Consider the following 48,883-nt stretch of genomic DNA (forward strand, 5'->3'; position numbering starts at 1 on the left):
CGAGTACCTCGAACTCACGGGTCGCGATCCGGAACACATCGACCTCGTTCGTGCGTACCTCGAGGAACAGGGTCTGTTCGGCGAACAAGAGCCAGAGTATACCGACACCGTTGACTTCGATCTCGGCGATGTCGAACCAAGCCTCGCGGGCCACAAGAAGCCCCACCAGCGCATCCCGATGGGCGACCTCGACGAGCACTTCCCTGCCCTGCTGCAGGAAGAAGGCGTCATCGGCGCGGGCGGCGAGCCCGCAATCGGCGACGGCAGCGGCACGGCCGCAGCCGACGCGACCGGCTCCGGTCCCGGCCTCCCACTCGACGAGAAGGTTCCCGTCGAACTCGAGGACGGCCGTGAGGTCGAGATCGGCCACGGCGATGTTCTCGTCAGTGCGATCACGTCCTGTACGAACACCTCGAACCCGTCCGTGATGGTCGGTGCCGGCCTGCTCGCGCGTAACGCCGCCGAGCAGGGCCTCGAGATTCCCGACTACGTCAAGACGAGTCTCGCACCCGGCAGCCGCGTCGTCACGGAGTATCTCGAGCGCGCGGAGCTGCTCGACGATCTCGAGGAACTGGGTTACCACGTCGTCGGCTACGGCTGTACGACCTGTATCGGTAACTCCGGCCCGCTACCGGACCCAATCGAGGACGCCATCGACGAACACGACCTTTGGACGACGAGCGTCCTCTCGGGCAACCGTAATTTCGAGGCCCGTATCCACCCGAAAATCAAGGCGAACTACCTCGCTTCCCCGCCGCTGGTCGTCGCCTACGGCCTCGCGGGTCGGATGGACATCGATCTCGAGGAAGAACCAATCGGCACGAACGACGACGGCGAAGAGGTCTACCTCGAGGACATCTGGCCGGATACCGAAGAGATTCGCGAGACGATCCACGACAGCGTCTCGCCCGACATGTTCGAGGAGAAGTACGCAAGCGTCTACGAGGGCGATGACCGCTGGGAAGCCCTCGACGCCCCCGAAGGAGATGTCTACGACTGGGACGACGAGTCCACCTACATCCGCGAGCCGCCGTTCTTCCAGGACTTCCCGCTCGAGAAGCCCGGCGTCGACAACGTCGATGATGCTCGTGCGCTCATGACGCTCGGCGATACGGTTACGACTGACCACATCAGCCCGGCCGGACCGTTCAGCGAGGACCTGCCTGCCGGCCAGTGGCTCAAAGAACGCGGCGTCGAACCGTACGAGTTCAACACCTACGGTTCCCGCCGCGGAAACCACGAGGTCATGATGCGCGGCACCTTCGCAAACGTCCGCATCGAAAACGAGATGCTCGACGGCGTCGAGGGTGGCTACGCCATCCACCATCCAACCGGTGAGGAAACCACCGTCTTCGATGCCTCCGAGCGCTACCGTGACGAGGAGACGCCCCTTATCGTCATGGCCGGCGATGAACTCGGGACTGGCTCGAGCCGTGATTGGGCTGCGAAAGGAACTGACCTGCTCGGCATCCGCGCGACCATCGGCAAGAGCTACGAGCGCATCTACCGTGACAACCTCATCGGCATGGGCGTCCTGCCCCTGCAGTTCGAAGCGGGCGAAGGCTGGGAAGAACTCGGCCTCGAGGGCGACGAATACTACGAGATTTCCGGTCTCGAGGACGGCCTCGAGCCAAACGCTGAACTGGACGTCACCGCCGAAACCGACGATGGTGAGACCGTCGAGTTCACCGTGACCGCACAGGTCGATACGCCGATGGCTGTCGAGTACGTCGAAAACGGCGGCGTGCTCCACCTCGTGCTCCGACGCTTGCTGCAGGACGAACTGGACAACTAACGCCGACCCCCTGATCGGCACCGCATCGACGACTCAGCGCTCGAGACGGTCACCTCGAGCCACAATACGCTTCTTTGGCACTGCTTGGTGAGAGTGAGGAGTGCATGTGGGAACCGTAGACGTTGCAATCGGCGTTGATGTGGACTGTGTCGCTGGCCACGAAAACGCCCAGTTCGTCGCCCTTGAGACTGTTGCCGAAAAGGACAGAGAAGACCCGTCGGTGTACGAGGGCGAAAGTCGGTACGTGTAACACTCCATCACGCTGGCACGCCAAATCGCACCAGCTATCCGCTCGCAGGCCCGACTCGAGGATAGACGCTACCGCATGTCATTTCTCCCGCTACTCGTTGACGTTGGCACGACGCTCGAGGAAACCTCGGGCCTCCTCCAGTACCTGCTGGTGTTCGTCTTCGCCGCGATTCCCATCGTCGAAATTCTGGTTGTGATCCCGATTGCCATCGGGCTGGGTCTCGATCCGCTCGCGACCGGCGTGTTCGCGTTCGCGGGGAACATCCTCTCCGTGTACGCGCTGATCGTCTTCTACCGGCATATCGCTCGCTGGCTCGAGCAACGACGCGGCGAGTCAGATGACTCGAGCGACCGGTATGCTCGCGCACGCAATCTCTGGGATCGCTACGGCGTTCCAGGATTGGCCGTTGCGAGCCCAGTTCTGACCGGCGTCCATATCGCCGCGCTCGTTGCACTCGTCGCCGGAAGCCGGAACCGGATTGTTGCGGGGTGGATGACGGCCGGTATTCTCGCGTGGACGATTGCGCTGGTGGCTGCGTCGGCCTACGGCGTGTCGCTGCTCGGACTCGCATAGTCCGGGCGATGTTCTACCGGATGGGTTAGTAAACTACCACGGACTTTTATTATTCCTGCCCGTAGCTGGCGTATGGATCAGCCTACCGAGCGCAATCGACTCGACGACGAGGAGAGTCCCTACCTTCGCCAGCACGCGGACAACCCCGTCAACTGGCAGCCCTGGGACGAACAGGCACTCGAGGCGGCCCGCGAGCAAGACAAGCCGATCTTTCTTTCCATCGGCTACTCGGCGTGTCACTGGTGTCACGTCATGGCGGACGAAAGCTTCGCGGACGAGGAGGTCGCCGAGGTACTGAACGAGAACTTCGTGCCGATCAAGGTCGACCGTGAGGAGCGCCCAGACGTCGATTCGATCTACATGACCGTTTGCCAGCTCGTCTCCGGACGCGGCGGCTGGCCACTGTCGGCCTGGCTCACTCCCGAAGGCAAGCCGTTTTTCGTCGGCACCTACTTCCCGAAAGAGAGCCAGCAGAACCAGCCCGGCTTTCTCGAGCTCTGTCAGGGACTCAGTGAGTCGTGGTCGAACCCAGAGGAGCGCCCAGAGATGGAAAATCGTGCTGAACAGTGGACCGACGCCGCGAAAGACCGACTCGAGGAGACACCCGACGCCGTCGCTGGCTCGGAGCCACCCTCGAGTGACGTCCTCGAGCGGGTCGCCGACGCGGCGGTCCGGAGTGCGGATCGGCGGAACGGTGGCTTTGGCTCCGGCGGGCCGAAGTTCCCACAGCCGTCACGATTGCAAGTCCTCGCGCGTGCGTTCGACCGTACCGGGAACGATCAGTATCGCGACGTGCTCGAGGAATCGCTCGATGCGATGGCGTCAGGTGGGCTCTACGACCACGTCGGCGGCGGCTTCCACCGCTACTGCGTCGATGCGGACTGGACAGTTCCGCACTTCGAAAAGATGCTCTACGACAACGCCGAAATCCCGCGAGCGTTCTTGACGGGCTACCAACTCACCGACGAGGAGCGTTACGCCGAAGTTGTCCACGAGACACTCGAATTCGTCGACCGCGAACTCACACACGAGGATGGCGGCTTCTTCAGTACGCTCGATGCCCAGAGTGAGGACCCCGAAACCGGCGAGCACGAGGAGGGGGTGTTCTACGTCTGGACGCCAGGAGAGGTGCAGGAGGTACTCGGAGACGAGACCACCGCCGATCTGTTCTGTGACCGCTACGATATCACTCTCTCGGGGAACTTCGAAGGAACCTCACAACCAAATCGCGTGCGCTCGATCGAGTCGCTTTCCGACGAGTATGACCTCGCCGAAGACGAGATTCAGGAACGGCTCGAGTCGGCTCGCGAAACGCTGTTCGAGGCCCGCGAGCAGCGCCCTCGCCCCAACCGAGATGAGAAGGTACTCGCGGGCTGGAACGGCCTCATGATCACGACCTGCGCCGAAGCCGCACTCGTGCTCGGCGAGGACGAGTACGCCGAGATGGCGACGGACGCCCTCGAGTTCGTTCGCGACCGGCTCTGGGATGACGACGAGCAACGTCTCTCGCGGCGGTTCAAAGACGGCGATGTCGCCATCGACGGCTATCTCGAGGACTACGCCTTCCTCGCACGGGGTGCACTGACGTGCTACGAGGCGACCGGCGAGGTCGACCACCTCGCGTTCGCGCTCGAGCTTGCCCGTGTCATCGACGCCGAGTTCTGGGACTCCGAGGCCGGAACGCTGTATTTCACGCCCGAAAGCGGCGAGTCACTCGTCACTCGGCCACAGGAACTGGGCGACCAGTCGACGCCCGCCGCTGCCGGTGTTGCCGTCAACGTCCTGCTGGCGCTCGACCACTTCGCCGACGACGAGTTTGCGGACATCGCCTCGAGCGTACTCGAGACCCACGCAAATCGGATCGAGTCGAACGCCCTCGAGCACGCGACGCTCGCACTCGGTGCGGACCGACTCGAGGCAGGGCCACTCGAGGTAACGGTTGCAGCGTCAGATCTGCCCGAGCCGTGGCGCGCCGCGTTTGCACAGGAGTACTACCCGGATCGGCTACTCGCCCGACGGCCGCCGACTGAGGACGGCCTCGCGGAGTGGCTCGAGGTTTTGGATCTCGAGGTCTGTCGCGACCGGACCTGTTCACCGCCAACACAGGAAGTGGATGACGCGCTCGAGTGGCTCGAAAGCCGAACCGATCACACCAACACGCTCGACGAGAGTCCGTTTTAGCCCTCCCGACCCGAACGGGTGCGTACGAGACTCGAGCGTGGCTGGATAGCGCTTTGAAGGTATCTTCGTTCTCTGTGTGGTAGGTGGTCGACACCACTGGAGAACACAACCCAATAGTTCTGAATTGATTTCCGGTACTGGGTACTGGTTTGCCGGTCAGTGGTGCGAGTATCCGGCGCATATAGTAGCTGTTTAGTACGCTCGTCAACGTTCGTCACTGACGGCAACCAATAGCGCATCTTTGGACATGAAAGAAGAATACGACCTCATTATCGTTGGCGGGGGCATTAGTGGTGCATCGCTGTTGTATACGGTCGCGAACTTCACAGACATCGAGAGCGTCGCGCTCATCGAGAAAGAAGAAGAGATTGCAGCGATCAACTCGCATCACACGAACAACTCCCAGACGCTTCACTTCGGCGACATCGAGACCAACTACACCCTCGAGAAAGCCGAAACGGTCAAACAGGGAGCCGAAATGGTCGCGGGCTACCTCGAGGAGAACGACCCCGACCGGGAGATGCACAGCAAGCGCAGCAAGATGGTGCTTGCAGTCGGCGACGAGGAAGTCGCGAAACTCGAGGATCGCTACGACGAGGAGGGTTTTGGCGATCTGTTCCCGAAACTTCGTGCAATCGACCGCGAGGAAATCGCAGAGATCGAGCCAAACGTCGTCAAGGGCCGCGAGCCACACAAAGACATGCTGGCACTGCAGACGCCCGACGGCTACACGGTTGACTACGGCGAGGTCGCCCAGTCGTTCGTCGATGACGTTCGCGACGAGGACGGCGTCGACGTCTACACGGGAACGGCAGTCGAGTCGATCAACGAGACCGAAGACGAGTTCCTCGTCGAAACCGAAGCGGGCTGGTTCTCGGCTGATTCGACGGTCGTCGCAGCCGGCTCGCACAGCCTCCAGATCGCGAAGAAAATGGGCTACGGCGAGAACAAGTCGCTGCTGCCCGTCGCCGGGAGCTTCTTCGAAGCCAACCGCCAGCTGCTAAACGGCAAGGTCTACACCCTGCAGATGAAGAAACTGCCGTTCGCAGCCGTCCACGGCGACGCCGAGGTCCACGACGGCAATCTCACTCGATTCGGCCCGACGGCGAAGGTCGTCCCAATGCTCGAGCGCGGAAATATCTCGACGGCCTCGGATTTCTATGACGTGTTCGAACTCAACCTGAACTCGTTCCTGAGCTACGGCAACATCCTCGCGGATCGGATTTTGTTCCCCTACGTGCTCAAGAACCTCGTCTACGACGTGCCCGCGGTCGGCAAGCGGGCGTTCCTCCCGCACGTCCAGAAGGTCGTTCCAACGGTCGAACTCGAGGATATCGAGCGCGCGAAAGGCTACGGTGGCGTCCGCCCGCAGATCGTTAACACCGAGACGAAATCGCTGGACATGGGTGAGGCCAAGATCCACGGCGACGGCATCATCTTCAACATCACGCCGTCGCCCGGTGCCTCTACCTGCCTGCAGAACGCAAAGAAAGACACCCAACAGGTCCTCGAGTTCCTCGGCGACGACTACGAGTTCGCTGAAGAGGAGTTCGAGGCTGCGACAATCGAGAACTTCCCGCGCGAGCACGATCAAGATACGGATCCGGTTCCTGCAGAAGACTAACGGACGGAGTCAAACGCTCGTCTGAAAACGCGATTCGCGACGTTACAGTTCCGACTCGAGTTCTTGTGCAAGCCAGATCGCTGGCGGCAGGTCCTCTTCCTCGACGAATCGGACGACTTCATCGCCATCATCGTTCTCGACGACAACGGTTGGGATGTACTCGATACCGTATTCTTCGACTCCTGGCCCCTGCTTGTCTTCGTCGACGGCAATCTCGTCGATACGCTCGTCGGGAACGTCGGCCGCCTCGAGTGCGGCCCCGAAATCAGGGAGCAGTTTTCTACAGTCCTTACACCAGTCGCCGCCCCAGACTGTGTAGGTCAGGTCGTCGTTGTGTGCTTCGAGCGTGTCGACAGCGTCCTCGTAGGAGGCGGCGTCCCACGTCGGATTTGGATTCATGGTCTCGAGACTCATATCCAGTGGTTGCGGGTCAGGGGGCTTAACGACCGTGCTTTTCGTGGGATGTCATCGCCAGTCACGCAACTCTCGAGTTCGCGGTCATCACTGGTCTGACGGATACTCTGCCGGGGTGTCTAACACGGAAGAGGTCAGTGCTGGAGTCCGAGATGCTGTGCTGTGGGGAGTCGCCAGTCGTAGGTCACTGCAACGAGTCGAGTGGCGACGACGACGGCTGCACAGACGATGGCGGCCGTCCCCGCAGCCCCACCGACCGCGCTGACGAGCCAGTAGGCAACGCCGCCCAAAACAGCACAACTCGCATAGAAGTCCTCGAAGAGGATAAACGGCGAGCGATCAAGCAGAATATCTGCAAATGCCCCGCCACCGACGGCGTTAATCGTCGCAATCGCAATGATACCGAACGCGGACACGCCCGCGTCAGTTGCGACGATTGCGCCGGTCGTCGTGAAAGCGGCGAGCCCAATCGCGTCAGCGACAAGCGTCACCGGGTGGCGTTCAGGTGACGAGAGCACGACACAGAGTGCGAGTGCGAGGCCAACGCCGAGCAGCCCGAGACTGTTTCGATCGGTGACTGAAGCGCCAGCGGCACGCGTGTCACAAGAATATCACGTGTCACACCACCGGCAAACGCCATCGCCAGGCCGACAATCGCGATACCGAACAGATCGAACTCCTCGTGGATCGCCTTCGACGAGCCGACGAGTGCAAACGCAATCAATCCGATCGTGTTCATGACGGCGAACGGATCGCCGAATAACACCGTAATGGCGTCCTGACTCACTGGAACAGCCTATGGGAGTGACTCTCTTGAGTGCTCTGTTTCAGATACTCTTGGCTCCAAGGCAACTCAGAGTGTCTCTGTAGCGTGGCTCACAAGAACGTCGATTGGCGTGCAGTTTCCCGGGACAATAAACAGTATATGCGTCGACTCGCTATGCGTTGCTAATGAAAGGGAGCATCCTGGACACGATCGGCTCACCGCTCGTCCAGGTCGACTCGCCGGAGGGGGCGACCGTCGCCGCGAAGATCGAATCGTTCAACCCCGGCGGTTCGGCGAAAGACCGGCCAGCGCTGCAGATGGTCCGAACAGCCGAACGCGAGGGTGACATCGAACCTGGCGACTGGCTCGTTGAACCCACAAGCGGCAACACCGGCATCGGCCTCTCGCTCGTCTGTGCTGCTCGCGACTACGACCTGACTATTGTTATGCCTGCCGACAAATCCACAGAGCGCCAGCAGATCATGGCCGCCTATGGCGCGGACCTCGAGCTCGTCGATGGCGACATGTCCGACGCTCGCGAGCGGGCCGACGAACTCGAGGACAAGGGTGCAATTCAGTTGGGCCAGTTCGATAATCCGGCGAATCCGGAGGCGCATTACCGGACGACGGGTGCGGAGATCATCGAGCAGGTTGGCGACCGCGAGATCGATGCGTTCGTCGCGGGCGTCGGGACCGGCGGCACGATCTCGGGTACCGGCCGCAGGCTTCGCGAGGCGTTCCCCGAGATGGACATCATCGCCGTCGAACCGGAGCGAAACGCCGTGCTCTCGACGGGTGAATCCGGCGACGACGACTTCCAGGGAATGGGACCCGGCTTCGTCAGCGAGAACCTCGAGCGGGACCTGATCGACCGCGTCGAGACCGTTGCACTCGAGGATGCCGAAGACGAGTGTCGGCGTCTCGCTCGCGAGGAAGGCGTTCTCGTGGGCCAATCGAGTGGGGCGACGAGTCTCGTCTCCCAGCGTATCGCCCGTGAAATCGCGGATCCCGATCTCGACTGCCCGGATGTCTCGGATGCGTTTGACGAGTCAGCGGCGACACCTGAACCGGACGGCGGGGCGATCGAGGACTGTCCACTTGTCGTGACGGTCTTCTGGGACAGCGGCGAGCGCTACCTCTCGACTGGATTGTTCGATCTCGACGGCCTCGAGCCGTAGGAAAAACGGCTCTTTCACCTACGCGAAGGATCTTTATCTGCCGTGGTCTACGACTCGGTAATGTCCCCACACTCTCCCAGCAGACGAGCCCTCTTGCTCAGCGGCGCCGGTACGCTTTCGCTCTCCGTTCTTGCCGGCTGTATTTCTGATCTTGACGATGACTCGAGTCCCGACGACGCTGAGTCCACCGCGGCTGATGACGAGGGATCGTCTACTCCTGACGAGAGCAACGATGGTGACGGAGGCGACAAAGATGGCGACGACCTCGAGTCGGACGACGATGACGAGGCCACAACCGAGACAAACGATGACCCGGAGTACGAACTCGAGCACTACCAGCATTTGGCGACCGGAGACGAGGCCGATGTCTCATTGCTAACCGACCACGACGACCTCGAGACGTGGCTCGCTGACCGCATGCTCGAGGAAGATCTTGAGTCACTGCTCGATGACGTCAACTTCAGCGCCGAGACGCTCGTCGCACTCGAGGTCGACGCACCCACACCCTGCTACAAACTGGAACTTGATCGACTTGCTATCGCTGACGACAGTGACGACGAAAGTGACGGAGACAAGACGCTCGAACTCGAGGCCAGCGTGCACGAGACGGGCGACGACATGTGTTCGCAGGTGATCACGACGATTGGGGTGCTCGTTCGCGTCTCGGTTGCGAGTGATAGGATCGCCGGACTGTCGGCGGGTATCGTCGATACGGATGGCAGCGAGTACGGAATGGGAACTACCAGCGTGTCGGATGACGTAACAACCGATGAAAGCGGCGACGAGGCTGGCGGGGCGAACTCGACTGATAACTAGACCAAGACGACCGCTACGGCGAATACTCTGCTTCGGTCAGTCGAACGACGAGTGTCTCCTCGACATCGCGCAGATCGTACGTCGGGAGTTCGCCGTCCGTTCGACGAACGTACAGCGGTTCAACCAATCGCGGCCGGACCGGACTCGAGTCTGTCTCGTCCGGTTGTGTTGTCTCCCCATTCGAGGGGGCGTCCTCAGCCGTCGACGGGTTTGATTCGCGCTCGAGGCCGTAGATTTTGCAGTACTCACCGGTCTCAGCGGGCTCGAGGGTACCGTTTCGGAGTTCCTCGGCGAGCGGGCGTGAGAGCCATTCGTCAGTGCTGAGGCTTGGGTGTTTAATGAGTGCTTCGTCGACGAAGCGGGTGAGATACCACTGGAGATCGTTGAGTAAGGAGACGGCAGCGCCGATGCTGACCGTTCGCAGCGCGATCGAGTTTTCGAACGGGCGGCGTAACTCGTAGGTTGTAAGTGCCTCACGGGACGTTTCGCGCGAGAGCAGTTCGTACTGGAGGGTGTAGTCGGGGTCCCCGATGAGACAGACGCGCGTCACTACCTGCAGGTGGGGGCGTCGGCGTAATGTGGGTTTCGGGTTGCTCACGAGTCTCTATGAAGTGACTATCAGAACGCACAGAGAGTCAGGATTTCATAAAAGTCACGTATGTGAACCCGAGCGCCGATAGACGGAGCCAGCGTTCGTCAGCGTGTAATGAGAGTGATGACCGATGGTGTGGCGGTCTTGACACGGCTGTCTGTGTGTGGGTTTGTGTCTGTGGATACGCTGCTGGGACGCATACACTCGGAGGCGGTACCGTGTCGGGGGTAGCGAACACGCCCGTTGACCGCCTTTATGAGGGATCGAACGGCCAGTACTACACTGAGTGGGAAGTCTCGAGGCAGTTTCGTCGTGGGGCCTGGCAACGCTGTCTTCGCCAGGAAGAACCTGACCGCCAACTCGTCGAAACGGGTGGAAAGCGTCTCCTGATGCTGACTGCAGTCGATCTCTGTGATGCCCCCTCGTGGGTCGAAATCCGGGTTCGCGGAGAGAGCGCCCGCGTCGTCGATACCCGTCGATTCGCAACACCGAATTCGACCTGCGATGAGGCCGGCAGATAAGAGCTGCACCTGTAAACCACGACTGATTGGGTCGTTCGGCTTCGTGTGACAGTCATGAACCGGCGAGCGTTCCTTGGGGCGGTCGGCTCAGTAGCCTCACTTGGAACGCTTGCTTATGCGACTCGAGAGCCAATTGACACCCTCGAAATCACCGTCTGGCTGTCGACGCAGGCCGGCCGCTACGACGGCGTGACACAGCGCATTCGAGAGTACGTCACGCGATGTTTTGACTTCGAGTTTTGGTCACTCGAGGTGTCGATTGGCGGGGCGGTCTCGGTCGGGACCGAAGACGGCGCGCGGGTGACAAGTCGTGGTGAGTGGCCGCTTCGCGTCCTTTCGGGCGCAGCCGGCCTCGGGGGTCTCGAGCCAGCGCGCCACGTCAACCTGCTTGTCACCGATGGCCAGATGGCGGTCGCACCGACTGGATACGGGCTGCCGCGGATTGCGTCCGTCGGTGGCGCACGCCACCTCGCTGACCTCGAGCCGTTCGATGAGTTGCTCGAGAGCGGGCCAGACAGCGATGTCAAGTGGGCGGTCCCGACGACGACCCGCGCGCGGACGATGCAGGTGCTGCTTCACGAGGTCGGCCACGCACTGGGACTGGATCACGAACATGGGAATGTGATTCGAGAAGATGGACTGGTGATTGCGACGCCAATGCTCAGCACGTATGCGTTTAGCGCGGATTACGTCGGCGAGCATAGCCACTGTGGGCAGGAATACGTCGATCCCGGCGACGACGCTCGAGCGCTCAGTTTAGCGTTTTCAGCGTGTGCGCGCCGGGCGCTGGCTGAACATGCAGGCTGAGTCGCTCTGAGTGACACCTGTAACAACGAGACCCCAGAATGACGGTGTTCGATGGGCCCATTGCGGCCCCACGTTCCAGCGTGGTACGAACGCGTCAGTCTCTCGCAGGTCGTCTATTCGTCGTCGTGTTCGTCCTCGCCGCGGACGAACTCGGCCTGTGCATCGGCAGATGCGTCGGCCGCGCTCGCGTTTGGTCCTTCGATAAGTGCCTCGAAATCGTCGGCTTCGTCGTACTGGTCCTGGTAGACCAGTGCAGCTTTGCCCATCGAGGAAATCTCGTAGAGGCCGGAGCGCTCGGCTGGACCGATCTTCTCGACGAGTCCGTAGTCTTCGAGAACCGGCAGCCTGGTGTTGATGTTCTTTCTGCTTTTGCCCGTATGCGAAGCGAGGTTCGTTGCCACGTTTCGGCCCTTGTCCTCGAGCGCCTCGAGAATCAGGAAGTCAGTTGGTTGACGTAGTTTCACACTGGTTCACTCTCGTATGTGTACTATATTTCCACTGGTAACTAATACTTTCGGCTCTAATTCCGCAATACTGTGGATACCCGAGAGATATCTCCCGGTAGTGGTTTAGTACCGATTAGGGCTCTCAATACCGTGATGCATATAGAGATGACTTATTGACTTGTCCAATAGCAACACAATCACATTCATCAAACGGATTTGATGCTGTGCTCGCACCGGGCCACCGTAACTCAGTGTCTGCGGGTTCACGGTGTGACCGCGACACGTCGTCAGCCACTGAGACAGCAAATCCCATCTTACTCACCACTCGAGGGCTCGAGCGAGTGTTGGAACGGCGGTGCGGCGGCCGGTCGCTTGCGGACGCCCTCATCAGCGGGCGACTGCCTCGGCGGCGATTTGTCCTCGAGTAACGAGACGCCCGCTGAGCCGAGCCACTCGAGAAGTGCTGCAACATCTGATGGTGAATCAACACGGTACGACGCCGCAGAGGGATGTTTGTCACCGACTCGAACGCCAATTCCCTCGGGTTCGACCGCCTGAAACGCGGATTCATCGGTGACGTCATCGCCGATATAGATCGGCACTGTCGCGGGCGGACAGGCGGCTTCGATCAGTTCGACCGCGTTTCCTTTTCCCCACGGGACCGAGGGACCGATCTCGAGGATACGTTTGCCGTCGGAGACGCTCAACGCGTCGCCACCGAGTCGGTCGACCACCGATTGTGTGAGTCGGGCAACATCGGCTCGCATCGGTTCCGGAACGGACCTGACGTGGACAGTTCCGGTTAACCGCTTGTTCTCGACCTGTGCGTGTGGAATTGACTCGAGGACCGTCTCGAGCGTTGCACAGACGTGATCGATCGTCGATGCTCGCTTGCGCGCGATCGGGTGGATTGCGACCGAGTCATTTCGCGCTACCTCGAGGCCGTGATTTCCTGCGTAAATTGCGGGGCCGTCGATTCGCGTGCGCACATCGGTAAGCGCCCGCCCGCTGACGATGGCCGTCGTCACGCGAGCATCGTTGGCGAGTGTTGCGACGGCGGACTCGTTGGCCGCTGTCGCCGTCGCTGCGTCCGGATCCGGGACGATCGGCGCGAGCGTCCCATCGAAATCCAGACAGACGAGGAGCCGCGAGGCGTCCTCGAGCGTGCTTCTAATCGGTGGCAGTGCCTCTTCGAGTGGGGTTGGAACGGAGTGTGTGCCGGTCATCGATCAGGCAGTTGGTTCGTGTGGTCTGAATTCACTCGAGTCTCGAGGCGAGTCAGTGTCGGACGAGTCGCTGTGGACGTGTTCGATCCAGTCGAACTGTGCGTCCATCCAGCGCTCGAGGTTGCCGTCGAAGACACGGTTTCGAAGCGTGGTCATTCGGCGCTGGCGCTCGCGGATAGGCATTGCGAGTGCCTCCTCGATGCCCGTCGCGATGTCGGTGACATCGGTCGGATCGATCGAGACTGCATGCGAGCCGAGCCGGTCGTGTGCACCGGCCCGCTCGCTCAAGACGAGTGTGCCTGTCGCGTCGACGTTCGAGGCGACGAACTCCTGTGCGACTAGATTCATCCCATCGATAAGCGGGTTGACGACCATGACGTCTGCGTGGCGATACAGCCCACAGAGCGTCTCATGCTCGAGGTAGGCTTCGGTGTAAATGATCGGCTGCCACTCATCGGTCCCGAAGCGGTGATTGATCCGTTTGGCTTCGCCGCGAACGAGTTCGCCGTGGTGCTGGTATGCCGGAATGTTCGTTCGTGAGGGTGTCGATTTCTGGACGAACGTAAACTCACCTCGCCAGTCTGGATTGCGCTCGAAAAAGCGCTCGAGGGCGGCAAAGCGCTCGGGGATTCCTTTCGTGTAGTCGAGACGATCGACGCCTAGACCGAGGACGACATCGTCGGGATTGCACTCATCGCCAAGGAGTGTCGAAATCTGGGCGGCATCGACTGCGCGTGCATCCTGGTCGTACGCGGAGGCATTGACACCCATCGGCGTCGCAACGATGCGTGTCGTGTGGCCATCGTAACTGACGGTTCGTTGCGTCCGGTTGACGTCCGCTGCCGGGAGGAACTGCTCGACGCACTCGAGGAATCGGTCTGCGTACCACTCGACGTGGAATCCAAGCAGGTCGTTTCCGAGGACACCCTCGAGGAGGTGTCCGGCGGCGGGACAGCGTTGGAGAGCCGATGGTGTTGGCCACGGAATGTGCCAGAATTGTGCGATGGTCGTTGACTCCGGGACTGAGTCGTCGTCCTGAATGAGTCGTGGGGCGAGCGCAAAGTGGTAGTCTTGTACCCAGACGACCGAATCCTCGCTTGCGTGATCAGCAACGGCGTCAGCGAAGCGCTCATTGACCGTTTGATACCAGTCGAAGTCATTCGATCGATGGCAGATGAGGTCGGTGAAACCGTGACAAAGCGGCCAGAGAACGCGGTTGCTGAAGCCGTAGTAGTACGATTCGACGGCTTCCTCGCTGAGGTCGATTCGACGCAGTGTGTAGGCGTCCTCACCGGGTGGGACGCTAACGCAGTTGTTCTCATCCGCGACAGTAAAGTCGGCATCGCCGTCACCCCAGGCGATCCAGGTTCCGTTTACTTCCTGTACAACGGGGTCGAGACCAGCGGTGAGTCCACCTGCGGGTTCATCGACCGTGATCGGTCGGTCGTCGCCGTCCTCATTGCCACCCTCGCCGTCGTCGTACTTATGGCGGTAGGGCTGTCGGTTGGAGACGACGAGTAACGATTCGGGACGGTTCGACCCCGCAGATCGATTGGTGTCAGATTCCCGACTGCCACCGTCGGCTCGTACCCGCTGTCGGTTCGACGTCGATGACAGCGGCGCTGCAGTGAATCGCATTCGCTGATACATCACAGCCCCACGACGGGTTGATTCGTGGCCTGCGCCTGCATGGAGGTTTAATACCCCAACGTAGCGTTTCGGTCAATTGAACGGTCAACTCGCTCTCACCATCCAGATCAACAGTAGTAAATCATAATTGTAAACGTTTGTTCACTCTCTTTCGGACGAGGGTTGCTAACGCAGTCAGTGATTGGGGGACCGACACATGTACGTTTCACAGCGTGTGATACGCTGGATATGGACTCCCCGTTCGAGCAGCGACTCGCTGCGTGTCAGTCTCGTCTCGAGGATGATGCGACACCGCTGGCCATCTGTGCCCCAGGGCCAAATCTCACCTATCTCACTGGATTCGACGAATCACCGTCCGAACGCCACTTCCTCTTGTTTGTTCCGCACGCGAGTGTGGATGCACCACCGACGTTCGTCGCACCCGCAATGTATGAGTCCCAACTCGAGGAGGGAGCAATTGCTGACATTGCGGTCCGGCTGTGGGATGATGCCGACGATCCGGTGGCAGTCATCGAACGCACGCTCGAGTCGTTCGACCTCGATCTCGACGCTGAGACCGGACAGCCCTCGGTGCTCGTCGACGACCGGATGTGGGCGACGTTCGTCCAGGATTTGCAGGCGTGCTGTCCGAGTGCCGAGTTCGGACTCGTAAGTGACGTTCTCGAGCCGATCCGGATTCGAAAGGACGAGACCGAACTGGCTGCCCTGCGGCGAGCGGGCGACCTCGCCGACCGTGTGTCTCGAGAGATTCGCTCGCGTGGCGAGGCACTCTGTGGGTTGACAGAACGCGAACTCGCCGCCGAAATCGAGCGGCTACTCATCGAGTATGGGGGTCGCGACCTCGCTTTCGAGACAATCGTCGCTGCTGGCCCGAATGGGGCTCGCCCACACCACCACAGCAGCGACCGGCCGATCCAGCGTGGCGATCCGATCGTCATGGATTTCGGTGCATTCGTCGAGACTGACCTCCCTGGAGACACCCAGTATCCGGGTGATCAGACGCGAACGATGGTCGTCGGCGACCCACCCGAAGCGTACGAGGAAGTCCACGAAATCGTCGCCGAGGCCCAACAGGCCGCCGTCGAGGCCGTCGAACCTGGTGTCACAGCCGGTGACATCGACGCGGTCGCACGCGAACACATTACGAACGCCGGCTACGGCGACGCATTCGTCCACCGAACCGGCCACGGTGTTGGCCTCGAGGTCCACGAGCCACCCTATATCGTCGCGGACAACGACCGCGAACTCGAGGCAGGGATGGTCTTCAGCATCGAGCCGGGGATCTATCTCGAGGATCGGTTCGGTGTCAGAATCGAGGATCTGGTTATCGTCACAGACGGTGGTGCTGAGCGACTCAATAACTCACCACGCGGCTGGGAGACCGGCGAGCAACGCGATCAGTAGGTTGTTAAAACGTGGCTGGCGGCGTCAGTAGAAGTAAAACTCGAGTTCGTGACCGCAGCCGTCACAGACGGTTTCACGGCCGCGGAGTCGGTTTGTTTCGTCGGTGCTGATGCCGGGGCCAGGAGGGACGAAGCCACTCACAGTGGCCCCGCACTCGGGGCACCCAACGTGCATTGATGAGCGATTCGAACGAGACATGCCCTGGCGTATTCGACACCATCTGATAGTTATAGAAGTCGTACTGTCGTGTATGCGAACAGTTGTGAACCGTTCGAACTGGTACGGACGCCTTTCGGCAAGCGAACAGCAAATGCCGAACGCTGGAACTGGTTGCTGGCACACCATCTCCATGTCTTGCGATTGTGCTGTCACTGACAGTCAGCAGTCGTCGAAAACAATTGCTCATCGAGAGTTGCTCAAGGCCGGAGGAATCTGCTGGCAACCAGTGCCCGGTCACACCGCAGTCGGACATGGTGAGTGAGTATCACCGTTCTCTGTATTGCATCCGTTCGGGAGGCGTACCAACGAACCTTTGAGGACACCGCCTAACAGGCTAGTATGGAACGACGGACGTATCTCGGCGCACTTGGTGGCGCGAGTGTCACCGGTCTTGCTGGCCTCGCCGGCTGTCTCGACGACGCAATGGGCACTGTCGGCCTCGGCGACGACAGTGACACCGTCCTCGGTTCACCAGACCAATCCCGTGGCGATCCCTCCCACCCGATCCACGGTGAGGCGTTTCCCGACTTTTCGGTGCCGGATCCAATCACCGAAGAAACCGTCTCGCTCGAGGATTTCCTCGACGATCGCGCACTTTTGATTACGTTTATTTTTACGGCGTGTCCGGACGGTGCTTGCCCGGCCCTCCTGACGCGACTGCGGCGTGTCCAAGAGGACGCAATTGAAGAGGGCTACGAGGACGATATCGCGCTGCTTGCCTATACCTTCGATCCAGAGCGCGATACAGCCGACGTGTTAGCGGAGTACGGTGAGGAACAGAGCGTCGACTATGAGGCCGACAACTGGCATTTCCTCCGACCCGAGAGCTACGAGGAAGGCGAAGAGTGGCTCATGGAGGATTTCGGTATGCAGATTGAACGAGTCGAAGATGAAGACGAAATCGCAGACGCACACGATCACGGAGGAGATGAGGATGGGCACGATGACCACGAGGGCGAGGATCACGATGACCACGACCACGGCGAGTACACGTTCACCCACATCAACCTGGTCGTACTCGCGAACAGCCAGGGTATCGTCGAACGCGCCTATCCCCAGGCAGGGCCCCAATCAGAACATGATGACCTTGGTGCCGATATCGGCGTCATCGTAGATGACGCCCGTACCGTAGCACAAAACCAATCTGAGGACTAACACTCACCAATGCGCAGACGAGACATCCTCGCGGGAATCGGCAGTGCGGGCGTCGTCGCCGGAGCCGGCGCAGTCGCCATCTACGGCCTTCCATCAGTGGATGATCTGACCGGCGAGGACGATGGCTACGCTGATGACCCCCTCGAGATCGAGACGGTCGACGCACCCGGAAGCGAGGCGGGGACAGTCCAGATACCGGACCCCGAGAAAATAACGTTCATCGATATTTTCGGCACCTGGTGTCCCCCCTGTATCGAGCAGATGCCAGCGCTTGGCGAGGCCAGCGACCGAATCGGTGACGGAGACGAGATCCAGTTTCTGTCGGTGACCAACGAATCCATCGGCGAGAACCGGGCGATTACGATGGACGAACTCCTCGAGTGGTGGCGCGAGCACGACGGCGACTGGACGCTCGGCCTCGACCCGAGCGCGGAACTCACCGAACGCTATCTGCAAGGTGATTACCCCTCTGCAGTTGCGATCGATACTGCCGGTCGCGTCCAGTGGGGTGACTCCGGGATCAAAACCGCAGACGAACTCGTCGACGGCATTGAACAGGCTTTCGAGGCAGATAACGCCGTAGACATGACGGGAGAATGATCGACGCTGGAGCCCTCTCTGCAGTGTCGTTCGCCCTGATTGCGGGCATCACAACCTTCTTCTCGCCGTGTGCGTATCCCCTGTTGCCCGGCTACGTCGGCTACTACGTCAGCCAGACCGACGGTGAAGAGCCCTCACTCGGCGGCGCGCTCAGTCGCGGCTTCATCGCTGGGGCTGGCGTCCTCGTGACGCTTGGCATCCTGTTTCTCGTTGCGTTCCAGGTCAGTCACGCGACACTGTCGAATCTGGTTTATTTCGAGCCGATCGCTGGCGCAGTCCTCGTCATCTTCGGCGTGCTCATTATTACCGACCGCGCACCCTCGCTGTCGGTTCCACTCCCAAAGCGGCGCTCGAGCCTGCTTGGCTTTGGTATCTTTGGCTCTGGTTACGCGCTTGCGGCTGCGGGCTGTGTCGCGCCGTTGTTTGTCGGCGTGGTCATGCGAGCGGTCTCTGCGCCGACGACCACCGGAGCGATGGTCGTTGGGACGTACGTCGGGAGCGTCGTTGCCTTGATGGTGGCGCTGACAGTGGTGACCGGAATGGGACTGGTTGCAGCGGGGCAGTTCGCCCGCTTTGGGCCGCAACTCAAGCAGTTTGCAGGCGTCGTTATGATTCTCGCCGGACTTGGCCAGCTCTATCTCTCGGCCGTCTTGCTCGGTGTGCTCTAAGCGGCCGGCAGCCGCAGGTCTGACACGTTTCCGGGTGTCCGTTGAACTGTTTGAGTATGTATCAAGATGTGCTGCTCGCGACGGACGGAAGCGACGGGGCGAATCAGGCGACCGCACACGCGGTTGAACTCGTTTCAGAACTCAACGCGTCCTTGCACGTCGTCACAGTCTCCGAGGACGGCCCACATAGCTCTGAAAAGCGCGACGAGTTGCGACATGACCACGAAGAGGAGGCCGCACAGGCGATTGAACAGGCCGAACGAATCATCGCGGATACAAGTGTCGAGGCAACGACGACAGTCCGCCACGGCGTCCCGCAGGACGAAATTATTGCTGCAGCCGAGGAATTAGGCTGCGATCTGATCGTCGTCGGCACGGTTGGGCGCTCCGGCCTCGAGAACGTGCTCGTCGGCAGCGTGGCCGAGGAGGTGGTCCGGAACGCGCCGGTACCGGTCGTCACCGTCCGCGAAACGTAGCGACGTGGTCGTTCCCGTCCTGCGTTTGCTGCCCGTCTCGAGTCACACCGTTCCTGCTCAAAGCAATCAAGACAAACCCGCTCACACTCGAGTCAGCACGTTGGCGACTCGTAAGCGACTACTACTCGCTGATACGGAATCGATAATTAACCACCCGGCCGCGCAAGCGCCACGAACGATGGAGCGACGCTCGAGCGTCGATGCAGTATCTATCACACACAACTCGAGCGCTGCGTTCGTACGGGTCACAGACAAGAGGTGTCGTCGATGAGCGATGGCTCCGTTCGCCCCGTTGGCGAGCAGTTGCGTATACTCGTTGTCGGTGACTCACGGCGGATCGAGACCGCACTAAACGCCCTCACCACAGCGTTCGACGCCGGCGAACTCGTTCGCGAGCACACGGTTTCAGACGCCCTCGAGCGACTCGCAGATGCGGATGCGGGCATCAATAGCGTCGTTCACTGTGTTGTCTGTGAGTTCGGCTCCGACTGCACGAGCCTTGATGACTCGCAACTGCGCACGCTCGAGCAGCGTACAGAGGTCCCGATCATTATCGTCACCGACGGCGCGGACATCGCAGCTATCGACCGCGCGCTCGAGGTCGGCGCAACTGACGTTGTCAACCCCGGCGATTCACGCGCGCTCGTTGCGACGCGCGTCAGAAACGCCGCTCGGCAGTTCCAACTCACCGTCGGTCGCCGTGCGAGCGAGAGTGACGACCGCCGTTCTCGAGCCGTCCTCGAACAGTCAGATGCGCTCGTGTTCGTCCTCGCAGCAGACGGATCAATCACATACGCTAGCCCCGCGGTCGAATCTCACTTGGGCTACACCGCGAGCGAACTCGAGCGGACCAGCCTCAAGCGGATCGTCCATCCCGACGACCGCGAGCGCACGGCGGAAATCGTGACCGCCGTGTCGACGGAGCCACTGGGCTCGAGCGAGCGGGCAGTTGTCCGACTCGGCGATGGCGCACACTCCTGGCGACGCGTTGAACTCACCTGCGTCAATCGGCTCGCCGACCCAGAGCTTGCGGGGATCGTCGTGACAGCAACACCAACTCCGGGAGCGACGGATGATACTGCGCTCGAGCGAGGCGAAGAACCCGCAGCATCCAAATTCGAATCCGGTCCCGAACAGGCGACAGATACTGCCACCGCCATCGACGAACACGACCGGCGTGCACTCCTTGAGTCGGCAATCGACGCGCTGGACGACGGCATCGCCGTTCTCGAGGACGATGTGATTCGGCTGGTCAACGGGACGCTGGTCGATCTAACTGAATCACAGACACTCGTGGGTGCCGATCTCGAGGCGCTGTTCGATGCCGACCTCGCTGCGACGATCCGTGAGCGGGCCCAGTCACCGGTCGTCCGGTGGATGGAACCCGTCCGCGGGACCCTCCAAACTGATGGCGACACAATTCCGGTCGATGTCGTCGTCACGCCGCTGCCAGGTGAGGACGACTGGACGCTGTGTCTCATTCGTGACCGACGACAGTCACCCGCCGCCGCGCTCGAGACAGTTGGACAGACTGTTTCCGTACTTCGTCAGGCCGAATCGCGCCCGCAGATCTACCGTGCCGTCACCGACGCGATTCGCGCCTGTGTGGCGAGTGAACTGGCAGTCTGGTATCGACTCGAGTCGGCAACGCTCAGCGCCGCTGCGGTCGCACGCGCAGACGATCAGCCCCCGGCTGAACTCCCACCAATCGACCGAGAACAGGTCAATACGTCTCGCCTTGCGTGTGAATCACCGACTGCCTTCGACGGGGCAGCGCTCGAGTCGTTGCTCGAGCAAGCGGGAATTCGAGCCGAGCGCGTACTCGTCGTTCCGATCGATGAGCGCGGTGTCGTCCTTGCGACGAGCAGCGATCCAATGGCGTTCGAAGCGCTCGATCTCGGCCCACCAACGGCGCTTGCGGACGCCGCAGCCGTCGCGCTCGACCGACTTGAGGCCACCACTACGGCTCGTGACTGTCGTCGCACGCGCGAGCACCTCGAGACGTCGCTCGCTCGCGAACGGGCAGTTCGAGACGTTGAACGAGCGCTACTCGAGGCCGCAACCAGAGTCGACGTGGAAACGACGCTCTGTGAAGGACTGGTCTCTCTCGCCGGTGAGGACGGCGCAAACGGCAGTTCTTCTGACGCGGCCGACGACCGTCGGACGCCAGTTGCAGGAATCGATCTGGCCTGGGTCGGCCGCGTCGCCACCGGCAGCGAAACAATCTCACCACGGACCTGGGCAGGTACCGACGGGGCATTTCTCGAGTCGCTCACCGGGCAGGTCGATCCTCGTGCTGACTCACCGGCCGGCCGGACCGCTGCAACCCGCGACTCTACCGTCATCGACGACCTCGAGGCCGTCGTTCGCGACCAGCGCGAGCCACCTCCCCCACTCGAGTCTGCACTCGAGGCGGGTATGCAGTCGATGGTCAGCATCCCGATCGACAACGGTGACTTTCAGTACGGTACGCTGACCGCCTACGCCACCCAGCCCGCGGCGTTTGATGACTCCGTGCGCTCGACCTGTGAACACCTCGCGCAAGTCGCTGGCTACGCCATCGGCGCACTCGAGCGCAAGCAGGCGCTTTTGGCCGACAGCGTCGCCGAACTCGAGATCGTCGTCCGCGACGACACAGAACCGCTGTCGGCGATCGCCCGCGGGCTCGACTCGCGAATCGACGTCCGGTCGGTCGTCCCTCGCTCCGGTGGTGGATCGACCGTCTACTGCACTGTTCTCGAGCCCACACCGGATACACTCAGGGCGGTCGCTGACGACCTCGAGGCAGTTGCTGCCGTTCGGTTTGTCGGAGATGGGCCGGACGACGGCCAACCGACGCCCGTCGAGTTCACGATCACGGATTCGACGGTCGCAGAGACGCTCGCGGAATACGGCGGCGTCCTGCGTTCGATCACGCCCGCCAAGTCACAGAGCCGACTCGTGATCGACCTCTCGAGTACGGTCGACGTACGGGCATTCGTCCGAACAATCGACCGCGCTCACTCCGGGACTGAATTGCTCGCTCGCCGCGAACGCGACCGATCGACCCCCTCGGCTCGAGCCTTCGATACGGAGCTTCGAGACCGACTCTCCGAGCGTCAACTGCGGACGCTCGAGGCGGCGTACTACGGGGGCTTTTTCGATTGGCCGCGCGCGAGCACGGGCGAGGATGTCGCTGAGTCCCTCGGAATTTCGCAACCGACGTTCAGCCGCCATCTTAGGGTCGCACAGCGGAAACTGTTCGAGTTGCTGTTCGACGAACCCGCTGATGAGCAGTGATCAACCACGGGTTATATCTGTGTACTATTGGCTCGATAAGCGGTAATCAAGTATTTATTCCACCCAGTTACAGACAGCGGATTGATCGATGAATTAGTATTGTTGTCCGCTGTTCAACTATTTCCGTATATAGCGTCTACGACCATGTACTCCCAGTCGAATCACCCATTCAATGAGTGAGTCCCCGGTAACGACAACTTACATCGGTCATCCAGCCGGATGGCAGATGGACCAATGAGCATCGACATCGCCGATGCGGAACCCGAAGTCGACGTTGACGTCGATGTCGAGGGCTCCGAACTCCAGACCCAGGCTGACGGTGGCATCGTTGCACAGTTGCGACTTGACCACTCGGCGCTGTTCTTGCGTCCCACCCTCCGGCGCGCAACCGACATCTCGGTCGAACCCGACTACTGGACCACCGCCTCCTCCGGGCGCACACAGGTCTTCGTCACCGCCTACGGCTCGACGTTCGACGCCTTCGAAGCCGCCCTCGAGGTCGACTCGACCGTCGCAAACCCGGTACTGGTTGATCGCTACCCTGACCGTCGCGTCTATCGCCTCGAGCGGACCGATCGGACGCTCACGTTCGTCGACGAAACTGCAGACGCCGACGGACGCATCCTTGAGCTTTCGAGTTGTCGAAACGGCTGGTGTGTCCAGCTTCGATTCCCGACCCGAGACGATCTGGTCACGTTTAACGAGTACTGTCGTGGGCAAGGCATTTCACTAACTGTCGATCACTTACGCGTCTCCGACGACGAGGACGACGGCGTCGTCGCCCTGACCGAAAAACAACAGGAACTTCTTGCGGTCGCCCACGAGGAAGGCTACTTCGACGTTCCTCGAGGCATCTCACAGGATGAACTGGCCGATAGACTCGGCGTCTCGAAGTCGGCCGTCTCCCAGCGTCTTCGCCGTGCGATTGGCGAACTCTGTGCGTCGACGCTGTAGTGCTCGAGTGCGAATATAATTTTGAACGTGTGCGAAAAGTGGCGTCCACAGCGCCCCGTTCGTGCTGTGGTGCAATCGTGACGAGCACTGCCTCACCAGGGCAGCGCGCGTTACTCGTCGTCGTCTTTCATCGAACCGAGCTGGGAGATCAACTCGTCGGTCGATGCATCGGATTCGAACGACATCTGCCCGTCGTGGTCGTTCTCGTGGACGTTGACAGCCTCGCCGTTGTCATCGTCGTCACTCGTGTGTTGCTGTTGCTCGGATTCATCGTAGCTACCAAAACCCATACCATACCTACCACCTCGCCCTTCAAAGGCGTGGCGGTTCTCGATCGCACCGTGATGTGATCGCACGTATTGGCTGCCCAACGAGACGGCACCCACAGGCGCTTACTTGAATCGGAGATACTGCCGATCATACTCCGGTTCACCCTGTCGCGGATGGATCGTAATAAACGATTCTGGCGCCATTTCCGCGAGTTCGGCTGGTAAATCCGCAAGCTCGGAATGCCAGCCCACGTCACCACGCCGTGGTGAAATACCGACGATCAGATCATCATCGCCTGCCTCATCCTCGAGTTGCGCGCGGAGGGTATCCCAACCATCGACGCCGGCGAACTCGGCTGTCGCGTCTACCTCGACGAGGTCAAACAGTTGTTCGAACTGGTGGGCCGACCCGTCGACGACGAGGACGTTCAACTCGGCTCCGACACTCGCTGCGAGGTGTTTGACGAGATGGACTGCCTCGTAGAATCCCTCGTGGTGGTCCGCGCCGAGTGGCACTACGACGTGTATTCGTCGCGTCGTGTTGATCGGATGGCCGAGCCGACTGATCAGGACTGGTCGCTTCGAGCGCTCGAGTACCTGGTCGATGATGCTTCCGAAGATACGGTGCTGGAAGCTCTGTCGTGCATCCCAGCCCATGATAATCTGATCGGCTTGCACTTCCACAGCACCCTGGACAATCCCCGATGCAACGTTGTGATTGACGCGGGCTTCGGTTTCGACGGGAGTTTCTGCGGCGCTGCCCGCAGCCGCGAGTTCCTCGAGTTCGGTGGTGACGCCAGCAATGCGCTGTTCGGTTTCATCTGCATCCTGTCCGGGCTGGACGACAGTCATGACGTGAACTGGCTCGTTGCCACTCTCACCTTTAATAACGAACGCAAGCTCCATCAACCGCTGTTGGAGTTCGGCGTTGTGCGAAAGTGGGAGCAAAATCGTTGGGTCTGTGGCGTCAGTGTCATCCTCCCCAACATCGCGCTCGAGTGCAAGTTGTGTTGCCGCTCGTTCGGTGAGCCATGGGCTTACGATGGCGGTGATGAGCAACATCAGCACCACCGCATTAAGCACTGCTGCATCGAACAACTCTGCTTCGAACCCAAGCAACGTAATCGCCAGTGCAGCAGCAGCTTGGCCGGTTGAAAGCCCGAAAATAACGTTTCGCTCGTTTGCCGTATAGCCCTGTACGCGCGAGACGAGCCAGGCGGCGATCCCTTTCGTCACGAGCATGATACCGACGATGAAGACGGTAATCTGGATCGTCTCGAGGCCGTCGAAAATCACAGACGGGTCGACGAGCATCCCGACGTGCAACAGGAAGAAGGGAACGAAAAAAGCGTTCCCGACGAATTCAATGCGGTTCATCAACGTCCCACCCGGTGGAATCAGCCGGTTGACGGCGATTCCGGCGACGAACGCACCGAGAATGGCTGAGAGATCAAGCAGTTCAGCAAGACTAGCTGCGGCGAAGATAGCGACCATCACGAACAAGAACTCAAAGTAACTCTCCTGACTGAACGTCTGGAAGAACCACCGAGAGAGTGGGGGAATAACGAACCAGGCCGCACCGAAGAGCAAGACGAGTGACAAGCCAACCTCTGCAAACAGCAGCGCCGAAAGCTCGCCGTCAACGGACCCCATTACAATCGCGAGGACGACCAGTGCAAGGGTATCCGTAAAGAGGATCCCGCCGAACACAGCTGTGACCGCACGATTCTTCGTTACTCCGAGTCGATTCACGATCGGATAGGCAAGCAGTGTGTGCGAGGCGAAGACGGCGGCGAGCAAAAGCGAGGCCCATTCGTTAAGACCCAACACGGTATACAACGCTGCAGAGCCGACGATAAACGGAATAAAGAAACTCGCCAGTCCGAAGAGTGCGGCGTTCTCTGGTGCTTCCTTGAACCCCCGGAGATCGAGCTCGAGACCGACCGTAAACAGCAAGTAGATCAGCCCGACTTCACCGAGCAACTCGATCGCATCGGAGTGACTGACGATCTCGAGGGCATCGGGGCCAATAAGTGCGCCTATGAGAACGATACCGACGATTCCCGGCTGTCCGAACCGTTTGGCGAACAATGGGCCGATCAAGAACACAGCCATTGCGACCGTAAAGACGAGTACCGGCTCCTCGAGCGGAATTGCTACGTCGGCAATGAACGTCGTGTACATGGTGTCGTGTGTTTCCAGTGTCCTCGAAACCGGTGGGTACACCAACGTGGTGAGAGCAGGGAGCAACGTGGTGTCCAGCGTTTATCGTCCCAACTGAACCAGTGTACACACCGACCAGACCGGCATCTGCGGTCGACTGTGCAGTGAGTTACAGTTGCTACTGTCGTGGTGGTTTCGAACCGTTGTTGTTCTGTCCTCGGTTTTAGGACGTATACTCGCCGTTGAGTGGTGGATAGCTAATAAAACGTTGGATTGCTGTAGTCAGTTCCCGGTTTTGACGACGTTCTGTGGCAACATTCCACACACAAAACGCCTGGAAAACACTATGTGCCAACCCCGTCGCGTTTTCGCGGCTTACGCCAGAGTAGTAGCTGATAACCAATCGATGCCAACGCTGTATCCCGCTGATATAGCTGCGTTGGCTTGACATACTTCGTTAAAAACGTTCAATATTGTTCTATAAAGTATCTCTCGAGCCTATTCATGAACATATGTTTTAAAATCAGTTCGAATGTTGTGACAGTCTCCTGCTAGTCATGTTTTGGCTATCGTCCAACCGACATGGTCGTACAGCGTAGCTACTGTCCGTAGTAGCCAATCTATAGTAATGCCCGCGGCTTGCTTTGTCCTCTATCATGCCCATGCACGCGCTCCGGCCGCGACGAAGTGTCGTGGACGTTCGACTAGCTAGCGATCGACGGTGCCCATTGACGCCCTCCCGACATGCGGCTACCCGTTCGCGACCGACTGCTGTGGCGACTTCGCCTGAGCGCTTGCTTGCACGGTGATTGACAGATGTGTGGAATTATTGGTCACGTCGGCGACGGTAACGCACTTGAAACACTCATTACAGGACTCGAGAATCTCGAGTACCGCGGTTACGATTCGGCCGGAGTCGCCGTGCAGAACGGCTCCGGAATCAAGATTCAGAAACGCTCAGGGAAGGTCGAGGAACTGAAATCAGCAATCGACGACACGACGCTTACGGGGGAAATTGGCATCGGGCACACGCGCTGGAGCACGCATGGCCCACCAACCGACGAAAACGCACACCCGCACACGGACGGCACGGAAGACGTTGCAGTCGTCCACAACGGGATTATCGAAAACTACGCTGAACTCAAGGAGTGGCTTCGCGCAAAAGGCTACGAGTTCACGAGCGACACCGACACCGAGGTCATCCCGCATCTCATCCAGTACTATCTCGACAGCGGAATGGACAGCGAGAGTGCCTTCCGAACGGCAATCGAGGAACTCGAGGGCAGCTATGCCGTCACGGTGATGATCTCTGACGAACACGTCCTTTATGCCGCCCGGAAAGGCTCACCACTGGTCGTCGGCGTCGAAGACGACGAGTTCTTCCTCGCCAGTGACGTTCCTGCGTTCCTCGAGTACACGGACAGCGTCGTCTATCTCGAGGATGGCGACGTTGTGATCGTTGACAACGACGGCGTCGAGTTTACTGATCTCGCTGGAAACCCAATTCGGCGCGAACCCGAGACGGTCGAATGGGACCCCGAGCAGGCTGGCAAGGGGAAATTCGACCATTTCATGCTCAAAGAGATTTACGAGCAGCCGACCGCACTCTCTCAAGCCATCGAAGGTCGGGTCGATCCCGAAAACGGCCGAATCGCACTCGAGGACCTCGAGTCGGGCACGTTCGGAGATATCGACAACGTTCAGCTCATCGCCTGTGGGACGTCCTATCACGCGGCGTTGTACGGCTCGCTGACGCTGAATCAGGCGGGGATCAAGTCGACAGCACTGCTCGCTAACGAGTACAGCGTTGCATCGCCGCCAATCAACGAAGACACGCTCGTCGTTGCCGTCACCCAAAGTGGTGAGACAGCAGATACACTGAATGCCCTCCGGCAGGCGAACGAGGCGGGTGCAAACACGCTCACCGTCACCAACGTTGTCGGCTCGACGGCTGCCCGCGAGGCCGACGACGCGCTGTTCATTCGTGCCGGCCCCGAAATCGGCGTCGCAGCCACGAAGACGTTCTCCTCGCAGGCAGTCATGCTCTCGCTGCTTGCCCAGCGCATCACTGAGGACGTTCATGGCACGCCTGCAACCACCAGAATCGAGTCGTACCTCTCAGAACTGGCCGAGATGCCGGACCAGATCGAGAACCTGCTCGAGACCTCCGATGCCGAGTATCTCGCCAGCCGGTACGAACAGAGCCAGTCGTACTTCTTTATCGGGCGTGGCCTTGGCTTCCCGGTCGCGCTCGAGGGCGCGTTGAAATTCAAGGAAATTACCTACGAACACGCAGAAGGGTTCGCCTCGGGTGAACTCAAACACGGGCCGCTGGCGCTGGTCACTCCCGAGACACCGGTCTTCGCAGTCTTTACCGGCGAAGAAGACGAGAAGACGCTGAAAAATGCTGAGGAAGCCCAGACGCGTGGCGCACCCGTCGTCGCAGTGTGTCCTGAAGGCCACCGTGCTGTTGACGTTGCTGACGCACACCTCGAGATTCCCGACACCGACTCCGACCTCGCTGGATTGCTCGCCAACGTCCAGTTGCAACTGGTCTCGTACTACGCGGCAGACCTGCTCGAGCGCCCGATTGACAAACCGCGGAACCTCGCAAAGAGCGTCACTGTCGAGTAACGAGAATCAGCTGTTGCGTTTTCTGGTACCTGTCCGGAGAGAGTAGAATCGTTCTCAGCGGCACCGACGGCTATGGTCGGCCCGACAGAGAACGGCACTCGAGTCCGAGTCTTCGAGGTCGCAGGACGACAGCCACCCCCGTAGCAGTCGTCCACACGACGTCACCGGCGACTCGTACTCGGTGTCGGAATCGGATCGGAGGGACGTACTGATCGAGTAATGGTGTGGTACCGATCGACACCCTCCACGTAGACTACCCGCTCGGAGTTACATAAAGCCCACACTTGATTGATACGGTGGTGGGCGCTCGAGACCGTTTCGCGCCCCTATTCCCGAGTGTTCGTTCGAGAGAAAACAGCCGACAAAAACGAACCGTCGTCCCGTCGCTACCGATCGCGGTCGACCGTTTCACCCGGACGCGTCGTCGCGCCAGTCTCGAGTTTGAGCCCCGGCGTGAGACTCGTGTTGATGCCGGTCTTAACGTCGTCGCCTGCGACAATGCCGAACTTTCGGCGGCCGGTCGAGACTCGCTCACCTTTGACAGTGAATTTGATGTCTGCGTCGTCGTGTCGGAGGTTACCGACCGTGGTTCCGGCACCGAAGTTCACGTCGCGCCCAAGCACACTGTCACCGACGTACGAGAGGTGACCAACCGTTGCACCCGGCGAGAGCACGCTGTTTTTCACCTCGACTGCGTGGCCGACTTTCGCGCCTTCGTCGATCAACGTCGCACCGCGGACGTACGCGTTCGGCCCGACGGTCGCCCCTGAGCGGATCAACACTGGCCCTTCGATGACCACACCCGACTCGACCGTCGCGCCTTCTTCGACGACGACCGCCCCCTCGAGTCGCGCCTGATCGCTGACCTCGCCGTCGATGCGTCGCTCGAGCGTCCCGAGTTTCCACTCGTTTGCCTCGAGCAGTTCCCAGGGGCGGCCAACGTCCATCCAGCGATTGAGCGTGACCGGCGAGACGGCGTACTCGTCGATAACCTGTGCGAGCACGTCCGTGATCTCGTGTTCACCGCGCTCGCTTGCAGGCACCTCGAGCCAGGCGCGGGCTTCCTCAGGGAAGGCGTACGCGCCAGCGTTCGCGAGATTTGTCGGTGGATCGTCCGGTTTCTCAACGATATCCGTGACCGTGCCATCGGTCGTACTCAACACGCCGTAGTTCTGTGGCTGGTCGACTTCGATTGCACAGACGGCCGGGCAGCGATCAAACAGTTGCTCGACCGCGGCTGGATCGTAGAGATTGTCGCCGTTGAGAACGGCGAACGCGCCGTCGATATACTCTCGAGCGGCGTTGACCGCGTCGGCCGTCCCGGACTGTTCTTCCTGGACGGCGTAGTTGATCGGAACATCGCGATACTCCGCCCCGAAATGCTCTCGGACCGTGTCTGCCTCGTAGCCGACGACGAGGACGACCTCGTCGGCTCCGGCATCGATTGCGGCGTCGACGGTGTGAGCCGCCATCGGCCGGTCAGCAACCGGAAGCATCGGTTTCGGCACTGCTGCAGACAGCGGTCGGATCCGCGTTCCTTCGCCCGCCGCGAGAACGACAGCTTGCATGCGGACAGTGTACGGCGATTCATGGGATAATTATACGGGTTCTACTCGTGCGTATAACTGTTCACGCATCCGACCGCCTGAGGCTACCCAGCTGGGTCATTTCTGTATGCGAGACCGAATCTGTTCGGGGCCTCCAGTCGTCTGTGTCGGGCGCGACAGAGTGGTCAGTTGCGTTTCTCCGCAACCACCCAGTATTCCGCGTCTGAAATACAGTATTTCCCGTCAGTAATATCGTATTTCTCGAGTGTGAGCCCCTCACACGCTTGATTTGACATGGGAGTATACAGAGGGGACGCTGTCGAAGAGACGCTGTAGGCACCGCGAACGGACCTGGTTATGCGGTCTATATTAAATACCGTTCTGTGGCTACGAATTGTTGATGTCGACCGAATCATCCGACGCGAAGTGGACGCCGATGACGTCTCGAGAAGCAACCAGCTCCCCTCGCTGTGTCAACTGTGGGAATCAAGTTACCCCGCAGTTCGCCCGCGTCTTCGGTGACAACCGGGATGTCGTCCATGCGTGTCCTGACTGTGCGACCTACCGCGAAATGAAGACGTCCGATTTCATCCCGAAAGACGCCCGATAACGCTGTTTTCGCCTCTCTAGTCCGTCACGTCTGCCACCACCAGCGCAAAGGCACGCGAGTTCTGGTTCGTGTTCCGTCTTCTGAGCGCCTCGAGCGACTCGTATCCACGTCTCGCCTTAGCCAGTCAACGGCGTCTCGAGACCGGCCGCGTCGGCGACGAGTGATTGTGCATCGTCGAAGACGCGTGCCGTCTCGTCCTCACTTCGTGCTTCAGCCGTGATGCGAATGAGCGATTCGGTGCCGCTGGCACGGATGAGGAACCAGCCGCTGTCTGTATCGACGCGGACGCCATCGAGCGTATTCACGTCGTCGCGGTCGGTGACACGGTCCTGAACGGCTGCCATCACGCCAGCCTTGTCCTCGACCTCGATTGACGCCCGCTGAATCGGATACTGTTCGATTTCACCAACTAGTTCGGACAGTGGCCCGCGTTCAGCGACGAGATCAACGAGTTTGGCCGCTGCGAGCGGTCCATCCGGACAGCGGGTTTCCTCCGGCCAGATCCATGCCCCGCTCGGTTCGCCGCCGAAGACCACGTCGTCTTCGGTCGTTCGCTCTGCAACGTAGACATCACCGACTTTCGTCCGCGTGAGTGATGCACCCGCGGCCTCGAGTGCGTCCTCGACGGCCAGACTCGTATCAACCGGCGCGGCAGCGCGCTCGCCCTCACCGACCGCTTCGCGGGCAAAGATCGCGAGCAGCGCATCTTTTGGCACGAACGTTCCCGTCTCGTCGACGGCCATCATCCGATCTGCGTCGCCATCGTGGGCGATGCCCAGATCAGCGTCAGTCTGCGAAACCAGCGCCGCGAGCGTCTCGAGCGTTTCTTTGTTTGGTTCGCTCGGTCGGCCGGGGAACGAGCCATCGGGTTGACCGTTGAGTGTGCGAACGTGACAGCCCAGATCGGCTAGCACGGTCGGCGTCACGGCGCCAGCACCGTTTCCGAGGTCGACAATAACTGTCGGCGCGTCGTCGGGCTCAAACGAGACGGCATCCGCGATCGCTTCCGCGTGGTGGCCTCTGACGTGTTCTCGCCGGCCGCGCTGGCCGAGTCCATCCCATGGGACCAGTTTGTAATCCGATTCCGCAATTCGGCGTTCGATCGAGCTGCGCTGGTCGGGACCGAAGGCCTTCCCTGACGGCGTCCAGAGTTTAATCCCGTTGTCTGCCGCCGGATTGTGCGATGCCGTGACAACGATTCCCGCGTCCGCATCCAGCAACTCGACCGCGCGTGCGACCGTCGGCGTCGACTCGAGGCCGACATCAAGTGCATCTGCACCACACTCACGCAGTCCAGCGGTGACGGCGTCGACGAGCATCTGGCCGCTCTCACGGACGTCTCGGCCGATCACGACCCGTTCGTAGCCATCCGAGGCGACCGCGCGGCCGACCTCGAGAGCCAGTTCTGCCGTTACCTCCTCACCGACTGGTCCGCGTATGCCGCTCGTTCCGAAGAGTTCGGTCATAGTCGTTGGTGACGAGCCGGATTGCCTTACTATATTGGGTCTAAAACGAGTATCCACAGTGTCAGGGCTGTACTAGTCTGTCCGCTCGAGAGACTCGCGTTTGTGTACAAAGTGACTGTGTGAGGACCCTCCCCCATCCTCGTATAATTCGGTCCGTTCGACCGTGAATCCGACAGTAGTACCTCCCTAGATTTCTGAACTGTCGACACTGTATATACACCATACTGTCGTGGGTTGTGATACGAACTTGCTATGAGCGCAACTGATCACGATCTGTCCCGCGACCGTGCCGCCGAGAGCGACGCCGAAACTGATGCCGACGACGAACCCGCCTCCGTCATGGACCTTCCACCTAGCGCAAAACTCGTCTACAAAGTCCTCGAGTACGAGGGGTCGATGACACAGGAGGAAATCGCCACGGAGTCCCGTCTCTGCTCGCGAACGGTCCGCTATGCACTCGGTAAACTCGAGGATGACTTCGTCAGCAGCCGCGTCTGTCTCGAGGACGCCCGTCAGTCGAAATACACTATCGAGAAGTAACCGTACTCGAGCGCGCCGCGCCATCGCCCCATCTGCCGTTGTATTCACCGCTGTTCGAACCGGAACTGAAACGTATCAGCATCCGTGAGTGGTATCGTAATGCGACCGCCCACGGACGCGCGAGGGAGAACGCGACTCGCGATTGCCGGAGTGGGTGCGACGAATGCGCTGCCGATTCTCGGTGTGGTGGTCTGGGACTGGAGCCTTGCGACACTGATTCTTGTCTACTGGCTCGAGATCGGGATTGGCCTGTGGTGGGCGGCGGTCAAAGCTGGGGTCGCTGAACGGCCGTCGGAGTATCCCGAATCCATGATCCTTCTTGGTACTGTTCGATACCGTCGCGGCGGACTCACCATCCCTGGTACGGCGCTGACCGTATACATCCACAATCTGGCCATGGTCGGTCTGACGGTTGTCTTCCTCGGCGGACTGTGGGCAATCGTTGGCGGAGTGATCCTCGTCTCGATTCTGAACTGGGACGGTGTTGGAATCGGGTTGGAAACTGCGTATTCGGTACTCGCCGTCGGTGCTTGCCTGTTCGTCACGCGGGGATGGGAAACCCTGTCGACGTATCTTCGCGACGAGCAGTATCGCGAGGTGAACGCTCAGCAAGCGATTCAAGACGCGCTGTGGCCGTTGCTTATCCTCGGCGTGCTCGTCACGATGTTCGTCCCCCCCCCGCCGAAACCGAGGCTGGTGGCCTGCTCTCGCTCATCGCGTTACTCGCGGGGAAGTTCGCATTTGACCTTTTGTGGGTGACCTACGGCTCGGTTCGTGCGTTCGATGCGGATAACGGCGGCTGGCTTGGCATCGCCGAGGGAGTGGATTCCGAATGGAAGCCACAGCCACTCGAGGAGCCACCCCAGTTCGTCGGCGACCCAATCCGCCCGCGCCGGGCCGGCGTCGTCTTTGGTGGGATCACGAACGCCTGGTCGTCAATCCTCGGAACGTGGACTGCATTACTGGCGCTGTTCGTTCTCGGTATGATCGCACTCGGTGGCACTCCGGCGATAATGTGGTGGCTCGTCCCGCCGCTCGTGGTGCTCATCGGTGTCAGCATTCTCGATAACGCGCTCCGATACTGGTGGACGACGTATCGCTTCGACGCAACCGGACGACTCTGGGAGTGTGGACGAAACTCGAGACCGCACCGATGCCTCGAGGCTGCACAGTATCGTTCCGTTCGAACCCGAACAGACCGCTTGCTTGGAACAACGACGGTCGAACTCAAAAACGAGCGTAGCAAGTATGATGAGAGTGACAGCGACGTCCAGCCGATTACGATTCCGGCGCTCGTCGATCCAGATGCAACACGCGTCCTCGAGACCCAATCAGAAATCGACGCCTCGACCTCGAGACCAACCTAGCCGAGCTTTCGGTACCGATCAATCGCCAGATCCAGCCCGAACGCGCCTCTGGTAATCGTGTAGTTGGTTTCGAGGCGTGGGTTGAACTTCGCCTTGTAGCGGTTGATGCTCGGGACGCCAGCGCCGACGAGGTCGTAGCGCTCGAGGTCCTCGCGGAGGCCGTCGCGCATGACCGTCCAGTCGAGTAAGTCGTTAATCGGCAGGTCGATGTCGGCATCGGGTTTGACGCCGCCTTGCCACCGGTAGCGGGTGGTGTCCGATTCGACGACGAGAATTCCGCCGAGGACCTCGTCTTCGCCGGCAGGGCGACAGACGTAAGGCCGAACCGAGCCGTCAGGCAACACCGCATGTGCGGACCGAACGAAATCGGGGCTCAGATGGAACGAGCGGCCCTGATTCTCGTATCGCTGGCCGACCTGCTCGACGATGGCTTCGATATCATCTGGGCCCCCTTCCTCGATCACGTAGGCGTCGTCGTCCGCATTGCGAACGTTACTACGTGCGTCGGTACTGAATCGGTTCAGCAACTCTTCTTCGCTCCCCTCGAGGTCGACGACGTACGTGTAGCCCGGTTCGACCTGATACTGATTCCAGGTGAACGGCCGCACGTCTTCGAACTCGGCCGCAACGAATCGCGTGTATAGCGGCGAAATTTCCATCTCGATCCACTCGAGTGCGCCCTCGAGGAATCGTTTGACGCGCTGGTCGGCTTTCCGCTGTTTGACCTTCTCGAGGTTGAGCGTCGCAGGACCAAGATATGGCGACCACGAGCGTGGGGCTGGCGAGAACGCGCCGGTGACTGGTCCGCGGGAGAACTCGAAGACGGGGAAGATACCGACGGCTTCCTGGCCCTTGAATCCGGTAATGAGATGCAGTTCCGTTCCCGTGTCTTCGGCCTGCAGGCGGAGTGCTTCCGCTCGGAAGAAGGGGTTCGTCCCATTTGATTTCTCGACGTAGCGGTTCCACTCTTCGGCCTCGGTCCAGGGGTCAAGCGTTGTAACTTCGATAGTCATAGGTACCCAAGATCGGAGAGCCGATCCTCGACAGCCCGATCATCTGTCGCCGTAATCGGCTCTGGCTCGTAGGCCGGATACTCTGCTTCGGCACCTGCGTCGATTATTGGCAACGTTTCGCCGTCCATCTCTGCATCGATCGGCACGTCGAACAGTGAACAGATCGTCGGCGCGATATCGAACAGCGTCGCATCCTCGCCCTCGAGCGAATGGTCTTCGTCGAAGGCAGGCCCGGCTGCGGCGACGACGCCTGTTTGCTTGTGGTTCCACGTCTCCATCGGCTCGCCGAACTGTTCTCTGCCGAGGTCGGCGACGAGTGCGTTGTTGAACTCCGTTGGGACGGTGACGATATCCGGTGCGTGATCAAGATATGGGCCCTCGAAGAACGATTCACGCGGGCCGACGGCATCGAACATTGGCTTGCCGTCCGGTGTCGTCACGTCCGAGAGTTGCTTGATCACCGCTTTTCGCACCGATTCGTACTCGGATTCGGGTACGGTGCCGTTTGGCTCTCTGCCCTCGAGATTGATCCGTAAGCCGAGTTCACTCTTCGAGCGCATGTAGACCTCCGATTCGGGGAAATCAACCTGTTCGCTGGCCGCCCGGATCATGTCGTTCGGGACCCGTCGACCAATCGGCTCTTTGAGTCCGACGCGGTCGAGCGCGCCCGCGACACGCTGGGTCGTGATCCCGACCTTTGCGGCGACGTTCATCGCCTTCTCGACGGGACTTTCTTCGTGTTCGCTTGCATCTTGGCCCTCGAGGAGGTCGTTCTCCCAGGCTCGCGACCAGTCTGGCATGCCCTCGCCGCCGCTTCGGGCCTGCAGATAATCTTTCTCGCGCAGGAACTCGTTGATCCGGAACTCGTCACCCGTTATCTTCCCCATCCCGTGATCGCTGACGATCAGGACGTTTTCTGGGTCGACTTCCTCGAGTGTTGCTTCGATCTGCGTGTCGACTTCGTTGTAGACGGCCTCGATAGCCTCCTTGTCGCCGGGACGCTCGTGGAAGACGGAGTCGGTCTGTTGGAACTGCAGGAAGCCAAAGTCAGGTTCCATCCGCCGGCAGAGATATCGAAACGCCTCGCCCCGAAGTTCGACTGTATTCTCGTAGCCCTCGATAGAGTGGTCGGGTTCGGGCCCGCTCTGCGGGTAGATCCGGTAGTCGCCACAGGCCATCTTGACGTCCTCGAGGATCCCCTCGGGGTGACACGCGGGGTCCTCGGGTGCGGTCATCCCGGGAATCAACGCGCCATCGAACTCCGAGGCCGGGTGCGTGACGGGCAGGTTGACGACGACGCTCGTCAACCCGTGTTCGGAGAGCAGTTCCCACACTGGCCGCTCTCGAACGTGCGTCGAATTGACGACATCCCACTCGTAGCCGTCGAACGAGAGAAAATCAAACACACCGTGCTTGCCGGGGTTCTTCCCGGTGTACATCGAGGGCCAGGCGCTTGCCGTCCACGGCGGTATCTGTGACTCGAGCGGACCGGACGACCCCATCTCGAACAGCGACTCGAGTGTCGGCGCGTTGCCAGCGTCGAACAGCGACTCGAGAACGGGGCGACAGCCTGCATCGAGTCCGATGACGAGCAGTTGCATGTCGTCATCAGCAGTCGAATCTGTCATACGGAGTCGGTTGAGACCACCGGGCTTTGTTATGCGAGTGCTTTTCGACTGTAAGACGCGTTTTCACCGCGGGTCAGGCCCATGGCCTTACGGTGTAGATACCCTGTAAGCGACGCCTGACGATGCAGGCCGTGACGTATCGACCCCATCACTAAAGGTTCTGTTCGGAATAGCGTATCTAATGCGTGTATGGTTGATAATCGGGGGGTCACTGACTGGTAACCGTTGTATCGTATGATCAGTGCTGGACCATCGTTGTCGATCCGGTCACTCTCGAGGCACCACTCGGGTCCAACGGGTGTTGAATCGTTCCTCGAGGAGTATGCCGCAGCGTACACCTTCTATGGTGCAGGGAAGGTGGCACTCCGAGACGGACTCGCAGGGCTCGTCGAGCCAGGGCAAAACGTCTTGCTCCCGGCGTATCTTCCGGATGCCGTCGTCGAACCGTTTCAGGAACTTGGACTCGAGCCGCGATACTATCGTGTCGAGCCATCGTTTGCGCCGGACCTTGCGGACGTCGAGCAACGTATCGACGCCAACACCGCTGCGGTCATGTCAGTCAACTACTTTGGCTTCCCACAGCCGGGTCTCGAAGAGTTGCAACAACTCATCGAGGACTACAACTGCTATCATATTGATGATAATGCTCATGCGCCATTGAGCATCGACAATGGGACACTACTTGGCACCCGCGGGCACATCGGGATCACGAGCCTCTGGAAGCTCCTGCCGGTCCCGAACGGGGCCGTCCTCTTTCATAACGATGCCGAGACAATCGAGAATTTCCAGCCGTCGCCGATTGCTGGCGTTCGCGAGAGCGTCGACGTATCCGATTGCCAGTTCATCGTCAAATCCGTTATCCAGAACCTCCTCGATGGAAACGGCATGATTCGGGAGTCACTCGACTCTATGTTTGCTCTCGACGACGACGAGACACCAGCAGTCGGCGGCCCACACAAACGCTACGAAGATGGGAAACGGATGATGTCACGACTCACTGAACACATTCTCGAGGAGTCGAATCCAGACGAGATTCGGAACCGCCGTCGGACAAACTATCGAACCTGGCAACGACTGCTCAACGATCGCGACGACCTCGAATTTGTGTACGACTCGCTTCCCCACGGCATTTGTCCGCAGGCGTTGCCCGTTCGGGCGGAGGAGCCAAAAAAACTCATGGCAGCCCTCCAGCGCTGCGGTGCCGGGGGCGCGTACAACTGGCCGCGACTTTCGACGACCGTCCTCGAGAACCCAACCTACGAGACAGCAACCCGCCTCTCGAAAGAAATCGTTGCCTTGCCGGTCCACCAACACGTCGATGCATCGACGATCGAAGCCGTCGCGATGAGGCTTCGCCACTGAGACTGGCCGAGACGGCTCACTCGTCGTCGCTGGGAACGTCGCCGTCATCTCTCATTTCGTCAGCTGCAGTCAGACTTGTCCGAGCGTCGGCCTCGAGTCCGTACGTTCGCTGGCCGGTTCGCTCGAGTATGTCCTCGCTTCGCAACTCTGAGAGGAGACTCTGAACGGCGACGGTCGACCGGCCTACCTGCTCAGCGATTGGTACGACCTCGAGTGGACCATCGCGAACAAACACTGCAAGAATCGCTTTCGTCGTCTCGAGTGAACACTGTGACCGCTCGCTTGCCCGCTCGAGTTCGGTCTCAACTGACCCTGTCTCGAGGCGATCAGCGAGTGCCGAAATCGAATCCGACCACTGTCCCGATGGCGTCGCGTTTTGATTCACCGCACGTGGCTGAGGCCGGGTGGGTGAACTCGACGCCGCAGTACTGTTCGAAGGTGTCTGGCCAGCGTTGTTCTGAACCGCAGCCGTTTGAGTATCGCCCGCTGAGCCATCCTCCTCAGCAACCGTAGTCGGCGTCTCGTCGCTGATCTCGCCACGCTCGAGATTCCGTTTGCGACTCACCGTCGGCCAGTTGCGGCGTTCGTAGCCTGCAAGCGGACCCGCAGTCTTGTCTGGTTGGCTCGCGCTACTGGCGCGGTCGCGCTCCTGTTCGCCGGCAACCACCAGATCCGCGTCGTCGTCTTCGTCGGTGTCGACATCTGTATAGCCAAACTCGAGTGGATCGCCACCGACTTGCAGAATCTCTTCCGCGTCGTCGCCATCGAGGTCGTCGGCTGCTGCTCGCTCGGCAAGTGTCTGTAACTGTTCGCGAAGGCGTTCGTTCGCCTCACGAAGCCGCCGAACTGTCTCATCTCGCGACTCAAGGTCGTCCTCCAAGGTCTCGATTCGTTGCTCACGCGTTTCGAGTGTCTCCTCGAGGTCATCGCGTTCGTCCTCGAGTGCGAGAATTTCGTCGTGCAGCCGGCGTTCGCCCTCCTCACCTGTCGGCAACTGTGTCTGGTAGAGTTCGGGTTTCGTCAGCGCATCCGCCATCTGCTTTGCGGCGTTCGAGATGTCGCGGGCCGACTCGAGGTCATCCTCTAAGGTCTCGATTCGTTTCTCTTTCTTCTCGAGTTCGTTCTCGAGCTCGAGGATGCGGCTTTCTTCGCGTTCCTTGCGCTCGGAGATGTTCTGGAGGTCGCCAACGAGGGCGTCGGAGACGGACTTGAGTTCGGGTCGCTCAAAGTCGTCGAGGCCGGGTGTTGCACCGGCGTCGAAGGTCCGCTTGCGCCGGAACTGGACCTTTCGGACCTCGGTGTCCGTCCAGTCCGTCTGGACGAATCCCTGCCCGTCACCTAGTTCAGAAACGAGTTCCGAGTACTCGGTGTCGATAATTCGGCCGACGACGTTCGTATCGTTGTCCCAGGTCAGGCGATGCCAGACGAGCCAGTTCGCCTGCGTGATGAAATCTTTCTTGACATCGGCAGGGCGCTGGCTGATGCCGACGATCCCGAGGCCGTGTTTCCGGCCGCGCTTGCTTATCTTGATCAGCAAATTGCCTGTTTCGCCGACGCCGCCGCCCTCGGGAATGTACTCGTGGACCTCTTCGACGACCAGCAAGAACGGCTTCTTCAGTTTCTTTTCTTTGACGAAGAGCTGCTGGGCGACCTTCTTGATGAGTTCGTCCGCGACGTCCTCGTCGAGATAGCCCGACACGTCGAGGATGATCGGGACGTTCTCCTCGAGTGCAAGTGCGGCCATCTGTTCGGCGTGTTCGGGGCCGATCTGGATGTCACACTCTTCGTCCGCGCCCGCGTGGAGCATCTCGTACTCCTCTTTGAGCCCGTAGTACTCGCCGTCCGTGTCAATAATCAGGAGGGGAAAGCCGGCCTCGAGTAGTTCCTCAGCGATCACCGAGGCGGTGTTCGACTTTCCGGAGCCGGATTTTCCAGTGACGAATCCGCGTCCGGTCAGCAGTTCGACGACGGGAAGCCACAGGTCGTGGCCGTCGTCCGTCTCGCCGACGAGAACCTTCCGTTGCTCGTCATCGCTCACCGTATCCTCACCTCGAGCGGGGCCGCGTCGTTCATGCTACATACAGTTCGAACGCGCTCCCTTGAACGTTGGCCTCCCTGTAGATCTCATGGTGCATGTGAACACACTACAGCAACAATTATGACAATTGCGCATGATCGTTGGAACAGGTTCGCTGATCGATGATCTCGAAAACGCCTATTCGCCACACTGGCCTGCTTGCATCCGCGGCGAGAAATGGGCGTTTCACCCCGTATGGGCTCGACGCCTGGCTCACTGCCAGTGGTCGTGGACGGGATCTCGGTCACGCACTCCACTCGAGTTCGAGTGGAGTTGCACTCGGATCCGTCCGCGCCGTATAATCGTCGCTGGCCGGACGAATCCGACGACGCCATTTTCGGAGTCTGTCACCGCTGACGGGTGGTCCCGTCTGCGAGTGTTCTGTCCGGCCAGCGGGGCGTAGTCCCCGTAGTGTACTGGCCACCACGCGAGCGCTGATCCAGTGCTCGAGCGCCGAGTTCGACTCTCGGCGGGGACCATATGACCGCACTGACACTGCAGGTCGACGTATCGCTTACCGTTCGCGTTCCACTCAGCGCCACGGGTAGCCTCGCTGACGGCGCATTGCGCGTCATCGAACGCGTCGACACCGTCGAGCACGTCGCCGACGCCGAGATCAGGCAAGTCTCACCCAGTCTCAACGATACCACCGTCGCGCTCGACGCTCGAGTCGCCTTCACCGACGCCGAAACCGTCGCCTGCTGTGAGCGTGCCCTCGAGGATGGGTTCGGCGTAAACTGTGTCGACCACGTGGAAGCGGTCGAACCGGACGCGCCGCCGGTGATGGAGGTGGGGTAGCCACGAGTGCCAATAGTAAAATCGCGATTAAGCTAATCACGATTAAGCTAATCGTCAGTATTTTTGTCTGTGGCCTCGGAGTGTGTGTATGTCCCATCCGCAGTTCGTCAATCGTGAGGACGAACTCGAACTGTTGCGGTCGCGATTTGACCGAGAGACGGCGGATTTGCTCGTCGTGTACGGGCGTCGTCGACTCGGCAAAAGCGCACTCGTTCGTGAGGCAATCGGTGACCGCGACGATGCCGTATACTGGCAGGCAACCGAAGAGACTGCAGCCGTCCAACTCGAGGACTTTGTCGAAACGGCCAGTGAGACGGTTCCCCTCATTGCGGATCTCAAACGCGACTGGGAGACAGTGTTGCGAACGCTTGGCCAGCAGGATACAATCGTTATCCTCGATGAGTTTCCATACCTGATCGAATCGGATGAGTCCCTGCCGTCAAAGCTCCAGCGAGTCTGGGACATGCACCTCGAGGAGACGTCGATGACGCTCGTCCTCGTCGGGTCGTCGATCAGTATCATGGAAGAAAAAGTTCTGGGCGGCGGCAGTCCGCTGTACGGTCGACGAACCGGGGCAATTGACTTGCCACCGCTCGAGCTTGGGGATGCGCAGCGGTTCTACCCGAGTTCGGAGCCGGATTCAATTATCCGGTCATGGGGTGTCTTCGGTGGAACGCCGTACTATCTACAGGCGCTGACGCAGTCGAATACCCTTGCGGAAAACATTCAGACACATATTCTGTCGGAACACGGCGTCTTGCACAACGAGCCAGAGTTCCTCCTGCGGACGGAGTTTGGCATTCGGGACCCACGAACCTACTATACGATCCTTCGGGCCATCGCCACGGGCAAACGCGAGGTGAGTGAAATTGCCGGATTCGCTGGAATTGAATCGAATTCGGTCGGTTCGTATCTCTCGAAGCTACGCCGGTTGCGACTCATTGAACGAGATACCCCGGTTACGGCGAATCCACAAACGACCAGAAAGAGTCGCTATCGGCTCCGAAAACCGCTATTTCAGTTCTGGTTCCAGTACGTCTACGGGCAGCAAGGAAAACTCGCCCAACTTGGCGATGACGCCTACGAGCAACTCGTCGAGCCGACGTTCTCGTCCTATATGGGGACCATGTTCGAACGAGTGTGCCAGCAAGCGCTCCCGAAACTCGTCCCAAAAACGTATCATGGTATCGGCTACTGGTGGCACGATCACCACGAACTCGATGTCGTCGGACTCGGCGGCGATGGCACGCTCGTCGCTGGCGAGTGTAAGTACACAACCCGACCGATGGATGAGGGTGATCTGGCCGACCTCGAGCGCACCACCGCACAGGTTCGGTGGACGCCACCGAGCGGTGGCGAGCCGACACCGCAGTACTGCTGTTTTTGTCGGTCCGGCTTTTCCGAGGGGTTGCAACAGACGGCTGCAGAACGAGACGACATTTCACTATTCACCCCGACGGACATCGTGAACGCCTATCGGTGACGCCTATGGCGCGTCGCTCGAGCCGTCTCCCTCTTTTGACGCGTCACCTTCGTCTGCTGATTCACCCGTTCGCTCGACCGTCTGCTCGCGGACAGTCATCCCTTTTCGGCCGAGGTGCTGGAGCTGCCGGCGGGCGAAATCCTCCTCTCGAGTCCCGCGCGTCGCGAGCACGTATACCAGCGCGCCGCCCGCTGGGCGCATGGTTCGACCGGCACGCTGCGTGCCCTGCCGACGTGACCCGCCCAATCCGGACGCAACAATCGCTAAATCCGCCGTCGGGAGGTCAATTCCCTCGTCGCCGACTCGAGAGATGATCAGCAAATCGCGTTCGTTGCGCCGGAACTCCTCGAACAGTCGGCGGCGCTCGTGATGGCGTGTTTCGCCGCTGATGAAGGGTGACTCGAGTGCGTCGGCGAGTTCATTACCCTGATCGAGGTAGTCAACGAAAATGAGCGCTCTCGAGTCGGGATGTGCGGACAGCAGGTATCGAACCTCATCGATCTTCCCGCGGTTTTCGGCGGCGATGCGGTACTTTTTGCGTCCCTCCGCGGAGACGTAGGCGTTTTGTTGCTCGTCGTCACCCCACGGGACGTAGCGAATCTCGAGTTCGGGTTCGGCGACGAAACCGGCATCGAAGAGGGCCTGCCAGTCGGTGCCGATTGGTGGGCCGACGAGCGTGAAAATCTCTTTCTGTCGGTCGTCTTCCCGGATCGGGCTGGCTGAAAGGCCGAGGCGGTGGCGGGACTGCAGGCGGGTACTCCGGCGATACACGTCGCTCGGAACGTGCTGGCACTCGTCGAACACCACCAGACCCCACTCGCGGTCGTCGAACAGCGAGCGGTGGCGATCCATCCCCGCAATCTGGTAGGTCGCGATGGTAACGGGGCGGACGTTCTTCTGACCGCCGTGATACTGGCCGATCTGGTGGGACTCGAGCGTGGTGTACTCTTCAATCGTCTCGGCCCACTGGCGAGCGAGGTCACGACTCGGCACCAGAATCAGGGTTTCGCCGCCGACGTGTGCCATCGCGCCCATTGCGGCGACCGTTTTCCCGCTGCCGGGTGGCCCGACGAAAACTCCTTCGCCCGACTCGGCGAAGTGATCGACCCAGGTCTGTTGATAGTCGCGAAGCGATACCGCGAGGTCGATCTCGAGTCCCTCACCCGATTCGAGGTCCCGATGATCCTGTACGGGATAGCCCGCTTCGTAGAGAATGCGCTTGATCGCGGCTTCGGAGCCTTCGTGGACCCAGTCTTCGGTTTCTGAGATGGGGGCGTGGACGTGTTCCTCGTCCAACTTCTGTCGGGCGACGTTGCCCATAACTTCTGGTGTCTCGGCCTCGAGCACGGTATAGCCGTCGTCGTGCGTGTAAAGGCGGAACTGATGGGCGCGAGTCCACTGGCTCTGGACCCACTCCTCGAGCGGGTCGGAGCGCTGACCGAGCGCCTGGCGCATCGTTCGCGTGAGATCCTCGAAGCTGTCGTGGGGTGCCTGCCAGATATCTTCGGGTCTGAGGACGTAGCGATAGCCCTCCTCGCCGTTTGCATCCTCGAGGTGGGCGAACTGCGCGAGTTGTGCGCGCGTAAACTGGTCTGGGCGGTCGACGACGATTTCGCGGCGTTTGGGGAAGACAACGACCCGTTCCCGATCCGTGAGGTCCTCGAGTTCGCTAGGGTACCAGACGACGGGATCGTTCGAGACCGAGAGCCGCTCGAGTGCGCCGCGCTCGGCGAGGTCGTCCAGTTGCTCGCTGACGGTATCGTGAGGCTTCTCGAGTCGTCGGGCCACTGCGCCCGCGGTGAGCACCGGCTGGCCTTCGCGTTGGCTGGCCTCGTGGAAGTCGGCGATCGTGAGCGGGGTTGCGTTCGAGTTCAAATCCAGATTCGAGTCTGCGTTTCGATCCGGATCGACATCTCCGGTATCTGTCGAACCGTCTTGCGTCTCCGATTTTGCCGGCTCTGAAGGGCGTTCGTCGGTCACTGGCGGGCCTACCGGCGGCGCGAGTAAACCGATTTCGCTTGGTACCGTCTGTACATCGCAGTATTGCCGATTCGATGCAACCTTTTACTGGCTGGTAACTGCCAGCGCGTTTAAGTCAACGAGGGCGAGTATCATCCGTATGACTACGTCTGCGACTGGCCAACTTGGCCCGGCTGGCGAGCGTTCGTCGTCGATCCGTGATCGATACACGTCGTTGCTCTGGGCGTCTATGGAACGTCTAGGAATCGCTGGTAGCCTCGAGCGAAAGATGATGGCTGCGGTAATCTTACAATTTTGTTCGACGCTTGCTGTCTTTGCCCTCCCGATTGCCTTTCTCGGTCCGAGTGAGGCATTCGCCGTGTTCCCAACGACGCAGATCGTTCTGACCGGTGTCGTCTTCGTCCTCGCCGTCGTCGCGTTCCTCAACACGCTGGTGATCACCCGAGAAGACGTTATCTCCCCGCTCGAGCGATTGCGCACGGACGCCGAACGGATTTCGAACGGCGACCTCGAGGCGCGTCCCCCCGAGCCGACACAGACCGACGAGATTGGCGAACTACAGGAATCGTTCGCCGAGATGCATGCCTCGCTGACGACCGTTGCAGCCCAGGCGGACGCACTGGCCACCGAGGAGTTCGACGCGGAGGTACTCGACGAGTCCGTCCCAGGCGAGTTCGGCGACTCGCTTGCGGGCATGCAGACTGGCCTCGAGAATCGGATCGACGAACTCGAGACCAGCCGCGAGCGAATCGAACGCCAGCGCGAACGCGTTGAGTCCCGAAACGAGGCACTCGAGGCCGATGCCGAGCGAATTCGCGCAGTCTTAGAGCGCTGTGCTGCGGGCGATTTCACCCGGCGCGTTTCGGTCGAGAGCGACCACGATGCGATGGCCGAGATTGCCACCGGGCTGAATGCGACGCTCGACGACCTCGAGGAGACGATTCGGGGCATTCAGACGCTTGCAGACGAGGTCGAAGTGGTTGGCGCGGAGGTCTCGACCAGCGTTACGGAAATCGAACGCGCAAGCGAGGAAGTGAGCATCTCCGCCGAAGAGATTTCGACGGCGACCGACGAGCAAAACGACCGCTTCGAGGCCGTCCTCGACGAGATGAGCGACCTCTCGGCGACGATCGAGGAGATCGCCTCAACGGCCGACGGTGTCGCTGACATTTCGGATCGCGCCGCTGACAGCGCCCGAAGTGGACGTGCCGGAGCGAATGACGCAATCGCCGAACTCGAGCGCCTCGAAGACCGTTCCGTCGAGATCGTTGAGCGAATCGAACGCCTCGATTCGGAACTCGCGGAAGTGACCAACATCGTCGAACTGATTGACGGTATCGCCGAGGAGACGAACCTGCTTGCGGTCAACGCCTCGATCGAGGCGGCACGGGCTGGTGGCGACGGCAGTCGCTTTGCCATCGTTGCCGAGGAAATTCGCTCACTCGCCGAGGAGACTGGCGACGCCACAGATGAAGTCGATGCGATCGTCACCGATGTTCAGGAGTCGGCTCGAGCGAGTGTCGACGAGATTCGGGCGATGCAAGCGGAGTTGCTCGAGGGCACGGAAACGATCGAAGAGAGTCTGTCGGTGCTCGAGGAGATTGCTGACCGAGTGCAAGAGGCAAACGAAGGCGTGCAGTCGATCAACGACGCGACGGACGAGCAGGCAACGACGAGCCAGCAGGTGGCGGCAATGGTCGATGAGGCGACCGAGCAAAGTGAGCGGACGCTTCGAGAGACAAGCAGCGTTGCGGCAGCCGCTGAAGAACAGACGGCAACGATCGCAGAGATTTCGGACGCTGCAGGATCGCTTTCGGCGACTGCGACCGAACTCAACGGACAGGTTGCGACGTTCACAGTCGAGCGTTCCTAAGATGGACTGCTGTCGTGTGTTGGCGATGCGACCACAGAACGGGCCATAGTCACACCGTCATTGACGTAGCCACCCCCCACCTGCAAGTCGAAGCTTATTGTTCTGGATGACATAGCATCGAATATGCTCCGTGCTATCCTCCCGGAGGGACAGATCGTCTGTGAGCGCTACGAACAGGACGACCAGGGAGTCGAACTCTATGACGAAGATGATGAGTTCATCGCGTTCGTTCCCTACGCGAATCTGCACGCGCTGGTCGACGAAGATGCCTATGGCGGCGACGAACGCTCGATCATGTAAGCGTTAATCTCGACCAAACAGTCCGCACTCTCGCCTGGACTACGTGGAAGAAGGCTCCGTCGCTGCAGGCGAGTGATCGATCGCCTCGAGTTGTTCGCGGTACCTGTTTCGAACCGTTACGACAGTCGTCTGTGCGGTTTCTGCGACAGCACGCTGTGGAATCGTCTCCTCACAGAGTAAGCCGGCAGCATAGATTGCTGCGGCGGCGAAGCCGGTCGGTGATTTGCCCGAATGCAGTCCCTGATCGGTCGTCTCGTCGATAATTTCGACGGCCATCGTCTCGACGTTCTTGCCGACATCGAGTTCCGAGCAGAATCGCGGGACGAACTGTCGCGGGTTCGTCGGCTCGAGATTGATGTTGAGTTCGTCTGCAATATAGCGATACGTTCGGCCAATCTCTCGTTGGTCGACCCGTGAGACGGCAGTTACCTCCTCGAGACTGCGGGGAATATCTTCTTTCCGACAGGCCGTATAGAGCGCACTCGTTGCGACGCCCTCGATTGACCGGCCGCGAATGAGGTCTTGCTCGAGTGCGCGGCGGTAGATGACGCTTGCTGTCTCTTTGACGGGGTTAGGAACGCCGAGGGCGCTCACCATCCGGTCGATTTCTGAGAGAGCGTATTTCAGGTTACGTTCGCCGGCGTTTTTCGTCCGAATCCGCTCTTGCCAGACTCGGAGTCGGTGAATTTGGCCCTGCTTGTCGGCGGACATCGTGTGACCGTTGGCATCTCTATTGCGCCAGTCGATCGTCGTCGTCAGGCCGCGGTCGTGCATCGACTGTGTGAGTGGCGCGCCCACGCGCGAGAGTTCGTCATGCTCTTGCGCATTGAACGCCCGCCATTCGGGGCCGTAGTCGATGGGGTCTTCGGTGAGGACGAGCCCGCACTGCTCACAGACGCGTTCGCCGCGATCCGGATCGTGAATAATCGTATCGGTTTCACAGTCGGGACACAGCTCAGCCGCCGTCTCTTTGGAGTCACTTCTGGCGTTATTGATAACGGACTGTGTCATCAGTAGTTGCCAAACCCGTTGACACTGTAAGGGGTTCACATGGTTTCACAAGAAACACCGACTTACGAGTGCCGGTCTCTGTATAAGGGCAGTTATAGAACTGGTGACAGCACTCACGACGGTGGCTGGCCGTTTTCTACTCACGAGGCGGTCAGCAACACTGGGCCGATCACTCATTACTGTGTCCTAGCCGCGAGAAACCGACACGAAAGCCCTGATCGTCCGCTCAAACGATCGGGGTTCGCGCCGAGATCGTGTCCCATCGATCGTCACCGGGCGAAGCAACCCCGCTGGATCACTTCTGCCCACTCTTGTCTATGTGAACACGCATCATGAATGCTATTCATCGTTCCGTTGCGGTCGATGCATAAATCAGTAATTCACCATGTAAATCCTCATTTCGGTGCCGAACCGTCAATCGAATTTATGTCGGTGGGTACAAACGTCTGTACAAGTGCTGTATCGGTATCGTATAGTATGTTACTCACACATTCCACCCTGATCATCCGTTCCCCGGTCGTACGCTGGCGATACGCGTCCACAAGCACCCGCTATGCCAGTGACAGTACCTTGCTACACCGTCGGTCACGACGGCGACGCTCGAAAGGCAAGCGACGACGATGCAGAAGTCGATCCGTACCAACTTTGCAGCCGGTGCGAAACGTGGCCGTGTTTAAGAGTTTCAGTGTTGGCGTACAACTTGGTGTGTCAATCGTGACTATGAATCGCCGTTCGGAAGTACAGCGGCCGCTGTTAGCCCGACAGCACGGTGGTAGCTCGTCCGCCACCCTCGATCTCGACTATCGAAGGCTCTCCCAAACTCACTCGAAGACAGATCGGCCGGAAACACCGATCGACGGAGGGGCGGTCTAATGTCGTCGGTCGATGCCTCTCTCCCCGACGAACTCGCGTCATCAACCGACGACGAAGACGAGGAGAGTCTCTCAAAAGACGTTATCTTTGAACTCCTCAAGAACCGCCGTCGCCGCGAAGTCCTCACGTATCTTCTCGAGGCCGAAGAGACGGTTACACTTGGTGAACTATAGTAGGAGTTAGAAATAATTACTCACTTCTGGTACAGAGAGCTGGTCAAGAGCTGTATCAATCGCCGTTGTAAGATCGTCGAGTGACTCAAAGAAGCGGTTGCTGAGAGCGGCTTGGAGTTGTC

The 48,883-nt window shown here is 60.1% G+C and carries 42 protein-coding genes and 3 pseudogenes (1 of these 45 running past the window's edge); 27 read left to right on the top strand and 18 right to left on the bottom strand.

The window, feature by feature from the left end:
* From acnA to G6M89_RS21435, 5 genes are all read left to right on the top strand, one after another.
* Positions 1–1,795 carry the 3' portion of an aconitate hydratase AcnA gene (gene acnA / locus G6M89_RS21415; protein ID WP_165163928.1) on the top strand. Its footprint begins 971 nt before the window's first position, so 1,795 of the gene's 2,766 nt are visible here — the last part of the coding sequence; its start codon lies off the left edge, out of view; the stop codon is at positions 1,793–1,795.
* A gap of 106 nt (positions 1,796–1,901) precedes the next feature.
* Positions 1,902–2,045, top strand: a complete 144-nt coding sequence (locus G6M89_RS21420; protein WP_241175500.1) for a hypothetical protein — start codon at positions 1,902–1,904, stop codon at positions 2,043–2,045.
* A 75-nt stretch (positions 2,046–2,120) separates the two neighbouring features.
* Positions 2,121–2,618 carry a small multi-drug export protein gene (locus G6M89_RS21425; protein WP_165163929.1) on the top strand — a complete coding sequence of 166 codons (498 nt, stop codon included), beginning with the start codon at positions 2,121–2,123 and terminating at the stop codon, positions 2,616–2,618.
* 72 nt (positions 2,619–2,690) lie between these two features.
* Positions 2,691–4,799, top strand: a complete 2,109-nt coding sequence (locus G6M89_RS21430; protein WP_165163930.1) for a thioredoxin domain-containing protein — start codon at positions 2,691–2,693, stop codon at positions 4,797–4,799.
* Between the two features lie 247 nt (positions 4,800–5,046).
* Positions 5,047–6,423 carry an FAD-dependent oxidoreductase gene (locus G6M89_RS21435; RefSeq protein ID WP_165163931.1) on the top strand — a complete coding sequence of 459 codons (1,377 nt, stop codon included), beginning with the start codon at positions 5,047–5,049 and terminating at the stop codon, positions 6,421–6,423.
* 42 nt (positions 6,424–6,465) lie between these two features.
* Here G6M89_RS21435 and G6M89_RS21440 read toward each other — a convergent pair whose 3' ends face one another.
* Complete coding sequence (locus G6M89_RS21440; RefSeq protein ID WP_165163932.1) at positions 6,466–6,837, bottom strand: thioredoxin family protein; 372 nt, start codon at positions 6,835–6,837, stop codon at positions 6,466–6,468.
* A gap of 134 nt (positions 6,838–6,971) precedes the next feature.
* Positions 6,972–7,576: pseudogene (locus G6M89_RS21445) on the bottom strand (trimeric intracellular cation channel family protein).
* Between the two features lie 212 nt (positions 7,577–7,788).
* On the opposite strand from G6M89_RS21445, the gene G6M89_RS21450 reads away from it, so the two are divergent.
* Both G6M89_RS21450 and G6M89_RS21455 read left to right on the top strand, forming a co-directional pair.
* Positions 7,789–8,781, top strand: a complete 993-nt coding sequence (locus tag G6M89_RS21450) for a PLP-dependent cysteine synthase family protein (protein ID WP_165163933.1) — start codon at positions 7,789–7,791, stop codon at positions 8,779–8,781.
* Positions 8,782–8,841: 60 nt separating this feature from the next.
* Positions 8,842–9,597, top strand: coding sequence for a hypothetical protein (locus tag G6M89_RS21455; RefSeq protein WP_165163934.1), 756 nt, complete (start codon positions 8,842–8,844; stop codon positions 9,595–9,597).
* A 13-nt stretch (positions 9,598–9,610) separates the two neighbouring features.
* Here the strand turns inward: G6M89_RS21455 and G6M89_RS21460 are convergent, their stop codons facing one another.
* Positions 9,611–10,147, bottom strand: coding sequence for a DUF5804 family protein (locus G6M89_RS21460; RefSeq protein WP_165163935.1), 537 nt, complete (start codon positions 10,145–10,147; stop codon positions 9,611–9,613).
* 260 nt (positions 10,148–10,407) lie between these two features.
* On the opposite strand from G6M89_RS21460, the gene G6M89_RS21465 reads away from it, so the two are divergent.
* Complete coding sequence (locus G6M89_RS21465; protein WP_165163936.1) at positions 10,408–10,710, top strand: hypothetical protein; 303 nt, start codon at positions 10,408–10,410, stop codon at positions 10,708–10,710.
* A gap of 54 nt (positions 10,711–10,764) precedes the next feature.
* A complete protein-coding gene (locus G6M89_RS21470) occupies positions 10,765–11,517 on the top strand; it encodes a peptidase M10A and M12B matrixin and adamalysin (protein WP_165163937.1) in 753 nt (250 codons plus the stop codon).
* Positions 11,518–11,630: 113 nt separating this feature from the next.
* Here the strand turns inward: G6M89_RS21470 and G6M89_RS21475 are convergent, their stop codons facing one another.
* From G6M89_RS21475 to G6M89_RS21485, 3 genes are all read right to left on the bottom strand, one after another.
* Positions 11,631–11,981, bottom strand: a complete 351-nt coding sequence (locus G6M89_RS21475; protein ID WP_165163938.1) for a winged helix-turn-helix domain-containing protein — start codon at positions 11,979–11,981, stop codon at positions 11,631–11,633.
* A gap of 296 nt (positions 11,982–12,277) precedes the next feature.
* Entirely contained in the window at positions 12,278–13,189 is a 912-nt protein-coding gene (gene otsB / locus G6M89_RS21480; RefSeq protein WP_165163939.1) for a trehalose-phosphatase, read from the bottom strand.
* Positions 13,190–13,192: 3 nt separating this feature from the next.
* Positions 13,193–14,827: a trehalose-6-phosphate synthase gene (locus tag G6M89_RS21485; RefSeq protein WP_165163974.1), complete on the bottom strand. Its 1,635-nt coding sequence runs from the start codon at positions 14,825–14,827 to the stop codon at positions 13,193–13,195.
* Positions 14,828–15,067: 240 nt separating this feature from the next.
* Here G6M89_RS21485 and G6M89_RS21490 point away from each other — a divergent pair, with 240 nt between their 5' ends.
* Positions 15,068–16,243, top strand: coding sequence for a Xaa-Pro peptidase family protein (locus G6M89_RS21490; RefSeq protein WP_165163941.1), 1,176 nt, complete (start codon positions 15,068–15,070; stop codon positions 16,241–16,243).
* Positions 16,244–16,267: 24 nt separating this feature from the next.
* Here the strand turns inward: G6M89_RS21490 and G6M89_RS21495 are convergent, their stop codons facing one another.
* Complete coding sequence (locus G6M89_RS21495) at positions 16,268–16,441, bottom strand: hypothetical protein (RefSeq protein ID WP_165163875.1); 174 nt, start codon at positions 16,439–16,441, stop codon at positions 16,268–16,270.
* Positions 16,442–16,801: 360 nt separating this feature from the next.
* Here G6M89_RS21495 and G6M89_RS21500 point away from each other — a divergent pair, with 360 nt between their 5' ends.
* The 6 genes from G6M89_RS21500 (at position 16,802) to G6M89_RS21525 (ending at position 23,594) form a co-directional block, all read left to right on the top strand.
* Positions 16,802–17,617, top strand: coding sequence for an SCO family protein (locus tag G6M89_RS21500; RefSeq protein ID WP_165163943.1), 816 nt, complete (start codon positions 16,802–16,804; stop codon positions 17,615–17,617).
* Positions 17,618–17,626: 9 nt separating this feature from the next.
* The gene (locus G6M89_RS21505) at positions 17,627–18,217 is read left to right on the top strand and encodes a TlpA family protein disulfide reductase (RefSeq protein WP_165163945.1); all 591 of its coding nucleotides are present in this window, start codon (positions 17,627–17,629) and stop codon (positions 18,215–18,217) included.
* Positions 18,214–18,885, top strand: a complete 672-nt coding sequence (locus G6M89_RS21510) for a cytochrome c biogenesis CcdA family protein (RefSeq protein ID WP_165163947.1) — start codon at positions 18,214–18,216, stop codon at positions 18,883–18,885. Before G6M89_RS21505 ends, G6M89_RS21510 begins: the two co-directional genes overlap by 4 nt.
* A gap of 56 nt (positions 18,886–18,941) precedes the next feature.
* Positions 18,942–19,361, top strand: a complete 420-nt coding sequence (locus G6M89_RS21515) for a universal stress protein (protein ID WP_165163949.1) — start codon at positions 18,942–18,944, stop codon at positions 19,359–19,361.
* A 267-nt stretch (positions 19,362–19,628) separates the two neighbouring features.
* Positions 19,629–22,640 (top strand): bacterio-opsin activator domain-containing protein, encoded by a 3,012-nt coding sequence (locus G6M89_RS21520; protein ID WP_165163951.1) that lies wholly within the window; start codon positions 19,629–19,631, stop codon positions 22,638–22,640.
* Positions 22,641–22,874: 234 nt separating this feature from the next.
* Positions 22,875–23,594, top strand: coding sequence for a helix-turn-helix domain-containing protein (locus G6M89_RS21525; protein ID WP_165163952.1), 720 nt, complete (start codon positions 22,875–22,877; stop codon positions 23,592–23,594).
* 110 nt (positions 23,595–23,704) lie between these two features.
* Here G6M89_RS21525 and G6M89_RS21530 read toward each other — a convergent pair whose 3' ends face one another.
* Together G6M89_RS21530 and G6M89_RS21535 are read right to left on the bottom strand one after the other, a co-directional pair.
* The gene (locus G6M89_RS21530; protein ID WP_165163953.1) at positions 23,705–23,884 is read right to left on the bottom strand and encodes a DUF5786 family protein; all 180 of its coding nucleotides are present in this window, start codon (positions 23,882–23,884) and stop codon (positions 23,705–23,707) included.
* 102 nt (positions 23,885–23,986) lie between these two features.
* Positions 23,987–26,047 (bottom strand): cation:proton antiporter, encoded by a 2,061-nt coding sequence (locus tag G6M89_RS21535; protein WP_165163954.1) that lies wholly within the window; start codon positions 26,045–26,047, stop codon positions 23,987–23,989.
* Positions 26,048–26,842: 795 nt separating this feature from the next.
* Between G6M89_RS21535 and glmS the strand changes: the two genes are divergently transcribed.
* Positions 26,843–28,660 (top strand): glutamine--fructose-6-phosphate transaminase (isomerizing), encoded by a 1,818-nt coding sequence (glmS, locus tag G6M89_RS21540; protein ID WP_165163955.1) that lies wholly within the window; start codon positions 26,843–26,845, stop codon positions 28,658–28,660.
* 386 nt (positions 28,661–29,046) lie between these two features.
* Here glmS and glmU read toward each other — a convergent pair whose 3' ends face one another.
* Positions 29,047–30,228: a bifunctional sugar-1-phosphate nucleotidylyltransferase/acetyltransferase gene (glmU, locus tag G6M89_RS21545; RefSeq protein WP_165163956.1), complete on the bottom strand. Its 1,182-nt coding sequence runs from the start codon at positions 30,226–30,228 to the stop codon at positions 29,047–29,049.
* A gap of 379 nt (positions 30,229–30,607) precedes the next feature.
* Between glmU and G6M89_RS21550 the strand changes: the two genes are divergently transcribed.
* Positions 30,608–30,817 carry a hypothetical protein gene (locus G6M89_RS21550; RefSeq protein ID WP_165163957.1) on the top strand — a complete coding sequence of 70 codons (210 nt, stop codon included), beginning with the start codon at positions 30,608–30,610 and terminating at the stop codon, positions 30,815–30,817.
* Between the two features lie 116 nt (positions 30,818–30,933).
* On the opposite strand, the gene glmM is transcribed toward G6M89_RS21550, so the two are convergent.
* Positions 30,934–32,283, bottom strand: coding sequence for a phosphoglucosamine mutase (glmM, locus tag G6M89_RS21555; RefSeq protein WP_165163958.1), 1,350 nt, complete (start codon positions 32,281–32,283; stop codon positions 30,934–30,936).
* Positions 32,284–32,535: 252 nt separating this feature from the next.
* On the opposite strand from glmM, the gene G6M89_RS21560 reads away from it, so the two are divergent.
* From G6M89_RS21560 to G6M89_RS21570, 3 genes are all read left to right on the top strand, one after another.
* Entirely contained in the window at positions 32,536–32,823 is a 288-nt protein-coding gene (locus G6M89_RS21560) for a MarR family transcriptional regulator (RefSeq protein ID WP_165163959.1), read from the top strand.
* A gap of 99 nt (positions 32,824–32,922) precedes the next feature.
* Positions 32,923–33,582, top strand: coding sequence for a DUF6498-containing protein (locus G6M89_RS21565; protein WP_165163960.1), 660 nt, complete (start codon positions 32,923–32,925; stop codon positions 33,580–33,582).
* On the top strand, positions 33,579–34,190 hold the full coding sequence (locus G6M89_RS21570; protein WP_165163961.1) for an ECF transporter S component: 612 nt from the start codon (positions 33,579–33,581) through the stop codon (positions 34,188–34,190). The genes G6M89_RS21565 and G6M89_RS21570 overlap by 4 nt, the downstream gene beginning before the upstream one ends.
* Here G6M89_RS21570 and G6M89_RS21575 read toward each other — a convergent pair.
* Together G6M89_RS21575 and G6M89_RS21580 are read right to left on the bottom strand one after the other, a co-directional pair.
* The gene (locus G6M89_RS21575; protein ID WP_165163962.1) at positions 34,187–35,203 is read right to left on the bottom strand and encodes a GNAT family N-acetyltransferase; all 1,017 of its coding nucleotides are present in this window, start codon (positions 35,201–35,203) and stop codon (positions 34,187–34,189) included. The two genes, G6M89_RS21570 and G6M89_RS21575, sit on opposite strands and share 4 nt — an antisense overlap.
* Positions 35,200–36,831, bottom strand: a complete 1,632-nt coding sequence (locus tag G6M89_RS21580) for an alkaline phosphatase family protein (protein ID WP_165163963.1) — start codon at positions 36,829–36,831, stop codon at positions 35,200–35,202. The genes G6M89_RS21575 and G6M89_RS21580 overlap by 4 nt, the downstream gene beginning before the upstream one ends.
* A gap of 234 nt (positions 36,832–37,065) precedes the next feature.
* Here G6M89_RS21580 and G6M89_RS21585 point away from each other — a divergent pair, with 234 nt between their 5' ends.
* Positions 37,066–38,193, top strand: a complete 1,128-nt coding sequence (locus G6M89_RS21585; RefSeq protein WP_165163964.1) for a DegT/DnrJ/EryC1/StrS family aminotransferase — start codon at positions 37,066–37,068, stop codon at positions 38,191–38,193.
* Between the two features lie 16 nt (positions 38,194–38,209).
* Here the strand turns inward: G6M89_RS21585 and G6M89_RS21590 are convergent, their stop codons facing one another.
* Positions 38,210–40,231: a helicase HerA domain-containing protein gene (locus G6M89_RS21590; RefSeq protein ID WP_165163965.1), complete on the bottom strand. Its 2,022-nt coding sequence runs from the start codon at positions 40,229–40,231 to the stop codon at positions 38,210–38,212.
* A gap of 252 nt (positions 40,232–40,483) precedes the next feature.
* Positions 40,484–40,750, bottom strand: coding sequence for a hypothetical protein (locus G6M89_RS21595; RefSeq protein ID WP_165163966.1), 267 nt, complete (start codon positions 40,748–40,750; stop codon positions 40,484–40,486).
* On the opposite strand from G6M89_RS21595, the gene G6M89_RS21600 reads away from it, so the two are divergent.
* Both G6M89_RS21600 and G6M89_RS21605 read left to right on the top strand, forming a co-directional pair.
* The gene (locus G6M89_RS21600) at positions 40,751–41,068 is read left to right on the top strand and encodes a hypothetical protein (RefSeq protein WP_165163967.1); all 318 of its coding nucleotides are present in this window, start codon (positions 40,751–40,753) and stop codon (positions 41,066–41,068) included.
* A gap of 88 nt (positions 41,069–41,156) precedes the next feature.
* Entirely contained in the window at positions 41,157–42,551 is a 1,395-nt protein-coding gene (locus tag G6M89_RS21605) for an ATP-binding protein (RefSeq protein ID WP_165163968.1), read from the top strand.
* A 3-nt stretch (positions 42,552–42,554) separates the two neighbouring features.
* Here G6M89_RS21605 and G6M89_RS21610 read toward each other — a convergent pair whose 3' ends face one another.
* A complete protein-coding gene (locus G6M89_RS21610; RefSeq protein WP_241175504.1) occupies positions 42,555–44,432 on the bottom strand; it encodes a DEAD/DEAH box helicase family protein in 1,878 nt (625 codons plus the stop codon).
* 238 nt (positions 44,433–44,670) lie between these two features.
* Between G6M89_RS21610 and G6M89_RS21615 the strand changes: the two genes are divergently transcribed.
* Positions 44,671–46,404 (top strand): methyl-accepting chemotaxis protein, encoded by a 1,734-nt coding sequence (locus G6M89_RS21615; protein WP_165163970.1) that lies wholly within the window; start codon positions 44,671–44,673, stop codon positions 46,402–46,404.
* 123 nt (positions 46,405–46,527) lie between these two features.
* Positions 46,528–46,704, top strand: coding sequence for a hypothetical protein (locus G6M89_RS21620; RefSeq protein ID WP_165163971.1), 177 nt, complete (start codon positions 46,528–46,530; stop codon positions 46,702–46,704).
* Positions 46,705–46,743: 39 nt separating this feature from the next.
* Here G6M89_RS21620 and G6M89_RS21625 read toward each other — a convergent pair whose 3' ends face one another.
* Positions 46,744–47,715, bottom strand: coding sequence for a transcription initiation factor IIB family protein (locus tag G6M89_RS21625; RefSeq protein ID WP_165163972.1), 972 nt, complete (start codon positions 47,713–47,715; stop codon positions 46,744–46,746).
* 872 nt (positions 47,716–48,587) lie between these two features.
* On the opposite strand from G6M89_RS21625, the pseudogene G6M89_RS21630 reads away from it, so the two are divergent.
* Positions 48,588–48,758: pseudogene (locus G6M89_RS21630) on the top strand (ArsR family transcriptional regulator); the annotation flags it as partial.
* Positions 48,759–48,767: 9 nt separating this feature from the next.
* Here the strand turns inward: G6M89_RS21630 and G6M89_RS21635 are convergent.
* Positions 48,768–48,883 (bottom strand): annotated as a pseudogene (locus G6M89_RS21635) (IS630 family transposase); the annotation flags it as partial.

The sequence above is a fragment of the Natronolimnobius sp. AArcel1 genome (assembly GCF_011043775.1).
Classification (GTDB): domain Archaea; phylum Halobacteriota; class Halobacteria; order Halobacteriales; family Natrialbaceae; genus Natronolimnobius.

Bases quoted from the DNA above. Each gene is read 5' to 3' on its own strand.
- G6M89_RS21470 (WP_165163937.1), top strand. From the start codon at position 10,765: ATGAACCGGCGAGCGTTCCTTGGGGCGGTCGGCTCAGTAGCCTCACTT.
- G6M89_RS21455 (WP_165163934.1), top strand. From the start codon at position 8,842: ATGTCCCCACACTCTCCCAGCAGACGAGCCCTCTTGCTCAGCGGCGCC.
- G6M89_RS21490 (WP_165163941.1), top strand. From the start codon at position 15,068: ATGGACTCCCCGTTCGAGCAGCGACTCGCTGCGTGTCAGTCTCGTCTC.
- G6M89_RS21605 (WP_165163968.1), top strand. From the start codon at position 41,157: ATGTCCCATCCGCAGTTCGTCAATCGTGAGGACGAACTCGAACTGTTG.
- G6M89_RS21440 (WP_165163932.1), bottom strand. From the start codon at position 6,837: ATGAGTCTCGAGACCATGAATCCAAATCCGACGTGGGACGCCGCCTCC.
- G6M89_RS21520 (WP_165163951.1), top strand. From the start codon at position 19,629: ATGAGCGATGGCTCCGTTCGCCCCGTTGGCGAGCAGTTGCGTATACTC.
- G6M89_RS21425 (WP_165163929.1), top strand. From the start codon at position 2,121: ATGTCATTTCTCCCGCTACTCGTTGACGTTGGCACGACGCTCGAGGAA.
- glmU (WP_165163956.1), bottom strand. From the start codon at position 30,228: ATGCAAGCTGTCGTTCTCGCGGCGGGCGAAGGAACGCGGATCCGACCG.
- G6M89_RS21515 (WP_165163949.1), top strand. From the start codon at position 18,942: ATGTATCAAGATGTGCTGCTCGCGACGGACGGAAGCGACGGGGCGAAT.
- glmM (WP_165163958.1), bottom strand. From the start codon at position 32,283: ATGACCGAACTCTTCGGAACGAGCGGCATACGCGGACCAGTCGGTGAG.
- G6M89_RS21485 (WP_165163974.1), bottom strand. From the start codon at position 14,827: ATGCGATTCACTGCAGCGCCGCTGTCATCGACGTCGAACCGACAGCGG.
- G6M89_RS21580 (WP_165163963.1), bottom strand. From the start codon at position 36,831: ATGACAGATTCGACTGCTGATGACGACATGCAACTGCTCGTCATCGGA.
- G6M89_RS21625 (WP_165163972.1), bottom strand. From the start codon at position 47,715: ATGACACAGTCCGTTATCAATAACGCCAGAAGTGACTCCAAAGAGACG.
- G6M89_RS21615 (WP_165163970.1), top strand. From the start codon at position 44,671: ATGACTACGTCTGCGACTGGCCAACTTGGCCCGGCTGGCGAGCGTTCG.
- G6M89_RS21550 (WP_165163957.1), top strand. From the start codon at position 30,608: ATGTCGACCGAATCATCCGACGCGAAGTGGACGCCGATGACGTCTCGA.
- G6M89_RS21585 (WP_165163964.1), top strand. From the start codon at position 37,066: ATGATCAGTGCTGGACCATCGTTGTCGATCCGGTCACTCTCGAGGCAC.
- G6M89_RS21535 (WP_165163954.1), bottom strand. From the start codon at position 26,047: ATGTACACGACGTTCATTGCCGACGTAGCAATTCCGCTCGAGGAGCCG.
- otsB (WP_165163939.1), bottom strand. From the start codon at position 13,189: ATGACCGGCACACACTCCGTTCCAACCCCACTCGAAGAGGCACTGCCA.
- G6M89_RS21620 (WP_165163971.1), top strand. From the start codon at position 46,528: ATGCTCCGTGCTATCCTCCCGGAGGGACAGATCGTCTGTGAGCGCTAC.
- G6M89_RS21560 (WP_165163959.1), top strand. From the start codon at position 32,536: ATGAGCGCAACTGATCACGATCTGTCCCGCGACCGTGCCGCCGAGAGC.
- glmS (WP_165163955.1), top strand. From the start codon at position 26,843: ATGTGTGGAATTATTGGTCACGTCGGCGACGGTAACGCACTTGAAACA.
- G6M89_RS21530 (WP_165163953.1), bottom strand. From the start codon at position 23,884: ATGGGTTTTGGTAGCTACGATGAATCCGAGCAACAGCAACACACGAGT.
- G6M89_RS21505 (WP_165163945.1), top strand. From the start codon at position 17,627: ATGCGCAGACGAGACATCCTCGCGGGAATCGGCAGTGCGGGCGTCGTC.
- G6M89_RS21495 (WP_165163875.1), bottom strand. From the start codon at position 16,441: ATGTCTCGTTCGAATCGCTCATCAATGCACGTTGGGTGCCCCGAGTGC.
- G6M89_RS21600 (WP_165163967.1), top strand. From the start codon at position 40,751: ATGACCGCACTGACACTGCAGGTCGACGTATCGCTTACCGTTCGCGTT.
- G6M89_RS21430 (WP_165163930.1), top strand. From the start codon at position 2,691: ATGGATCAGCCTACCGAGCGCAATCGACTCGACGACGAGGAGAGTCCC.
- G6M89_RS21525 (WP_165163952.1), top strand. From the start codon at position 22,875: ATGAGCATCGACATCGCCGATGCGGAACCCGAAGTCGACGTTGACGTC.
- G6M89_RS21575 (WP_165163962.1), bottom strand. From the start codon at position 35,203: ATGACTATCGAAGTTACAACGCTTGACCCCTGGACCGAGGCCGAAGAG.
- G6M89_RS21500 (WP_165163943.1), top strand. From the start codon at position 16,802: ATGGAACGACGGACGTATCTCGGCGCACTTGGTGGCGCGAGTGTCACC.
- G6M89_RS21510 (WP_165163947.1), top strand. From the start codon at position 18,214: ATGATCGACGCTGGAGCCCTCTCTGCAGTGTCGTTCGCCCTGATTGCG.
- G6M89_RS21435 (WP_165163931.1), top strand. From the start codon at position 5,047: ATGAAAGAAGAATACGACCTCATTATCGTTGGCGGGGGCATTAGTGGT.
- G6M89_RS21595 (WP_165163966.1), bottom strand. From the start codon at position 40,750: ATGGTCCCCGCCGAGAGTCGAACTCGGCGCTCGAGCACTGGATCAGCG.
- G6M89_RS21450 (WP_165163933.1), top strand. From the start codon at position 7,789: ATGAAAGGGAGCATCCTGGACACGATCGGCTCACCGCTCGTCCAGGTC.
- G6M89_RS21565 (WP_165163960.1), top strand. From the start codon at position 32,923: ATGCGACCGCCCACGGACGCGCGAGGGAGAACGCGACTCGCGATTGCC.